This is a genomic window from Parafrankia soli (genome assembly GCF_001854695.1).
Taxonomy (GTDB): domain Bacteria; phylum Actinomycetota; class Actinomycetes; order Frankiales; family Frankiaceae; genus Parafrankia; species Parafrankia soli.
Genome location: NZ_MAXA01000114.1, coordinates 57,672 through 115,342 on the forward strand (window position 1 = coordinate 57,672; position 57,671 = coordinate 115,342).

Annotated in this window: 50 protein-coding genes and 1 riboswitch (1 of these 51 only partly in view); of the genes, 16 read left to right on the top strand and 34 right to left on the bottom strand. The window is 71.6% G+C overall.

Features of this window, described 5'->3' with window-relative positions:
* Positions 1–117 precede the first annotated feature (117 nt).
* Positions 118–1,284: a 2-iminoacetate synthase ThiH gene (gene thiH / locus BBK14_RS11755; protein WP_071061885.1), complete on the bottom strand. Its 1,167-nt coding sequence runs from the start codon at positions 1,282–1,284 to the stop codon at positions 118–120.
* Positions 1,284–2,189 (bottom strand): thiazole synthase, encoded by a 906-nt coding sequence (locus BBK14_RS11760; protein WP_083390880.1) that lies wholly within the window; start codon positions 2,187–2,189, stop codon positions 1,284–1,286. Before BBK14_RS11760 ends, thiH begins: the two co-directional genes overlap by 1 nt.
* Positions 2,184–2,298, bottom strand: a riboswitch (TPP riboswitch). Its footprint overlaps the gene before it by 6 nt.
* 264 nt (positions 2,299–2,562) lie before the next feature.
* On the opposite strand from BBK14_RS11760, the gene pknB reads away from it, so the two are divergent.
* Positions 2,563–4,527, top strand: a complete 1,965-nt coding sequence (gene pknB, locus BBK14_RS11765; protein ID WP_241831414.1) for a Stk1 family PASTA domain-containing Ser/Thr kinase — start codon at positions 2,563–2,565, stop codon at positions 4,525–4,527.
* A 210-nt stretch (positions 4,528–4,737) separates the two neighbouring features.
* Positions 4,738–6,903 (top strand): DUF5667 domain-containing protein, encoded by a 2,166-nt coding sequence (locus BBK14_RS11770; RefSeq protein WP_071061890.1) that lies wholly within the window; start codon positions 4,738–4,740, stop codon positions 6,901–6,903.
* A gap of 42 nt (positions 6,904–6,945) precedes the next feature.
* Here the strand turns inward: BBK14_RS11770 and BBK14_RS11775 are convergent, their stop codons facing one another.
* The 5 genes from BBK14_RS11775 to BBK14_RS11795 all read right to left on the bottom strand — a co-directional run bounded on the left by BBK14_RS11775 (position 6,946) and on the right by BBK14_RS11795 (position 12,613).
* A complete protein-coding gene (locus BBK14_RS11775; RefSeq protein WP_071061893.1) occupies positions 6,946–8,304 on the bottom strand; it encodes a class II 3-deoxy-7-phosphoheptulonate synthase in 1,359 nt (452 codons plus the stop codon).
* A gap of 81 nt (positions 8,305–8,385) precedes the next feature.
* Positions 8,386–9,411: a 6-phosphofructokinase gene (locus tag BBK14_RS11780; RefSeq protein WP_020459439.1), complete on the bottom strand. Its 1,026-nt coding sequence runs from the start codon at positions 9,409–9,411 to the stop codon at positions 8,386–8,388.
* A 143-nt stretch (positions 9,412–9,554) separates the two neighbouring features.
* Positions 9,555–10,091 (bottom strand): polyadenylate-specific 3'-exoribonuclease AS, encoded by a 537-nt coding sequence (locus tag BBK14_RS11785; protein ID WP_071061894.1) that lies wholly within the window; start codon positions 10,089–10,091, stop codon positions 9,555–9,557.
* A gap of 57 nt (positions 10,092–10,148) precedes the next feature.
* The gene (locus tag BBK14_RS11790; RefSeq protein ID WP_241831415.1) at positions 10,149–11,528 is read right to left on the bottom strand and encodes a hypothetical protein; all 1,380 of its coding nucleotides are present in this window, start codon (positions 11,526–11,528) and stop codon (positions 10,149–10,151) included.
* 104 nt (positions 11,529–11,632) lie between these two features.
* Positions 11,633–12,613 carry a lysophospholipid acyltransferase family protein gene (locus BBK14_RS11795; RefSeq protein ID WP_071061898.1) on the bottom strand — a complete coding sequence of 327 codons (981 nt, stop codon included), beginning with the start codon at positions 12,611–12,613 and terminating at the stop codon, positions 11,633–11,635.
* Between the two features lie 870 nt (positions 12,614–13,483).
* On the opposite strand from BBK14_RS11795, the gene BBK14_RS11800 reads away from it, so the two are divergent.
* The 4 genes from BBK14_RS11800 (at position 13,484) to BBK14_RS11815 (ending at position 18,612) form a co-directional block, all read left to right on the top strand.
* Positions 13,484–14,302 (top strand): alpha/beta hydrolase, encoded by an 819-nt coding sequence (locus tag BBK14_RS11800; RefSeq protein WP_071061900.1) that lies wholly within the window; start codon positions 13,484–13,486, stop codon positions 14,300–14,302.
* Entirely contained in the window at positions 14,295–15,509 is a 1,215-nt protein-coding gene (locus tag BBK14_RS11805) for a hypothetical protein (RefSeq protein ID WP_071061902.1), read from the top strand. The genes BBK14_RS11800 and BBK14_RS11805 overlap by 8 nt, the downstream gene beginning before the upstream one ends.
* Before the next feature lie 123 nt (positions 15,510–15,632).
* On the top strand, positions 15,633–16,868 hold the full coding sequence (locus BBK14_RS11810; protein WP_071061904.1) for an ornithine cyclodeaminase family domain: 1,236 nt from the start codon (positions 15,633–15,635) through the stop codon (positions 16,866–16,868).
* A 37-nt stretch (positions 16,869–16,905) separates the two neighbouring features.
* A complete protein-coding gene (locus BBK14_RS11815; RefSeq protein WP_071061907.1) occupies positions 16,906–18,612 on the top strand; it encodes a GmrSD restriction endonuclease domain-containing protein in 1,707 nt (568 codons plus the stop codon).
* 76 nt (positions 18,613–18,688) lie between these two features.
* Here the strand turns inward: BBK14_RS11815 and BBK14_RS37765 are convergent, their stop codons facing one another.
* From BBK14_RS37765 to BBK14_RS11860, 10 genes are all read right to left on the bottom strand, one after another.
* Entirely contained in the window at positions 18,689–19,825 is a 1,137-nt protein-coding gene (locus BBK14_RS37765; RefSeq protein ID WP_131802240.1) for a restriction endonuclease subunit S, read from the bottom strand.
* On the bottom strand, positions 19,818–21,326 hold the full coding sequence (locus tag BBK14_RS11820) for a class I SAM-dependent DNA methyltransferase (protein ID WP_071061910.1): 1,509 nt from the start codon (positions 21,324–21,326) through the stop codon (positions 19,818–19,820). Before BBK14_RS11820 ends, BBK14_RS37765 begins: the two co-directional genes overlap by 8 nt.
* A gap of 1 nt (position 21,327) precedes the next feature.
* A complete protein-coding gene (locus BBK14_RS11825; RefSeq protein WP_071061913.1) occupies positions 21,328–22,224 on the bottom strand; it encodes a nucleotidyl transferase AbiEii/AbiGii toxin family protein in 897 nt (298 codons plus the stop codon).
* A complete protein-coding gene (locus BBK14_RS11830; protein WP_071061980.1) occupies positions 22,221–22,820 on the bottom strand; it encodes a type IV toxin-antitoxin system AbiEi family antitoxin domain-containing protein in 600 nt (199 codons plus the stop codon). The genes BBK14_RS11825 and BBK14_RS11830 overlap by 4 nt, the downstream gene beginning before the upstream one ends.
* 89 nt (positions 22,821–22,909) lie before the next feature.
* Positions 22,910–25,357, bottom strand: a complete 2,448-nt coding sequence (hsdR, locus tag BBK14_RS11835) for an EcoAI/FtnUII family type I restriction enzme subunit R (protein WP_071061915.1) — start codon at positions 25,355–25,357, stop codon at positions 22,910–22,912.
* A 215-nt stretch (positions 25,358–25,572) separates the two neighbouring features.
* Positions 25,573–26,544: an ROK family glucokinase gene (locus BBK14_RS11840; RefSeq protein WP_071061917.1), complete on the bottom strand. Its 972-nt coding sequence runs from the start codon at positions 26,542–26,544 to the stop codon at positions 25,573–25,575.
* A gap of 7 nt (positions 26,545–26,551) precedes the next feature.
* Entirely contained in the window at positions 26,552–27,277 is a 726-nt protein-coding gene (locus BBK14_RS11845) for a hypothetical protein (protein WP_071061982.1), read from the bottom strand.
* The gene (locus tag BBK14_RS11850) at positions 27,274–28,488 is read right to left on the bottom strand and encodes an ArsA family ATPase (RefSeq protein ID WP_275078474.1); all 1,215 of its coding nucleotides are present in this window, start codon (positions 28,486–28,488) and stop codon (positions 27,274–27,276) included. The genes BBK14_RS11845 and BBK14_RS11850 overlap by 4 nt, the downstream gene beginning before the upstream one ends.
* Before the next feature lie 7 nt (positions 28,489–28,495).
* Positions 28,496–28,942, bottom strand: a complete 447-nt coding sequence (locus BBK14_RS11855; protein WP_020459429.1) for an SRPBCC family protein — start codon at positions 28,940–28,942, stop codon at positions 28,496–28,498.
* Positions 28,943–29,133: 191 nt separating this feature from the next.
* The gene (locus BBK14_RS11860; RefSeq protein WP_071061920.1) at positions 29,134–29,901 is read right to left on the bottom strand and encodes a metallophosphoesterase family protein; all 768 of its coding nucleotides are present in this window, start codon (positions 29,899–29,901) and stop codon (positions 29,134–29,136) included.
* A gap of 277 nt (positions 29,902–30,178) precedes the next feature.
* Here BBK14_RS11860 and BBK14_RS11865 point away from each other — a divergent pair, with 277 nt between their 5' ends.
* Positions 30,179–31,993 (top strand): AMP-dependent synthetase/ligase, encoded by a 1,815-nt coding sequence (locus tag BBK14_RS11865; RefSeq protein ID WP_071061922.1) that lies wholly within the window; start codon positions 30,179–30,181, stop codon positions 31,991–31,993.
* A gap of 62 nt (positions 31,994–32,055) precedes the next feature.
* On the opposite strand, the gene BBK14_RS11870 is transcribed toward BBK14_RS11865, so the two are convergent.
* The 3 genes from BBK14_RS11870 to BBK14_RS11880 form a co-directional block, all read right to left on the bottom strand.
* Positions 32,056–33,177 carry a glycosyltransferase family 4 protein gene (locus BBK14_RS11870; RefSeq protein WP_071061985.1) on the bottom strand — a complete coding sequence of 374 codons (1,122 nt, stop codon included), beginning with the start codon at positions 33,175–33,177 and terminating at the stop codon, positions 32,056–32,058.
* Between the two features lie 165 nt (positions 33,178–33,342).
* Positions 33,343–33,573 (bottom strand): hypothetical protein, encoded by a 231-nt coding sequence (locus BBK14_RS11875; RefSeq protein ID WP_071061988.1) that lies wholly within the window; start codon positions 33,571–33,573, stop codon positions 33,343–33,345.
* Positions 33,574–33,796: 223 nt separating this feature from the next.
* Entirely contained in the window at positions 33,797–35,110 is a 1,314-nt protein-coding gene (locus tag BBK14_RS11880; protein ID WP_071061924.1) for an NYN domain-containing protein, read from the bottom strand.
* Positions 35,111–35,571: 461 nt separating this feature from the next.
* Here BBK14_RS11880 and BBK14_RS11885 point away from each other — a divergent pair, with 461 nt between their 5' ends.
* Positions 35,572–36,942: a DUF4352 domain-containing protein gene (locus BBK14_RS11885; protein ID WP_071061926.1), complete on the top strand. Its 1,371-nt coding sequence runs from the start codon at positions 35,572–35,574 to the stop codon at positions 36,940–36,942.
* Positions 36,943–37,097: 155 nt separating this feature from the next.
* Here BBK14_RS11885 and BBK14_RS11890 read toward each other — a convergent pair whose 3' ends face one another.
* Positions 37,098–37,508, bottom strand: a complete 411-nt coding sequence (locus BBK14_RS11890; protein WP_071061928.1) for an HIT family protein — start codon at positions 37,506–37,508, stop codon at positions 37,098–37,100.
* A gap of 233 nt (positions 37,509–37,741) precedes the next feature.
* Between BBK14_RS11890 and BBK14_RS11895 the strand changes: the two genes are divergently transcribed.
* Positions 37,742–38,233 (top strand): VOC family protein, encoded by a 492-nt coding sequence (locus BBK14_RS11895; RefSeq protein WP_041253893.1) that lies wholly within the window; start codon positions 37,742–37,744, stop codon positions 38,231–38,233.
* Positions 38,234–38,290: 57 nt separating this feature from the next.
* The gene (locus BBK14_RS11900) at positions 38,291–40,129 is read left to right on the top strand and encodes a DEDD exonuclease domain-containing protein (RefSeq protein ID WP_071061930.1); all 1,839 of its coding nucleotides are present in this window, start codon (positions 38,291–38,293) and stop codon (positions 40,127–40,129) included.
* Between the two features lie 105 nt (positions 40,130–40,234).
* Here BBK14_RS11900 and qcrB read toward each other — a convergent pair whose 3' ends face one another.
* The 8 genes from qcrB to BBK14_RS11940 all read right to left on the bottom strand — a co-directional run bounded on the left by qcrB (position 40,235) and on the right by BBK14_RS11940 (position 47,175).
* Positions 40,235–41,875, bottom strand: a complete 1,641-nt coding sequence (qcrB, locus tag BBK14_RS11905) for a cytochrome bc1 complex cytochrome b subunit (protein WP_071061932.1) — start codon at positions 41,873–41,875, stop codon at positions 40,235–40,237.
* Positions 41,872–43,197, bottom strand: a complete 1,326-nt coding sequence (qcrA, locus tag BBK14_RS11910; protein WP_071061935.1) for a cytochrome bc1 complex Rieske iron-sulfur subunit — start codon at positions 43,195–43,197, stop codon at positions 41,872–41,874. Before qcrA ends, qcrB begins: the two co-directional genes overlap by 4 nt.
* Complete coding sequence (qcrC, locus tag BBK14_RS11915; RefSeq protein ID WP_071061991.1) at positions 43,194–44,078, bottom strand: cytochrome bc1 complex diheme cytochrome c subunit; 885 nt, start codon at positions 44,076–44,078, stop codon at positions 43,194–43,196. Before qcrC ends, qcrA begins: the two co-directional genes overlap by 4 nt.
* A 5-nt stretch (positions 44,079–44,083) precedes the next feature.
* On the bottom strand, positions 44,084–44,722 hold the full coding sequence (ctaE, locus tag BBK14_RS11920; protein ID WP_020459416.1) for an aa3-type cytochrome oxidase subunit III: 639 nt from the start codon (positions 44,720–44,722) through the stop codon (positions 44,084–44,086).
* Between the two features lie 247 nt (positions 44,723–44,969).
* Positions 44,970–45,368, bottom strand: a complete 399-nt coding sequence (locus BBK14_RS11925; RefSeq protein ID WP_041253891.1) for an SseB family protein — start codon at positions 45,366–45,368, stop codon at positions 44,970–44,972.
* 102 nt (positions 45,369–45,470) lie between these two features.
* Complete coding sequence (locus tag BBK14_RS11930) at positions 45,471–46,067, bottom strand: DUF3501 family protein (protein ID WP_041255682.1); 597 nt, start codon at positions 46,065–46,067, stop codon at positions 45,471–45,473.
* Between the two features lie 208 nt (positions 46,068–46,275).
* Positions 46,276–46,716 (bottom strand): rubrerythrin family protein, encoded by a 441-nt coding sequence (locus tag BBK14_RS11935; protein WP_020459414.1) that lies wholly within the window; start codon positions 46,714–46,716, stop codon positions 46,276–46,278.
* A gap of 33 nt (positions 46,717–46,749) precedes the next feature.
* Positions 46,750–47,175 carry a Fur family transcriptional regulator gene (locus BBK14_RS11940; protein ID WP_071061938.1) on the bottom strand — a complete coding sequence of 142 codons (426 nt, stop codon included), beginning with the start codon at positions 47,173–47,175 and terminating at the stop codon, positions 46,750–46,752.
* Between the two features lie 429 nt (positions 47,176–47,604).
* On the opposite strand from BBK14_RS11940, the gene BBK14_RS11945 reads away from it, so the two are divergent.
* Positions 47,605–48,030: a response regulator transcription factor gene (locus BBK14_RS11945; RefSeq protein ID WP_071061994.1), complete on the top strand. Its 426-nt coding sequence runs from the start codon at positions 47,605–47,607 to the stop codon at positions 48,028–48,030.
* A 111-nt stretch (positions 48,031–48,141) separates the two neighbouring features.
* Positions 48,142–49,437: an anthranilate phosphoribosyltransferase gene (trpD, locus tag BBK14_RS11950; protein ID WP_071061941.1), complete on the top strand. Its 1,296-nt coding sequence runs from the start codon at positions 48,142–48,144 to the stop codon at positions 49,435–49,437.
* 130 nt (positions 49,438–49,567) lie between these two features.
* On the opposite strand, the gene ctaF is transcribed toward trpD, so the two are convergent.
* From ctaF to ctaC, 3 genes are read right to left on the bottom strand one after another with little or no spacing between them, the layout of a single operon-like run.
* On the bottom strand, positions 49,568–49,969 hold the full coding sequence (gene ctaF, locus BBK14_RS11955; protein ID WP_020459410.1) for an aa3-type cytochrome oxidase subunit IV: 402 nt from the start codon (positions 49,967–49,969) through the stop codon (positions 49,568–49,570).
* Complete coding sequence (ctaD, locus tag BBK14_RS11960) at positions 49,966–51,672, bottom strand: aa3-type cytochrome oxidase subunit I (RefSeq protein WP_071061944.1); 1,707 nt, start codon at positions 51,670–51,672, stop codon at positions 49,966–49,968. Before ctaD ends, ctaF begins: the two co-directional genes overlap by 4 nt.
* Positions 51,669–52,529: an aa3-type cytochrome oxidase subunit II gene (gene ctaC / locus BBK14_RS11965; RefSeq protein ID WP_071061947.1), complete on the bottom strand. Its 861-nt coding sequence runs from the start codon at positions 52,527–52,529 to the stop codon at positions 51,669–51,671. The genes ctaD and ctaC overlap by 4 nt, the downstream gene beginning before the upstream one ends.
* Positions 52,530–53,031: 502 nt before the next feature.
* Here ctaC and BBK14_RS11970 point away from each other — a divergent pair.
* The gene (locus BBK14_RS11970) at positions 53,032–54,198 is read left to right on the top strand and encodes a cysteine desulfurase family protein (RefSeq protein WP_071061950.1); all 1,167 of its coding nucleotides are present in this window, start codon (positions 53,032–53,034) and stop codon (positions 54,196–54,198) included.
* Positions 54,195–54,434, top strand: a complete 240-nt coding sequence (locus BBK14_RS11975) for a sulfurtransferase TusA family protein (protein WP_020459406.1) — start codon at positions 54,195–54,197, stop codon at positions 54,432–54,434. The genes BBK14_RS11970 and BBK14_RS11975 overlap by 4 nt, the downstream gene beginning before the upstream one ends.
* Positions 54,435–54,444: 10 nt before the next feature.
* On the opposite strand, the gene BBK14_RS11980 is transcribed toward BBK14_RS11975, so the two are convergent.
* Together BBK14_RS11980 and erpA are read right to left on the bottom strand one after the other, a co-directional pair.
* A complete protein-coding gene (locus tag BBK14_RS11980; protein ID WP_071061952.1) occupies positions 54,445–55,425 on the bottom strand; it encodes a carbohydrate kinase family protein in 981 nt (326 codons plus the stop codon).
* Between the two features lie 242 nt (positions 55,426–55,667).
* On the bottom strand, positions 55,668–56,030 hold the full coding sequence (erpA, locus tag BBK14_RS11985) for an iron-sulfur cluster insertion protein ErpA (protein WP_020459404.1): 363 nt from the start codon (positions 56,028–56,030) through the stop codon (positions 55,668–55,670).
* A 384-nt stretch (positions 56,031–56,414) separates the two neighbouring features.
* Between erpA and nadA the strand changes: the two genes are divergently transcribed.
* Entirely contained in the window at positions 56,415–57,602 is a 1,188-nt protein-coding gene (nadA, locus tag BBK14_RS11990; RefSeq protein WP_071061954.1) for a quinolinate synthase NadA, read from the top strand.
* Positions 57,602–57,671, top strand: the start of a protein-coding gene (locus tag BBK14_RS11995) for a DUF3043 domain-containing protein (protein WP_071061957.1). 560 nt of this gene lie beyond the right edge of the window; only the first 70 of its 630 coding nucleotides appear in the window; its start codon is at positions 57,602–57,604; its stop codon lies beyond the right edge, outside the window. Before nadA ends, BBK14_RS11995 begins: the two co-directional genes overlap by 1 nt.

A 57,671-nucleotide genomic window follows, 5' to 3' on the forward strand; every position in this document is an offset into this window, starting at 1 on the left:
CAGCCCACCCGCTCCATGGGCCGAGAGGCTACTGGGCAGGTCTGTCCCGTGTCGCCCGCTAGTCGCGCTGCCCACAACGGCGGGCGGCGCGGACTCGCCGCGACGGAGGATCGCCGGTCAGCCGGTGGCGTCGACCAGCGGGAAGGCGTCCTTCCACACGGGCTCGTAGCCGGCGCCGACCAGCATCGCGGCGACGTCCGCCGGGGAGCGCTCGTCGGAGATGGAGAACTGCTCCTGCGCCGTCCCGGGCCGGCCGTACCCGCCGGGCTCGGTGGACGAGCCCGCGCTCATCGTGGTCACCGCGATGCGGACCAGGCCGTCGCGCAGGGCCGCCGGCTCGCGGGTCGACAGTGAGATCGCCGCGTCCGGCTCGAACAGCCGCAGCGCCGCGTGCGCCTGGACGAACTCGGCGTCGCCGACGACGACGGTCGGTGGGAAGCCACTGGCGCTCGGCTTGATCCTCGGCAGCGCCACCGAGACCTCCGTCCGCCAGAAGCGGCGGGCGAGGAAGGATGCGTGCGCGGCGAGCGCGAGGACGTCGGCCCGCCAGTCCGGCGCCAGGCCGAGCAGGACGCCGAGGCCCAGGCGGCGGGCGCCGGCGCGGGCCGCCCGCTCGAAGGAGGACAGCCGGCGGTCGTAGTCGCGCTTCCACCCGGCCACGTGTACCTGCGCGTAGCGCTCCCGGTCGTAGGTCTCCTGGTAGTGGACGACGCCGTCGAGCCCGGCCGCGACCAGCCGGCTGTAGGTGTCGTCCGACCAGGTCTGGGTCTCCACCGAGATCGAGGGGACGAACGGTCGCAGCCGCTCGACGACGTCCACCAGGTACCCGGCGGAGACCTCGACGCGGTGCTCCCCGGAGACCAGCAGGATGTGCCGGAAGCCGCGGTCGGCCAGCAGGCGCGCCTCGGCCTCGGCCTCGTCGACCGTCAGGGTGCGCCGGGCCACCTCCAGCCCCTTGGCGAACCCGCAGTAGGTGCAGGACGACAGGCAGGCGTTCGACACGTACAGCGGGGCGAACAGCCGCACCGCCCGGCCGAACCGGCGCAGCGTCGTCTCCCGTGCCGCCTGCGCCAGCTCCTCCAGCCGCCCGGTCGCGGCCGGCGACAGCAGGACGGCGAGGTCGGCGAGGTCGAGCCGGCCACCGGCGTCGGGCCGCCCGGCGGCGACGGCCCGGCGCAGGACGGCGTCGACCCTCGCCTCGTCGGCCTCGGCCGAGACACGGGCGAGCGCCGGGATGTCGAGCGCGGCGAGCTCGCGGGCGAACAGCCCTGCCGGGCTGGCCATCAGCCGGCCCCGCCGGGCAGACCGGGCAGGCCGGGCAGGCCGCCGGGCACCGCGCCCAGGAAACCGGTGAGCGGAGAGGACGCCTCGGCCACGGTGGCGCTGCCCGCCCGCGGCCTGCCGGCGAGGTGGGCCATCCGCCCGGCGGTGGTCGCGAGCGCGAAGGCCCGGGCCATCGCGACCGGGTCGGCGGCGATCGCGATCGCCGTGTTGACGAGCACCGCGTCCGCCCCGATCTCCATCGCCTCGGCGGCGTCGGAGGGCGCGCCGATGCCGGCGTCCACCACCACCGGGACCCCGGCGGTCTCCACGATCGCCTCGATCGCGTCGCGGGTGCGCAGGCCGCGGTTGGAACCGATCCAGCTGCCCAGCGGCATCACCGTGGCGCAGCCGGCCTCCTCGAGCCGGCGTGCCAGCACCGGGTCGGCCGAGCAGTACGGGAGCACGGTGAACCCGTCGGCGACCATCAGCTCGGCGGCGCGCAGCGTCTCGATCGGGTCCGGCGCGAGGGTGCGCGGATCCGGCGTGACCTCGAGCTTCACCAGGGACGTCCCGGTCGCCGCGCGGCCGAGCCGGGCCAGCCGCAGCGCCTCGGCCGCGTCCTGCGCGCCGGAGGTGTTCGGCAGCAGCGTCATGCCGGCCGGGACGAAGTCGAGCACGTCGCCCTCCCCCGCGCGGCTCAGGTCGACCCGGCGCAGGGCGACGGTGACGATGTCCGCCCCCGAGGCGACCAGGCTGTCGCGCATGACCGGATGGCTCGCGAACTTGCCGGTGCCGACGAGGAGCCGGCTGGCGTAGACGGTGCCGGCGATCCGGAACGGGTCGGGATGACCGCGCTCCGAATGGTCGGACTCCGGATGGTCGGACTTGTCCGGCTCGCGTCGGACCTCGGTGACCCGCTGTGTCATCAGATGGTTCCTCCCCACGCGCGCATGACCGCGATCGGGTTATGCGGGTCGCCGGCGGCATGCTGGCCGGCCTCTCAGCCCGCGTCCGCGGGCTCCCCGGTCACGCCACAGTCTAAGCCGCCGCGCGCGGCGGACCAGCGGCTCCGGCGAACCCGGACAGACAACGCGTCCCGGTACGGCATCCGGGAGCTCACCAGGGCCGGGATCGACCGGGCTCCCGCCGAGCGGGCCCGAGATCGAGCACGCGGATCGAATTCCAGATTTTGTGACGAACATCCCGCCCGTTCGGGTACATCTCACTGCCAAATACGCAGTAAGACCACTGTCTGGCCGATCGGGCGGCCGATCGTAAACTGTGCATGTGGATTCCACCGTGGCCGACCCCGTCATAGGTCGTCTCCTGGACGGGCGGTACACCGCCCAGGAGCGGCTCGCCGTCGGCGGGATGGCGACGGTGTACGTCGCCCATGACAACCGGCTCGACCGGTTCGTCGCCCTCAAGATCATGCATCCGAACCTCGGCCACGATCCGGAGTTCGTGGCCAGGTTCCACCGGGAGGCGAACGCGGTCGCGCGGCTGAACACGCCGTGCGCCGTCTCGATCCTCGACCAGGGGTCCGACACCAGCCCGGCCGGTGTCCTGCACTACCTGGTGATGGAGCTGGTCCGCGGGCGCTCGCTGCGCCAGCACCTGGGGATGCGCGGGCGGCTCACCGTCGCCGAGGTCGTCGAGATCTTCGAGCCGGTGGCCGAGGCGCTCGCCGCGGCGCACGCGGCCGGCATCATCCACCGCGACATCAAGCCGGAGAACATCCTGCTCGGCGACGACGGCCGGGTGAAGGTCGCCGACTTCGGCCTGGCCCGGCCGGTCACCAATCCCACGGCGGCCCTCACCGGCGGAGTGGTGATGGGGACGGTCGGCTACCTGGCCCCCGAGCAGGTCACTCACGGCACCGCGGGCATGCGCAGCGACGTCTACGCGGCCGGCGTGATGCTGTTCGAGATGATCACCGGCAACCTGCCGCACACCGGTGAGACGCCGATGTCGGTCGCCTACCAGTCGGTGCACGGTGACGTGCCGGCGCCGTCCACGGTCGTGCCGGACGTCCCCGCCGAGCTGGACGCGCTGACGCTGCGGGCCACCGCCCGCGACCCGAACCACCGGCCGGCCGACGGCGCCGCGCTGCTGGCCGAGCTGCGCGCGATCCTGCCCTATCTGCCCGCGCCGGACGCCGGTGAGGAGTACCACTCCGGCTTCACCGGCCCGCTGGTGGCGCCGCCGCGTCCGGCACCGCCCCGGCCGCCCGCCGGGTCGCAGGTCGCCCCGACCAGCATGCTGGGCACGGGCTCCGGCTCGTCCTCGGGTGGACGGCGGCGGGCGCAGCGGACGGGGCCCGGCTCGCGGCTGCCGGTCGGCCCGGCCGTCATCGCCGGGGTGGTCGTCGTGTGCCTCGTGCTCGGGGTCCTCATGCTGCGGGCGCTCGTCGGCGGCGGGAAGCCCGAGGTGCCGCTGCTGATCGGCCTGGCCAAGGCGGACGCCGAGCAGGACCTGCGGGACGTCGGCCTGGCTTTCACCTACGGAGCGGAGATCGCCAGCACCCAGATCCCGCAGGGGCACGTCGTCGAGCAGGACCCGAAGGATGGCGCCGCGGTCAGCGACGGCGCCGTCGTGACGCTGCGGCTGAGCTCCGGCGCCCCCAAGGCCACCGTGCCGGACCTCGCCGGCCTGACCGTCGACCAGGCACTGCCGAAGCTGACCGAGGCGAAGCTGGCGGACGGCGGGCGCAGCAGCGAGGCGAGCGACACGGTGCCGCAGGGCCAGGTCGTCCGCACCGAGCCCGCGGCCGGGGCGGTAGTCGACCCGAGCACGTCGGTGAAGCTCGTGCTCAGCAGCGGGCCGTCCTCGGTCGCCGTCCCCAGCGACATCATCGGGATGACCTTCGACGAGGCCAAGGCGCGCCTCGACGCGCTGAACCTCAACCTCACGGTCCAGCAGAGCAATGTCGCCAGTGACAGCGTGGATCCCGGTCATGTGGTCCGCTCGTCGCCCGATCCCGGCCAGCGGGTGAACGCCGGCGGGGCGGTGACGCTCTTCGTCGCCCAGGAGGCCGACGACGACGACGACGGCGGCGACGGCAGCGGCGTCATGGTCACGGTCCCGAACGTGGTGGGCAAGTCCTGGTCGGACGCCGAGCGCATCCTCAACCGCCTCGGGCTCAACGCCGACCGGTCGAACTGGTTCGCGGAGCGGGTCACGGGGCAGAGCCCCAAGGCCGGCCGCAAGATCGAGAAGGGCAGCACCGTCCATCTCAAGACGGAGTTCCGCGTAGGCAACTGATCCCTGGGCCGGGTGCGGGCCGGAGTGTGAGTTCCACCTGGCACCGCGTGAGTTTCGCCTGGAACCGATTGCGGCACGCCGTGAGGAGGCCACTCGTCCCCGTGACGAGACACGCCCGGGATCGCGGTTACCGGCACCCACGATCGGGTACGGTCGATCTTCACCGGGACCGCGGGCCGGGGCAGGGGAGCGAGGAGCGCGGGGGGCGACGTGGCGGCAGGGCGCGGACCGCGCTGGCGCGGGGGGCGGGCCGGACGCACCGCCGAGGTGCTCGACGGCCGGCGTGAGCCCCTCGACGAGACCGAGCTGCAACTGGCGCGCGCGGTCGCGACCCTGCGGGTGCTGCCCGGTGCGCTGCCCGCGCCGGCGATGTCCCCCCGGGTCCGCGCCGAGATCCGGGCGATGCTCCTCGCCGAGCCGATCGGCGCCCGCGGCACCCACGAGGTTGGTGAGGGCAACGGCAGGGAAACCGTCGGCGCGGCTGAGAGCACCCGGCGGGCACAGCCGACCCGACCGACCCGACCGGCTCCTCGGCCCGCCGCGCTCGTCACCCGGCCAGGCGGGATGGGCGTCCGGCAGGCGTTGCGCGCCGCCCGGCCGGCCCTGGTCGGGGCGCTGGCCGTCTCGGTCGCGACGGTGGGCGTCGCCGTGAGCGCCGAGCAGGCCCTGCCCGGTGAGCTGCTCTACGGAGTGAAGCGGCAGGTCGAGCAGATTCAGGTCAGTCTGGCCGGCAACCGCGTCGATCGCGCCAAGATCCAGCTCTCCGTCGCCCGGAACCGGATGGACGAGCTCGCCGCGGTCGTCCATCCGGCAGCCCGGCCACCGGCCAGCACGCGCACCGACTCCCCCGCCACCGGCGGAACCACGGCTGACCTCGGCCCAACTGACAGCGGCCCGACTGACGGCGACGCAGCCAACGGCGACCTGGCCGGCGGCGGTGCCGCCGCATCGCCCTCGGGCCAGCCACTTCCAGCAACGACCCCCGGCCCCGGATCTGCCGGGGTACCGCCGACAGAGGCGGCGCCAGAGCAGACGGGCGACCCGGTCGTGGGCGGCCTGGCGCGAACGGGCGGATCGGTGCCGGCGGGCGCCGCGACCCCCGATCCGGCCGTTTCCTCCCCGAGCCACGCGGCGCCCGGGGGGCGTCCGGCCACGGACGGGGACATCGGCACGGTGACCAGGCTGCTGCGCGACTGGTGCGACGAGGCCGGGGCGGGGAGCGCGGTCCTGATCGAGGAGGCGCTCGCGGGCAGCCGCGACGCCCGGGCGACCCTGAACGAGTTCGCCGCGGACCAGTCGACGCGCCTCGAGGCGCTGTTCGACGCGCTGCCGACCGGCTCGGTATCCGGCGCGCACAAGGCTCGGCGGATCATCCACGACGTCGACTCGGCGCTGGCCGTCACCGCCCCGGAGGCCGACGGGCCGTCCGGGGCCGGCACCGCGGCGGGGCGCGGCGGCACGACGGCCGGGACGGCGAGCGGCGGCACCTCACCTGACCCGACCAGCCGGGCACGTTCGGCCGACGGGATGACCAGCCCGACGGTCACTGAGCGCGGCGACTTCCAGCGACAGTCCACCGGGCCGCGGGCTACGGCGCCCGTGCCGACCGTCCCCGCGGCGATCGGCGGCATGGCCGGCGGGTTCCTCCCCGGCCTGCCCTTCCTCACACCGGCACAGTCACTGACACCTGACCAGCCATCGACGTCCGACAAGCCGTCGGCACCTGTCCAGCCAGCGGCATCCGGGCAGGCGTCGACGCCCACGCCCGCATCGCCGCCGCCCGGCACGGTTCCCGGAGATCCGGGCGCCCCGCCGGCGGACCGGTCGGCACCCGATCTCCCGCTTGTTCTGGAACCAGAGCCGTCGGCACCGCCGCCGACGGGCGGGCATCCCGGCGGCGGCACGTCGGCACAGTCCTCCCCCACGACGCCGCCGGACGTCCTCGAGACGTTCGACGCGCCCGCGAAGGCGGTCGGCCCCGGCGACGGCCCCGCCGGTGACCCCGCGGTCGACGATCCCGCCGGTGGCGGGGCCGAGCAGACTCCGGCGGACGGTTCGTGGTCGGACGGTCCGCGGCCCGAGGTGTCCCCCGTCGCTCAGCCGTCACCGGCGGCGTCGGACGACCCGCTGGCGGAGAAGGCCGTCTTCGAGGAGTGGGCGGCCGAGGCCGCCCCGGACAGCGCGGAACCGCCCAGCCCCGAGACAGCCCCGAACGGAAAGACGGCCCCGACCGCCGGGACGACGCCGACCAGCACGACGCCACCGACCGGCGGAACCGCGGTCACCCCGAAGACCACAGCGAGCGCGGCAGCCACCCCGACGACCGAGGCCACCGAGGACGTCACCGGAGGGAACGCGCCGGCCGGGCAGCCGTGACCGCCCGCCCCGGGCCTGTGCCAGGGGCGGGCGGGACACCGGTCAGTGGGTGTGTGTGTCGCGCTCCACGCGGGCCTGCTGCAGCGACTCGGCCACCAGGAAGGCCAGCTCGAGCGCCTGGCCGGTGTTCAGCCGCGGATCGCAGGCCGTCTCGTAGCGGCCACCGAGATCGGCCTCGCCGATCATCTCCGCGCCGCCGAGGCACTCGGTGACGTTCTCGCCGGTCAGCTCGATGTGCAGGCCACCGGGGTGCGTCCCGAGCCCCTTGTGCACCTCGAAGAACCCGAAGACCTCGTCGAGGACGTCGTCGAAGTGCCGGGTCTTCACGCCGCCGACGTCACGGGTGTTGCCGTGCATCGGGTCGCAGGACCACACCACGGGATGCCCGGCCGCGTTCACCTTGTCGATGATCGGTGGGAGGGCGTCACGCACCCGCTTGGCACCCATCCGCGCGATCAGCGTCAGCCGGCCGGGGATGTGGTCGGGGTTGAGCCGCTCGGTGAGCGCCACGACCTCGTCCGGCGTCGCCGTCGGGCCGATCTTGCAGCCGATCGGGTTACCGACCCGGGAGAGGAAGTCGACGTGGGCACCGTCGAGGTCACGGGTGCGCTCGCCGATCCAGATCATGTGCGCCGACAGGTCGTAGACCTCGCCGGTCGACTCCTCGGTGCGGGTGAGCGCCCGCTCGTACTCCATCAGCAGGCCCTCGTGGCTGGTGAACATCTCGACACCGGTCAGGGCCGCCGTGCGGTCCGGGTCGATGCCGCAGGCGGCCATGAACGCCAGCGCCCGCTCGATGTCGACGGCCATCAGCTCATAGCGGCGGCCGGCGGCCGAGTCGCGCACGAACGCCTTGTTCCACTCGTGAACCTTGTGCAGGTCCGCGAAGCCGCCGGTCGCGAACGCCCGCACCAGGTTCAGCGCGACGGCGCTCTGGTGGTAGGCGTCGACCATCCGCTTCGGGTTCGGACGGCGGGCCTGCGCGTTCGGCGTGATGTCGTTCACCGCGTCGCCCCGGTAGGAGGGCAGGCCGGTCGAGGCCTCGATGTCGGCCGAGCGCGGCTTGGCGTACTGGCCCGCGATGCGGGCCACCTTGACCACCGGCGTGCTGGCGCCGTAGGTCAGGGCGACCGCCATCTGCAGCAGGGTCTTGACCTTGTCGCGGATCTTGTCCGCGGTGTTGGCCGCGAAGGTCTCCGCGCAGTCACCGCCCTGGAGCAGAAACGCCTCGCCGCGGGCCACCATCGCGAGACGGTCGGTCAGCGAGCGCACCTCCGGCGCGGTCACCAGCGGCGGCAGGGCCGAGAGCTCGGCGAACGCTGCCGCCAGCTCCTCCTGGTCGGGCCAGGAGGGCTGCTGCCTGGCTGGGAGGCTCCGCCAGATGTCCAGGTCGTTGCTCACGAGTCACCAGGGTACGGCTACGGCGCCGACATCTCCTGCGGTTTGCGCCGGCCGGTCGCGCTCCCCTCATCCACCGGCGCGTCAGCCGAAGAAGACCTCCGCCTCGCCGTAGAGGTGCTCGGGGACGGTCTTGAGCTCGCCGGTCGCCTCGCTGAGCGGAACCCGGTCGATCCGCGTGCCGTGCAGGGCGACCATCGTCCCGAAGTCGCCCTCGTGCACGGCGTCGACGGCGTGCAGCCCGAACCGGGTGGCCAGCCAGCGGTCGAAGGCGGTCGGCGTCCCGCCGCGCTGGACGTGGCCGAGCACCGTCGCCCGGGTCTCCCGGCCCGTCCGGCCGCGGATCTCGGTCTCGAGCAGGCCGGAGATGCCCTGCAGGCGCACGTGACCGAAGGCGTCCAGCTCGCCCTCCCTGGCCATGGCGGTGCCGGCGATCGGCCGGGCGCCCTCGGCCACCACGATGATCGGCGCGTAGCGGGTGGCGAAGCGCTGCTCGACGAAGGCGCAGACCTTGTCGATGTCGAAGGGCCGCTCGGGGATGAGGATGACGTTCGCGCCGGCCGCCATCCCGCTGTGCAGGGCGATCCACCCGGCGTGGCGGCCCATCACCTCGACGACAAGGACGCGGTGGTGGCTCTCCGCCGTCGTGTGCAGGCGGTCGATGGCCTCCATCGCGATGTTCACCGCGGTGTCGAAGCCGAACGTGTAGTCGGTCGCGGAGAGATCGTTGTCGATCGTCTTCGGCACCCCGACGACCGGGATGCCCTCGGCGTGCAGGCGCGCGGCGGCGCCGAGGGTGTCCTCGCCGCCGACGGCGACGATGGCGTCCACGCCGGTGCGGTCAAGGGTCTCCCGGATGCGGGACGGACCGTCCGCCGAGGCGAACGGATTCGTCCGGCTGGAACCGAGGATGGTCCCGCCGCGGGGCAGGATGCCGCGCACGGCCGTCACGTCCAACGGGACGGTGTCGTTCTCCAGTGGTCCGCGCCAGCCGTCCCGGAACCCGACGAAGCTGTGCCCGTAGACGCCGACGCCCTTGCGTACGACGGCACGGATCACCGCGTTCAGACCAGGACAGTCGCCACCGCCGGTCAACACACCGATCTTCACGCCCCAGGGCCCTCTCTGTTCGAGTCGCCCCCGATCTGCGGCACATCTGCCGGCGGCAGCCTAGCTTCCCGGAGACCCCGACCAGCCCTTCACCGCAAACACGGCGTGGCCAATCAACCACGTTCCGTCGAATGATCGTTCCGTCAGTTGGCGGAGTGCCCCGGCGCCTTCGGGGCGAGCTCGGCGCGCAGCGGCGCGAGGACGGCCCAGCGGGCCAGGTTGTGCCGCGCGTCGGCCAGCGCGTCGTGCGCGTCGGGCGGCGGCGGGGGCAGGCTGGGGCTGCCGACGTCCTCCCAGAGCTGGCGCAGGTCTCGGGTGAACCGCGGCAACCGGCGCGGCAGCGCGGGCATCTTCCCGAAGAGCTGGCAGAGCACGACGTGGTCGTAGGCGGCGTACCAGGCCCACAGCTCCGGCGAGCCGTCCGCCGTGAGGAACTGCGCCACCTCGTCCCGGATCCGCTCCCGCGACATCCAGGCCGGGCTGGACGGCGATGGCAGGCGGTCCAGGACGTTGCGGCGCACCCAGGGGACGGCGTGCGAGGGGTCGAACTCCGTCGAGACGGCGTAGAGCTGCCTCGTCCCGTCCTCGCTGACGATCCCGATGCTGACCAGGTCGAGCCAGTGATGGCCGCCGTCGTCGCGCTCGATGAACTCGGTGTCATAGAAGAAACGGCCGCCCACACCCCCAGTGTGCTCCGCCCGGCCGGGGCGCCGGCCAGGGGCCGGGGGCGGCGCCGGTCAGCGGCGGCGTAGCCGGACGAAGACGGGGCCGAGCACGGCGGCCGCCGCGGCGGCGCCCAGCAGCGGAAGGACCAGCAGGAGCAGGACGGGGTCGGAGTCGTCGGCCGCGGAGGTCGCCGCGGGCGCCCCGGACGGCGGCTGCCCCGCCGCCGCGCCGACGCTCCCCGGCCCCGCTCCCGGGGCGGCGGCGCAGTTGGCGGCACCCGCACGGGTGGGCGCGACCGGCGCCGGCGCGCCGGCGGCAGGCGTCACCTCCACGCTGACCCGGGTCGCGCCCGCCCCCGCGACCACGCACAGCACCCCGGCTCCGGGCGGGGAGGTGACCTGGCCACCGGTGACCCGCGCCTGGTAGCCCGACGGATAGGCCCACGCGGGCAGGACGACCGCCGTCGCCGTGCCCGGGGCGAACGTCCCGCCGCCGGCCCGGGACGGCTGGTAGACGAGGCGGAAGACGCCCGCGCCGTCGCGCTTGAACGACTCCGGCGCGCCCGCCACGGCGGCCGGGTAGGGCCGCACGATCTCCGCCGGGGGCGCGGTGAGCGCCCGCACCTCACCCGGCCCGATGCCGGTCGCGGAGGACTCGACGGCCGGGCCGTCGAAGAACCAGCCAAGCCCGAACGCGTCCCCGGCGTCGGCCAGCGCGGCGGCCCGGCGCGCGGAGCCGTCCACCCAGCCGGTGACGTACCCGGCCCCCTCGGCGGCCGCGACCCGCGCCGCGGGGTCGAACGGCGCCGGCTGCTCGACCCAGAGCGTGTGGTTCGTGTCGACGGCCCGCACGGCGCCGGCGAGATCGGCCGAGCCGACCCCGGCCGGCACCTCGTAGCCGATCAGCCCGGCCACCCCGCCGAAACGGCCGGCCAGGCGGGTCAGACCGGACGTCAGATCCGCGGCCGAGGGGGTGTAGCCGGCGGCGCCCGGGACGATCCGCAGCACCACGGTGAACCCGCGGCCGGTCAGCTCCCGGACGACCATGCCCGCCTGGTCGAGGCCGCCCAGCTCCCGGTCGCCCGGTGGCGGGGCCTCGCCCGACGGCGGGAACAGCCCGCCACGGGTCATCGGGATCTCCAGGCGCAGGCCGGTGAAGCCGAAGTCGAGCCACTGCGCGATCTCGCCGGCGGTGGGGACCCGCCCGGCCGGGACGGTGACACCGCGGGGCAGGACGACCCGTCCGGCGCTGTCGGTGAGGTGGGTGCCGGTGCGCGTCACGGTACCCGGCGGGACCTGGGGGGCCACGGCGGTCGGCGCGCCGGCACCGCCGGGCACGGACGCCGGCGGCTGGGCCGGGGTGGACGTCGAGACCCGCGCGGTCGTGGCGGCGGCCCGGCCGGACATGCCTATCCCGACGTAGGACGGGAGGAGGGCGGCCGCGAGCACCACCGTCGCCCACCTGGCCGGGCGGCCGCCCCGGCGGCCGTCTCCCTTTCGCGAACCACCCGCAAAGCCGCGCACCCTGCAATCTTGCCGTGCCTGCGCGGAACCGCTCAGACCGCCCTGCGGACCGGCGGCTCACCGGCAGGGGGTACGCCGGGAGAAGAGTCCCCCGCGCGCCGGTCCTGCAGCGGACGCGGACCGTTCTCGGACCGCGGGCCGGTCTCGGAGCGCGCGGCGGTCTCGGAACGCGAGCCGGCCTCAGAGCGCGCGGCGGTCTCGGAACGCGAGCCGGCCTCAGAGCGCGCGGCGGTCTCGGAACGCGAGCCGGTGTCGGGCCGCGGGTCCGGCTCGGAGCGGGTGCCGGCCTCGGGGCGCGGGTCGGCCGGCGCGGCGGAGGCGGCCTGCGCCTCGCGGGCCGCGGCGAGCTCCTCCTTCCGCCGCTGCGCGTACATGTCGACGTACTCCTGGCCCGACAGGGACATCAGCTCGTACATGATCTCGTCGGTCATGGAGCGCAGCACGAAACGGTCATCGGCCATCCCGGCGTACCGGCTGAAGTCGAGCGGACGGCCGATCCGGATGCCGACCCGGCGGATCCGCGGGACGAGCCGGCCCAGCGGCTGGACCTCGAACGTGCCGATCATCGCGACCGGGATCACGGGCACCCCGGCCTCCAGCGCCATCCGGGCCACGCCGATCTTGCCGCGGTAGAGCCGGCCGTCGGGCGAGCGGGTCCCCTCCGGGTAGATGCCGAGCAGCTCGCCGTTGCCGAGCACCCGCACGCCCGTGCGCAGCGCGCCCTCGCTCGCCCTCCCGCCGCTGCGGTCGATCGGCACCTGGCCGACGCCGGAGAAGAACTTCCGCTTGCTCCAGCCCTTCAGCCCGACACCGGTGAAGTAGTCACTCTTCGCGAGGAAGGTGATCCGCCGCGGCACGACCAGCGGCAGGAAGAAGGAGTCGAGGAAGCTCAGGTGGTTGCTCGCCAGGATCACCGGCCCACGCGCGGGCACGTGTTCGAGACCCTCGACCCACGGACGCCAGAACACCCGCAGGATCGGCGTCAGGATGGCCTTGACGACCCAGTACAACACGCAAGCTCCCCGCTTCGTCGCACCTACCGCCCTCTGGCGGCATTCCCGGACGTCCGCGCCCGAACCCACCCGACGGCCGGACGCGTGCCCGACACGGTGAGTCAGGGCGAGCGCCACGACCCCGGGACGAGGATCGGACATGAACGGGTTGCCCGGGGTGACCATATGGACCCCTCACGACGTCGTCCACCCACGCGGCACAGACGTCGGTGTGTCATTGTCCGGCGCGGGCCCGGAGAGCCGGGAGTGGGCCCGCCGCGGGCCACGGCGAGAGCCGGCCCGGCCCACGCCGGGCGGGCGGATCTCCATCGATCCCACCGACCTCACCCGACATCCCGTACCCCGACATCCCGCCGACATCCCGCCGACATCGCGGAGACGTCCCGCCGACATCCTGCCGGCCGGTGCCAGCGGGAACGCGCCGGGAGCACGCAGAGCGCACCGGAGGGAACACACTCCGGCAACGACCGGTTCGTCCAGGATGATGGAAAGGCACACGGCCATGGCCAGTCGGCCCGGGGCGTGCGAGCATGCGAAGGTCGGCGTCGTTTCCCAGCACGGCGACGGACGGCAGGTGACAGTCGGGTGACCGGCGGTCGCTGCGGGCCGACAGGCGATGCGGGCCGACAGGCGATGCGGGCCGGCGGTCGACGCCAGCCGGCGCACGGCGGCAGGCCGGCACGGTCCCGCGGGTCTGCACCGCTTGCGGGTCTGCACCGCCCGCGGGTCGCCGCGCGGCGGCGGGCCGGCACGGCGGGTCGACATCGCAGGTCGGCACGGAGCACGGCGTACGCACGGTCACCGAGGCGCCCACGTCATGAACCGCGGCGGGCGCGTCGCGGGCGCTCGACGCGGAGGGAGCGGATCACCATGGCGGGAGTCCCGGAGTCGGCGATCCTGCCCGGCGCCGAGCCCTTCGATCTCGACGGCGGCGGTGTCGACGGCGTGGGCGTGCTGCTCGTCCACGGCTTCACCGGCTCGCCGCAGAGCATGCGGCTGTGGGGGGACCACCTCGCCGCGGCCGGCCTGCGCGTGAGCTGCCCGCGGCTGCCCGGGCACGGCACCCGGTGGCAGGACATGGCCGGCACGACCTGGCAGGACTGGTACGGCGCCGCCGACGCGGCCTTCGGCCGGCTGAGCGCCTCCTGCGACCGGGTCTTCGTCATGGGCCTGTCGATGGGCGGGACGCTCACGCTGCGCCTCGCCGAGGAGCACGGCGACAAGGTCGCGGGAGCGGTCACCGTCAACGCCAGCCTCGGCACGGACCGGCGGACGGCCGCGCTGGCGCCGCTGCTGTGGCGGATCCTGCCGACGGTGCCCGGGGTCGCGAACGACATCCGTGATCCCGCCGCGACGGAGGTCGGCTACTCGCGTGTTCCGACCAGGGCGTTCGCCTCGTTGCGCGAGCTGTGGGCGGTGACCCTGGCGGACCTCGGCCGGGTGGTGTGCCCGGTGCTGGCCTACCGCAGCGTGACCGATCATGTGGTCGAGCCGACGTCCGGGCGCCTGCTGCTCGCGGGTCTCACGTCCGCGCCCGCCGAGGAACAGCTGCTGCACTACAGCTACCACGTGGCCACCCTCGACCACGACAAGGAAACGATCTTCAAGGGGAGCGTCGACTTCGTCACCGCGACGCCGGGGCCGGCCGGCTCCGGCCAGCCCGAGCCGAGGCCGGGCCGTCATGCCTGAGAACCCGGCGGGTTTCGGGCAGCCGGACGCTGACCCCGACGAGATCCCCACCGAGCCGACGTCACCCCCCGCGGCAGCGGCGGCGGATCAAGCGGCTGCCGGTGGTTCGGGCTCCGCGGGAGCCCCCGGCTCAGGCCGTCCGGTGGAGTCGCCGAACGCGGAAGCGGGAGCCGCCGGCTCTGGCGAGGGACGAGAGGACGGCACGGCACCGGATGCCGGTTCGCCGCAGGCGGCTGGTTCCCCCGATACGGCTGGTTCCCCGGAGGCGGCTGGTCCGGACACCGCTGGTTCCCCGGACCGGGGGGCCACGCGCGCCGACACCGCCTCACCGAGCCTGACCGACAGCGGGGCTGACGGGGCGGGCGCGGCGGGCCGGCGGACCCCCCGGGAGCGCCGCTCACCGGCCGCCGACGAGGCGGCCTTCCTCGAGCTGATCGCCCGGTTCGACCAGGAGCCGCCGCCGGGCGAGCGGCTGTGGCCGGCCGCCGAGGACGTCGACGAGCCCCGACGGCCGTCCGTCATCATCATCAGGCCCGCGGGTCGGCAGCCCGACGGCATGCCGCCGGACGGGCGCCACCTCGCCGGCGACGACACCGACCCGGGCACCGAGCGCACCGAGCCGGCGTCCCCGCTTGGCCGCCGCACGGACGGCACCGCCCCGGTGGATCTCGACGGGTCGAGCGAGGACCGCCCCAACGCCGGCCTGACCGGTTCCGACCGCACCGGCACCGACCGCACCGGCACCGATCGCACGGGCGCCGGGAACGCAGGCACGGGCCGCCAGGGCGGCGGCCGGGGCGAGGCCGGGGCCGCCGACGAAGCGGACCGCGCGGGAAACAGCCGCGGGCGGGACAACCGCTCCCCGCTCGACGGCATCGCGGGGCTCGACGCCGCCGTGCGGGCCGCCTTCGGCACCGCGGGTCGCGACGCTCCCGAGTATCCGGGCGCGGACGACGACGATCACTACGTGCCGCCGCCACCACCGCCGGTCCCGAAGCTGCGGCCGGTCACCCGCTGGGCGCTGGGCTCCATCGCGCTCGGCGTCGCGATCCTGGTGGTCCCGACCCTGATCGGGCTCAACCATTCACGTTCCCAGGACGTCGCGGGCGTCCTGCTCATTCTCGGAGGCGTCGGGACGCTCGTGGCCCGCATGGGCGACCGGCCGCCGACGGACTTCGACGGACCGGACGACGGCGCGGTCGTCTGATCGCGCCGACGGACCGGACGCGCCTGGGGCGCGTCCGGTCCGTCGGCGTTGCTCCAACCAGCCCGACCTGCCGGCGCGGCGTCGGGTACGGCGACCGACAGATGACGGCGGAAGGACGGCGGCGTGCGTTTCCACGAGCAGGTCGAGGTGCACGGGCACCTGATGGACACCGGTGTGCTGGCGCGGGTGCTGGACGACGTCCTGGCCTACGGCGGTGACTACCGGGTCGACAAGATCGACCTCGGCCGGACCCACGACGACGAGTCGCACGCCGTGGTCACGGTCGGGGCGGAGTCGGCGTCCAGGCTGGCCCGGATCCTGATGCGGGTGCAGGTGCACGGGGTGAACAAGCTCGTCCCCGGCGAGGCGCGGATGTGCGTGGCCGACGCGGACGGCGTCTTCCCGGAGGACTTCTACTCGACGACGAACCTGGAGACCGTCGTGCACCTCGACGGGCAGTGGGTGCCTGTCGAGCACCCGGAGATGGACTGTGGGCTGATCGTCTCCGGCGGCCGGGTGCGCACCGTCCCGGTGGCCGACGTCCGCGCCGGCGACGTGATCGTCTGTGGCATCGACGGGGTCAAGGTCGTCCTGCCCGTCTCGGACCACTCGACCCGGCTGCACGGCGAGTTCGCGTCGATGTCGACGTTCAGCTCCACCGCGGCCCAGCCGCAGGCCGTCCTGGTCAAGGCGATCGCCCGCCAGATCCGCGAGGTCAAGGCCGAGGGCTACCAGGTGCTGTGGGTGGCCGGGCGCGCGGTGGTCAGCACCGGCGCCTCCCGCGCGCTGACCGCCCTGGTCGAGGCGGGCTACGTCGACGTGCTGTTCGGCGGGAACGCGCTGGCCACCCTCGACCTCGAGCGCGCCCTGTTCGGCAGCGCGCTGGGCCTGGGCTCGCCGCACAGCCGGCGGGTGCAGCGTGGCAACGAGCAGCACATCCGCACCGTCAACACGATCCGCCGGGCCGGGTCGATCCGGGCCGCGGTCGAGTCCGGCCTGGTCACCAAGGGTGTCATGCACGCGATGGTGAAGGCCGGCAAGTCGTTCGTCCTCGTCGGCTCGGTCCGCGACGACGGCCCGCTGCCCGACGTCCACACCGACGTCGTCGCCGGGCAGCGGGCGATGCGGGCCGCGCTGCGCGGCGTCGGCTTCACGGTGATGGTCGCGACCACCCTGCACTCGGTCGCGACCGGCAACATCCTGCCGGCGTCGGTCCCGGTGGCCTGCGTCGACACGAACCCGTCGATCGTCTCCGGCCTCACCGACCGCACCTCGGCCCAGGCTCTCGGAGTCGTCGCAGACGCCGGGCTGTTCCTCGAGCAGCTCGCGACCGAGCTCGTCCCCGACTACCGGACCTGACCGGATCTCCCACTCCTGCGAAGAAGAGAATGACCGGGTGACGCCTGGCCGACGACGCAGTTCCGCGGGTCCCGAACCGACCATCGCACCGGTCTCCCGGCTCGCGGACCGCGTGCTCACCGGTGAGATCGTGCTGCCCAAATACCAGCGGGCGTTCGTCTGGTCCCCGCACCAGGTGCTGACGCTCCTGGACTCGGTGCTCCACAACTACCCCATCGGCAGCCTGCTGCTGTGGGAGACGACCGATCAGCTCGCCAGTGAGGACACCGTCGCGGGGCTCCCGGTACCGCCACCGCGGCCAGGCCGGCCGGTCAGGTACATCCTCGACGGCCAGCAACGACTGGCAAGCATCATCGGGGCTCTCCACGGCGGCGCCGGCATCTGGGACGTCGTGTACGACCTGGAAGCCGAACACTTCGCCCACCGCACGCCGGATACGTCGACCGAAGCACACATCGTCCCGATGCGGATGGTGAGCTCGGCGGGCGAGCTCTTCAGCCAGGTCGCCGCGCTCCCGCCCGAGTTACGCGAGCGCGCCACGGAGCTCTACGAACAGTTCACCAACTACCTGGTTCCCGTGGTGACCCTGGACCACATGTCGGCGGAGGAGTCGGCCGAGGTCTTCGTACGGATCAACAGCACGGGCACGACGATGAACATCGTCGACGTCGCGCGGGCTGGCACGTGGAGCCCGGACTTCGACCTCAAGGACGAGATCGAGTCGCTGCTCCAGGTCCTCGACGCGAAGAACTACGGCCGGGTCGACACCAAGACGATGCTCCGCACGATCGCCGTCGCGGCCGGCTTCGGCTTCTCACTCAAGGACATCAACCGGCTGCGGGGGGTGGAGAAGGAGCGGCTGCGGCAGGCCGTCGGCGAGGCGGCCAAGGCCGCCGAGCGGGCGGTGGATTTCCTGAGCACCCAGATCCGCACACCGACAGCCGACGCGCTGCCCTACTACAACCAGTTCGCGGTCCTCGTGGAGATCTTCCGGCAGCTACCGAAGCCCTCTTCCACGCAGTACGAAGCGTTGCGGCGCTGGTTCTGGCTGACCGCGAGCGGCGAGTACTTCAAGGGCTGGAGCGAGGCCCAGATGGGCCCCGATCTGCAAGCGATCACCGCCTTCGCAAAGGGCGAGACGACCGAGATCGACACCGGTGCGGCGCTGCCACGGAGTGCCCTGTGGTGGCGCAGTGYCTTCTCCAAACGGAACGCCCCGAGCAAGCTCCTGGCCCTCATCCTCGCCTACGAGGACCCGCTCGATCTGCTCACCGGGCAGCGCATCGACGTCGGCAAAGCCCTGTCATGGCAGAACGACAAGGAGTTCCACCATTTCTTCCCCAAAGCATATTTGAGGTCACGCGGAGTAAATTCCGCCCAGGCCAACGTCTGCGGCAACATGATCATGCTCACCTCGCACAGCAACATCTGGGTGACCGACCGCCCGCCGTCCCGATACCTCCGGGACCTCGCCGACCTCGAGGGCGAGGCACCACTGCGCGTGCGACTGCGGACGTGCCTGGTCGAGGAGGAGGCCTACCAAGCAGCCCTGCGGGACGACTACGACACGTTCATACGCATGAGATCGGAAACCTTACACCGCCGAATGATGGAATTGATAAATTCGGCCGAAAAAAACGCAGACGCAAATGCCAAGAGTAACTCCGAAGCCACCCCAAAGGACGAGGTGATGATCGAAGGTCTCCTCTTTGAGGAGCCAATTGACCGCGACTCGGCAGATTGATCGGCCAGAAAGCCGGAGGCAAGCCCGAGTCTCCACAAAAAATCCTGGATTACTCTGTCGGTGACGGAAAACTCACCTATAGAGTTCCACGGAAAGCCGCGCCAAGCAGAGTCGAACGCAATTGATCGATCTGGACACTCTGTTCCAGCCCCAAATCAACTGCTAGCCGTACCATTGTGAGCTGCCGCGCAACAYGGCGTTGTTCAACGAGGTTCGGTAGAGGGACCTCCGTGGCCAGAAAACGATCAACGTTTATACGTTGTCGTCGCGATCCCATACCGCTCCCCTTATCTTTGAGTATCTCATGCAGGCCACTCCAACGAGCGAGATGGGTCATGTATTCCACATCGGCGACCGACCGATCAATATCAAAAGTCGGAAACTCATGCGACACATAGAACCCATCAAAGTCAGGCGGCACTACCGCAAACGAGCCTTCCCAACCAAAGAGTTTACTATACACAAATTGCTCAGCATGCAGGCGATTATACCGCGAATATTTCGTTTCACTGCCAGATACAGCCGGACGAGGAAACAGTCCACGCCCKAAATTCAGAATTCCCGCGGTCCGATAACTCTCCTCAGGATCAACATTTATATAGTCACTACTTGGATGCAATGCAACCGCAAGTCGCCTCCGGTCTCCGTTTGAGCGAAGGAGGGAATTCATGTGTTGCCGAGAAATCTGAATGGCATGGCTACGTAGTTCGGCAACTCGCGACAGTCGCCCCATAGCCGTGTCGAGCCTGTCAGCTATACGGAACTGCTCATCCAGAGCAGGAAGCGGAACCTCGATGGACAGCAACGTGGCCGGAGTTGTCCTCTTACGCCGGACCATGGAACCTCGCGGCGTGAGCTTTTCCCACAAATCGGGCCATTTCAACAAATGTTCTATATACTTGGGATTGCCCTTATTTTTATCAATACTAAAAACAGGATACTCTGGCGACACATAGGTACCGGAAAATGAGTCATCAACAACCGCCAAGGCTCCTTCCCAGGCATTCAATTTACTCATGACAACCTGACCCGATGAAAGTCTGGCCATTCGCTGGTAAGACGTTTCGTTTCCCCGGATCTCAGGACGCCGGATCAGGCCACGCCCAAAACTGTAAATTCCAGAAATTCTATATACACCATCCTGGCTCAACTCGATCAGCTCTGCATCCTGATACAGAACATCACCTAGAGGTCGGAGCTGAATACTATTCACCGCTACCAATCATCTCCGTGTGCAGTTTTTTCAAAAGCCCTATAATCTCGTTTTCCGTCTTGAGGAGCTCTTCCACTAGTTCGCCCGGCGAGTGGTGTACGAGATCCTCTCCGACGTGCGGGTTCGAGATATCGAGATTGTGGCCTTCCTTCTCAACATCGACCGCCAGAACCCTCCACGTGCTTGGGCCCTCTTCTCGGCCCTCGCGCCTCTCGCCACCCCACCACTCTATGCACGAGTCGAACTCCTCGACCCGCATCGGCTTCGTCTTGGTGTAGCCGCGCCGTTCGTCCGAAGGGGAAATCTCGTAGAACCAGATCTCCTCCGTCGGGTTGCCCTTCTCAAAGAAGAGCAGGTTCGACGGGATCTGGGTATACGGCGCGAAGACACCCTGGGGCAAACGGACGATGGTGTGCAGGTTGCAGTCCTTCATCAACTTCTGCTTAATTCTGGCACCGATACTGTTCTCCCCACTAGCGAAGAGGCTGCCGTTGGGCAGCACGATGGCGCAGCGCCCACCTTTCTTCAGTTGATCGATGATCGCAAGGAGAAAAAGCCACGAGGTTTCCTGCGTCTGGTAGCCTTTAGGGAATTTCCCGACGATCGAGCGCTCTTCCTCGCCGCCGAACGGCGGGTTGGTCAACACTACGTCCACACGGTCTGCAGCCGTAGCATCGCGCATCTGAAGGAGAGCATTCTCTCGGACCAGTCGTGGCGCGCCGACGCCGTGCAGCAGCATGTTCATGCTGGCCAGTAGGTACGGGAGCGGCTTCTTCTCTATTCCCCGGATGTCGGCGTGGAGCCGCATGCGCTGACTGTCCGTATCCACCTGCTGCATCAGATCCTCGTAGGCCTGGACCAGGAAGCCACCGGTGCCGCAGGCGGGGTCGAGAATCGACTCGCCCAGTTTGAGGAAGGACTGCTGCACCATGAAACGGTTCACCGGGCGGGGGGTGTAGAACTCGCCGGAGTCACCGGCCGCGTCCCGCATCTCCTTGAGGATCGACTCGTAGACGAAAGCCATGGTATGGATGTCGTCCGAGGAGTCAAAATGAATCTGATCTACGAGGTTCACCAAGTCCCGGAGCAGGGTCCCGGACTGCATGCGGTTCGTGACGTCCTTGAATATGGTAGACAGGACGTTACGCGGGTCGTCGGCGTTGCCACCAACGCTTCGAAGATCAGCTAGATATGGGATGAGATCGTCGTTGACGAAGGTCTTCAGTTCATTTCCGCTGAAGTCCCGATCCGTCGCCCAGTCCTGCCAGCGATAGCCTTTTCCGATCGCAGGACGGTAGTCGGGATCGAGCGTCTCCCCAACCTGCTCGACGCGCTGGTCGAATGCCTTGAGGAATAGGAGCCAGGAAAGTTGGGGCAGCCGGTCTAGGTCGCCGTTGAGCCCCGCGTCCTTACGCATGGTGTCGCGAGCGGACTTGACGATGGACGCGAGTCGCGCCTTGGATGTGGTGGCCGTAGCCGGCTTCTTGTTGGTGGACGCCATCTCAATCTTTCTGCTTGGATTCAGCTTCGTTACTCTTGGAGGCCACAGCCCAGAAGGCGCGCACCAGCGCGAGCGCAGCATCGAGGCGGGGCGGAGTCTCGGTCAGGCCGGCGGCCTGTGTGGGGTAGATCTCAGTCCAGTGCGGCGGGGGTTCGGGGAGTATCTTCGGCACTTTGTGTGTCGATCGCACGGCGAAGACGTGTCGTACCGCGCCGGACAAGGTTTCATCTGCTGCAAGGCCACTCTCGACAAGCAACACCAGGTCCACAAGGTCCTTGACCCTGGTGTTGGGGCGGTCGCCGTAGTCTCTCGTGAGAGCATGCAGCTTCTCGGCGAAGTGCTGACGGCGATCCACGGCCTCGATGTCCCTGGGTGGAGTTCCCGCGAATTCCAGCATGTTGGGCAGGGCCAGCCGCTCGGTGAGTGCTATTTCGTCCCCGCGCGCGACGACGTCGATGCGTATCGTAGCGAAGATTCTCCCCGCCAGTCGGCTCTCCACGGTGAAGCGCCAGCCACCCCGACCGGCCGCGTCCGCCTTCAGGGCGATGGGTGTGGACACCGTGAACAGGAAGCCGTCCCGGTCGGTGTCCACCGACAGTGCGGTGATGAGGAGATCGCGGACTGCTGAGCCGTCGAGTTCCGGCTCGGTGTCCGGACGGGCCGCGAGATCCATGTCCTTGGTGGCTCGGGCCCTGCTCCGCAGCCTGAACTCCATTGCCGCACCGCCCTTGAGCACCCAGCCGGCAACCGCGTCGACGGAGAGACGGGCGGCCACTCGGTCGAACACGACGAGGCGGCGGCGGCGGGCCAGATCCGTACCGGTGGCGGCCGCGTCCTGCTTGAGCCGGGCCTCGATGGCCCGGCGGAGCGCGGTCGCGTCGCCGTAGCGACTGGTCACTGCGCCGCCTGCAGGGCGCGCTCGGTTCCGAGTTCCGCCCGTGCGCCCAGGCGCTGGGCGGCGTGCAGGAGCACCCGCCGGGTGGTCAGTCCACGGTCCAGTGCCTCGGCGACCGCGGAGTCCACGGCGTCCTGATCGACCGACGCCTCCGCGCACTCGATGATCGCGCGGACCGGGGTCGTGACACGGTAGCCCTCGCGTTCCTCGATCTCGTCTTGCGCAAGCTCGGCTCGGTGAAGGATCACCAGACCGCCCTTCTGCCGGAAGCCAGGGGGGACGGTGAGGTGGATCTCCGCGGGGTTGGCCGTTCCCAGATCATGGACGGACAGTGCGGTGGTGTGGGAGACGATCGCGCGCCCCCTGCTCCACAGCGCCCAGCGGACCAGATGGTCGTCCTCGCCGCCGGGCAGGGTGTCGAACTCACGGAAGCGATAGATGCCTCGGTCCACGAGCTGCCAGTTGCCCCGCTGCGCGTGGTAGCGCTGCGCCTGGTACGAGTAGCCGACCTGAAGTGCCTGGGCGGAGGTGAAGTAACCGCGTTGCCCGCTGGCCACCCGCCAGAGGGCGGCTCTGGTATCCGTGCGATCCCTGAGCACGGCGCCCACCCTAGCACCGCGAACGCGAACCTAAAAGACCACGCTAGTTCTGCGCAACGCGGCTACATCAAACTAAAACTATGATTCAACTACGACGCCTCAAGGAGGCGTCTGCTCAGTTCGTCGATCGCCTCGTGCATCGGCTGCGCACCGCCGAAGCGCTTCGCCAGCTCCGGCACGGGACCCATGTCCGTGAACGGGCGGACTCCCAGGGTTGCGGGCTTGAGCTGCGGCGAGCCGTGCTCGGCGAACTTCAGCAACAGCTCCTCCAGCACCTGTCGCGCCTGGGGCTGGAAGGCCTCCAGGAAGTCCCTGTGCTCGTGCAGGAACCGGTGCAACCGCTCCTCGCGGCTGACCAGAGGCAGCCCCCAGGCCACGTTGAGCAGCAGGTCGACCGGATCGACGTCCGGGCTGCCGAACTCCGAAGGCAGCTCTTCCGCCTCGATGTCGGAGGCCCTCAACAGATCGATGAGCGTGCGCCGGCTCTTCGCGACGGCCCACTTCGAGCGCAGCCCGTCCGGCGCCAGGTCGAGTTCGAGCACCCGGTCGTGGACCCACTGCTGGATCGTCACCAGGCGCATCGTGCGGCCGTCCGTGTCCAACTGGTAACGACGCTCGCCCCACTTGTAGACGTGGACGCCGTCAACCGTGTAGCGCTTGGCCCGGGACCGGATGAGGTCCACCTCGTCCGGGTCGACCAACGCGCTGCCGGGTCGCTCCATGTCGCCCGTAGCGCCGTCGGCCGGGAGGTCGTCAACGTCGGACTCAGCAATGGCCTCCAGGTCGACCGCGTCGCCCTCGGGTGTCTCGGGCACGCTGTCGAGCACGTGTCCCTGCTCGTCGGCAGTGTCCCGGACGACGCGCAGCGGCGGGCCGTCGAACCCCGGGTCGTTGAAGAGCCGGGTGGCCTCGACGAAGTCGATGATGTCGAAGGAGCCCTTACCGATCTCCGCGCATAGCCGGGTGCCCCGGCCGATGGTCTGCTTGAACTCGGGCATCGAGGCGATGCGGCGGAACAGGACGATGTTCCGTACCGCGGGCAGATCGATGCCGGTGTTGAGGAGCTTCGACGTCACGGCGATCACCGGTTCGTCGGAGTCGTCCTTGCGGAACTCGTCCAGCTGGGCCCGGCCGTGTGGGCCGTCCGCGTCGGTGATGCGCACGACGTAGTCATGGCGTGCCTGTACCTCCGCCGAGGCGGCGTTGAACAGAGCGGTGCGCATCCGGGCAGCATGATCATTGTTCTCGCAGAAGACGATGGTCTTTCCGTGCCTGCCGTCCTCCGCCGTGGAGCGGAGGAAGTCGATCACATACTGGGCCGCAGCCTCCGTGCGCTCCAGGATCACCATGACCCGCTCGAAGTCCTTCGGGCCGTAGACGCCCTCCGGGATCTCGTTGTCGTACTTGTCCCGCTGCCCGGGCTGGGTTTGATAGCCCTCCATGTCCACATTGAGCCGGACCCGACGGACACGGTAGGGGGCCAGGAAGCCGTCTTCGATGCCTTCGGCCAGCGAGTAGGTGTATACCGGCTCCCCGAAGTAGTCGAACGTGTCGGCTTCCTTCCGGCTGATCGGGGTGGCGGTCAGACCGATCTGGGTCGCGGGTGAGAAGTGCTCCAGCACGCGGCGCCACTGCGAGTTGTCCCGGGAGCTGCCCCGGTGACACTCGTCCACGATCACGAGGTCGAAGTAGTCCGGCTCGTAGCGCCGGAAGAGCTCCTCCTCGTCTCCCTTCTCCAGCGACTGGTAGAGCGCGAAGTAGATCTTCCGACCCCGGACGGGAACACCGCTGATCTTGTGGACGTCGTCCGGGCCGAAAACGGGCAGGAAGTACTTGTCCTTGGGATCGTCGACGAGCAGGGAGCGGTCCGACAGATACAGCACTCGGGGCTTACGCCCGGGGACCCACTCGGACCTCTGTAGCTTTGCCACCGTCTGGAGGGCAACCATCGTCTTCCCAGTGCCGGTCGCCAGCACCAGCAGTATGCGTTTCTGGCCGCGGGCGATCGCGGCCAGGGTACGGGCCACCGCCACGCGCTGGTAGTAACGCGGGCGCTTGGCCGTGTTGTCGGGGTTCCTCAGGTGATGGTCGTAGGGTGCCGCCAGGAGCTCACGCCCGATGCCGGAATCCGCCTGCAGGCCGGCCAGATACCGGGCCCACAGCTCCTCGGGCGACGGAAAGCGGTCGATCTCTCGGATCGCGGGTGGGTCACTGCTGTAGTCGATCTCCACGATCTGGCGGCCGTTGGTCGCGTAGGCGAAGGACAACCCGAGCTTCGCCGCGTACCGGCGCGCCTGCTCCACACCGTCGTTGGCGTCGACACGCCAGCGCTTGGCCTCGACGACCCCGATGGGCATGTCCGGCACGTACTCCAGCACGTAGTCGGCTACCAGGGGGTCGCCGTGCACATGACGTCTCGGCGTGGGGGTCAGACGTCCGTCATTGATGCGGAACTGTGGCCGGATCTGTTCAGGGGACCATCCCGACTGTCGGAGAGCAGGCATGACGAATGATCGACATGTCTCTTCCTCAGTCATCCCATATACAGCGGTCACCGCATAAAGGTTAGTACGAACGTGTCGGACCGACGCGAGCGACTACCAGAGGTCCTGCCAGCACCGGTACGCGCAGAATCGCACCGGTGCTGGCAGATGTACGACCCGGCCGCTTGCCTACTGGGATCCGACGGCCATTACACCTCGCTGACCTGGGCATTCTCTTCGCGATAACGCAATGCTCAGCCGACCGACGGCTACATGCGGGCGAGGTCGGCGGCGCCGACGATGCCGGCGGAGGAGCCGAGGGTGGCCACCACCACGTCGGCTTCCGGCCGGTGCCCGCGGCCCGACAGCCCCGCCCGGTACTGGGCGCGGGCGGGCCCGACCAGCAGGTCCCCCGCGTCCGACACTCCGCCACCGATGACGAACCGGCCGGGGTCGAGGATCGCCGTCAGGCTCGCCAGGCCCTGGCCGAGCCAGTGGCCGATCTCCTCGAAGCACTTCACCGCGGCCGGGTCGCCGTCCTGGGCGGCGGCGGTGACGTCCGGCCCGCTCAGCTCCTCGACGGAGCGACCGGCCAGCATCGTGCGGGCGGCCTCCGGGGACGCGGTGGCCATCTCCTGGGCGACCCGGACGAGGGCCCGTCCGCTGGCGTACTGCTCCCAGCAGCCGCGGTTCCCGCAGCCGCACAGGTGGCCGCCCGGGACCACCTGCATGTGGCCCATCTCGGCGCCGATACCGAACGCGCCGCGGTGCAGCCGACCGTCCAGGACGATGCCGCCGCCGATACCGGTGCCGACGGTGACGCAGACGAGGTCGGCCTGGCCGCGCCCGGCGCCGAAGCGGTACTCGGCCCAGGCCATCGCGTTGGCGTCGTTCTCGACGACCACGGGCAGGCCGACCCGCTCCGCCACGACGTCGCGCAGCGGCTCGTCGCGCCAGGCCAGGTTCGGGGCGAAGAGGACGGTCGACCGGTCGCGGTCGATCCATCCCGCCGCGCCGATGCCCACGGCGCGGACGTCGTACTCCTGGCGGAGCCCGGCGACGAGCTCGGCGATGGCGTCGGCGACCTCGGCCGGGGCATGGCTCGGGGTGGGCCGTCGGGCGGAGGCCAGCATCCTGCCCTGGGCGTCGACGACACCGGCGGCGACTTTCGTCCCGCCGACGTCGACTCCGATCGCCAGGTCGCCGTCCCCCTCGGGGGCGGTCGCTGACCCGGTGGTCACTGTGCGCTCACCTCACATCGATCTTCTGGACGCGGGGTCGGGGCGACCCCGCGGACGTTGTAAGGCCGGCGACCGTCTCACGGCCCCGGCCTGGTGGTGGGAAGCCTGGTGGTGGAAAGCCCGGCGCGGGGAAGGGATCGCGGTCGGTCCCGGCTCCCCGTTCCCGGGCGGCCGGGCCGCCGCTGTCGTGCGGTGCCGCCGCCTGCCCGGGAAGACGGTCTGCGCCGCCACCGTGCCCCGTCTCGGCCGGACGAACCCGATCCCCGGCGGCCGCTTCGCTACGCTCCCGGCCGGTTGCACCATGTCGCGGTCCGGCCGGGTCGGCAGGTTCGCCCGCGGCCTGGCCGCGGTGCCCGCTGGCGCCCCAGACCGTCCAGGCGGCACGTGCCGCCGCGCTCAGTGACACTGCCGCGTCGACCAGGTGGCCCGCGACCTCCACGTGCTCCTCCCGGACACTGGCGAGAACCCGGCAGACCGGGCAGGCGCAGCATGGCCAGGAGCCGTCCCGGCCGCCGTGCGCGTCCGATCCCGCGGCGCCGGGGGCTGTGGCGTTGGCGGCTGCGCCGGTGGGTGCCGTGCCGGCGGGTTGCCCGTCAGCGGTGTCGAAATGACCGCCCGCGGCGTCCGGGCCGCCGTTGGCCGCCGCCCAGTCCCGGACGGCCGCCGCCAGCAGCGCCGCCTCCTGGGCGAGCGAGCCGACGACCTCCCGGGGCACCCCGTCCGACGTGCTCACGCGCGCACCCACTGGGCCGGGTCCGGCACGAACGACACGACGAGGCGCTCCTCGGCCAGCCGGGCGCCTGACACATCACACCGGCGCAGCGCGGCGGGCAGCGGGACGAGCCGCCGGTGCGGGCCGACGCTGACGATGAGGTCGTCACCGACCCGGGCGAGGTCGACCTCCGACCGGTCGACGAAGGGCAGGCCGAACGACATGGCGTAGCCGCCCTCGGTGCGCTCGACCCGCGGGCCCGCCCCCTCGCCGGACCGGTGAACGCTGAGCACCGCGGCCGGGTCGAGGTCTCCGTAGGCCGCGGCACCGAAGGCGGCGAGCTCCTCCAGCCCGAGCGGCTCACCGGCCCGGTAGGCGGCGGTGAGGACGGGCAGCGGCGCGACGAACGCGCCGATCTCGATGAGCAGCTGACGGTGCGCCGCCGCCCAGCCGGCCCGCCAGGCGTCGCCCCCGGCCGAAGCGATCACCCGGTTCGCGACCACCGCGTCCACGCCGATGCCGTGCAGCGCCAGGGCGCTCAGGGTCCGCCGGGCCTGGGCGAGCGCGGCCGTCTCCGGGGTCAGCACCAGGCGCACGCTGGTCACGACGGGATCGGCAAGCAGGGCGCGCATGTCACGCGCCAGGCGTGCCAGCCACGACACCGCCTCGTAGGCGGGCCCGGCGATCGCGGCCACCCGCCCGGTGAGACGGCCCGGCAGCGCCAGCGACGGGCGCATCCAGCGGGCGAGCGCGCCGTCCGGGGAGCCGAGCCGGCGGCAGCCCCACGCGAGCGTCTCCGGGCTCGCCAGCAGCCGCAGCGCGGCGCTGGCCGGCCCTGCGTCGACGACCACGACGTCGTAGCGGTCCGACTCGAGCCGGTCGCGCAGCTCCAGCAGGGTGAGCGCCTCGAGGGCGCCGGGCAGGCCGGCGAGCTCCTCGACCTCCAGGAGGTCGACACCGGCGGCGGGGGCCACGGCCGAGATCAGAGCGCGTAGTTGCGGCCAGCGCTCGGCGAACGCGTGGCGCAGGTCCAGTTGGAGGCCGAACAGCCCGGGTTCGAGCTCGACCTCACCGGGGCCGAGCGGATGGTCGAGGATGCCGGCCAGGCCGGCGGCCGGGTCGGCGCAGACCAGGAGCGTCCGGTGGCCGCRCTGGGCCGCGAGCGTGGCCGTCGCCGCCGCCACCGTCGTGGTCCCACCACCACCCTTGCCCGTCAGGAGCACACACCGCACCGGATGGTCAGCTCTCGGTGAGCTTCTCGACGTGCTTCTTGAGGTCCTTGAGCGCCGCGTCGACGATGCCGCCCTGCACCTTCCGACGGAGCAGGCCGGGGATCTTGATCTTGAGCTCGACGGTGAGGTCGTAGGTCACCTCGGTGCTGCCGTCGCCGAGATCACGCAGCGTGTACGAACCGTCCTGGGTCGACATCGCCTCGCCGGAGACGAGGCTCCAGCTGACGTGCTCGTCGCCCTTCCAGGTGTACTCGTTGACGAACTCGTCCTTCACGACGACGGCGTTGATCCGGAACCGGGCCTGCCGCGGGCGGCCGTCCGGGCCGACCTCGAGGATCTCGGCCTGTTCGATCTGGCCGACCCAGGTCGGGTAGGCGGCGATGTCCGCGATGGCCCCCATGATGACGGCCGGCCTGGCATCGATGACGATCGACGACTGCGCGTGGTCCGCCATAGCCGCCAGCACCTCCACATCTCATCGCCCCGGCGGGGCCTGGTCGAACCCGCCGGCCCTGTCCGGGCCGTGCCGCCGGCCCGTCTCCGCGGGCCGTTCGGCACCCGTTCGGCGACCCGTGTCACGGGCCGCCGGACGATTACCCGATCGATCGTTGAGGCTACCGGAACCCGGGCGCGGGGCCGGGTGTCCTACCACTCGAGGACGTACGGCGCGCCCCGCGCGTTGAAGTGACCGACGTTGACACATCGGGTCGCGCCGATCTCGAGCTCGGCGACCAGGGGCTGGTGCACATGGCCGAACAGCGCGTACCGCGGCTGTGTCGCGTGGATGGCCTCCAGCACCGCGACGCTGCCGCGCTCGAACCGGCGGGCCTCCGTGTCGTAGACCAGCTCCGGGACGTGCGGCGGGATGTGGCAGCACAGGACGTCGACCGCGCCGACCGCGGCCACCTTCGCCGCGTAGGTCTCGTCGTCGATCTCGTACGGGGTGTTCATCGGCGTGCGCAGCCCACCGCCGACGAACCCGAACGTCAGCCCGCCGATCTCGGTGGTCTGGCCGTCGAGGAGGGTGATCCCGTCGCGCAGGAAGTCGGGGTAGAGATGTGGGAGGTCCACGTTGCCGTAGGTGAGGTAGGTCGGCGTCGGGAACGCGGAGAACATGGCCGCGTACTGCCGCCGGATGGCCGCCTCGACGACGTCGGCCCGGTCGCCGTCGACCCCCGCCCAGAGCTTCCTGGACCACTCCCGCGCCTCGTCGAACCGCTGCTCGGTACGCAGTTCGATCATGCGGCCCACCGCCTCGGCACCGAACAGCTCACCCATGATCCCGCGGCCGTGATCGAAGTAGTCGATGAAGAGAATCAGGTCACCGAGGCAGACGAAGGCGTCGGCACCGGCGGCGGCGCCCGGGAGCGCGTCCGACCGTCCGTGAACGTCGCTCACCACATGCACGCGCACGTGAGAGAGCTTAGGGCGAGTCGCGTGCCTTCCACAGCACCCGTACCCGAAAGCGCACAGGCGGGTCGGCGCGGCGGGGGCGAAAAAAGCGGGCGCGGACGGCTCGCCGTGGCCGCGCTCACAGGCTAACGTCACTTGACCAACTTCTCTCCGATCACCGACCGCCCTCCCATCAGTGCCACGCCTCAGTGCCACGCCGCACCAGAAGGCAGCGCCGCGGATCAGCGCCGCACCGGCACGTCACCCCGAACGGCCCGCCGCCAGCCAAGGAGTTCCCGTGCGCGAGTACACCTCTCCCGCCCGAGTCACCGTGGCGGATGACATGACTCTCAGCGATGCCGTGTTCGCCAACGCGTCACGGACACCCGAGAAGGTCATCGTCCGCCACAAGTCGGGCGGCCAGTTCGCCGACGTGACCGCGCGGGAGTTCCGCGATCTGGTGGTCCGCACGGCCGCCGGCCTCGCCGCCCGCGGGGTGCGCCCCGGCGACCGCGTCGCGATCATGAGCCGCACCCGGTACGAGTGGACGGTCGTCGACTACGCGGTCTGGGTCGCCGGCGCGGTCACCGTGCCGGTCTACGAGACGTCCAGTGCCAGCCAGATCGAGTGGATCCTGTCGGACTCGGAGGCCGTTCTCACCGTCGTCGAGACCGAGACCAACGCCGCACTCGTCGCCACGGTGCGCGACCAGGTTCCCACCCTGCGCGAGGTGCTCGTCCTGGACGGCGGCGCGCTCGACGCCCTGGCCGAGACCGGGGCCGCCGCGGGGACCGGCGAGGAGGAGCTCGCCGCCGCGCGGGCCGGGGTGACCGCGGCCAGCATCGCCACGATCATCTACACCTCCGGCACCACCGGCAGACCGAAGGGCTGCGAGCTCGCCCACCGCTCGCTGCTGTTCAACGCGATGAGCTCCGCGGCGACCATGCCGGACCTGTTCACCGAGGACGCGTCCACGCTGATGATCCTGCCGCTGGCCCATGTGCTGGCGCGGACGATGCAGTGCACCATCATCAACAGCGCGCGGTGCATCGCCTACGCGCCGGACACGTCCACGCTGCTGGCCGACCTGGCCCAGGTCCGCCCGAGCTTTCTGCTCGCGGTGCCGAGGGTCTACGAGAAGGTGCACGCCGGCGCCCGTGCCAAGGCCCACGCCGACGGGAAAGGCCGGATCTTCGACGCCGCCGAGGCCACCGCGATCGCCTACAGCGAGGCCCTCGACCACGGCGGGCCCGGCTTCCTGCTGCGCGCCCGGCACGCGTTGTTCGACCGCCTCGTCTACAGCAAGCTGCGGGCCGCGATGGGCGGCCGGATCGACCACGCCATCAGCGGCGGCGCGCCGCTGGGCCCACGCCTCTGCCACTTCTACCGGGGCATCGGGGTTCCGATCTTCGAGGGGTACGGGCTCACCGAGTCCACCGCGGCCGCGACCGTGAACCGGCCCGATTCACTGAAGATCGGCACCGTCGGCCTGCCGCTGCCCGGCGTGACGATCCGCATCGCCGACGACGGGGAGATCCTCATCCGCGGCGACCTGGTCCTGAGCGGCTACCGCAACGACGAGACGGCGGCCAAGGAGGCGCTCGACGCCGACGGCTTCCTGCGGTCCGGCGACCTGGGCTCCCTCGACGAGACCGGACATCTGCGCATCACCGGGCGGAAGAAGGAGCTGCTCGTCACCGCGGGCGGCAAGAACATCGCCCCGGCGCCCCTCGAGCACCGCATCCAGGAGAACCCGCTGATCAGCCAGGCGATGCTGATCGGCGACCAGCGGCCGTTCATCGCCGCCCTGATCACCCTCGACCCGGACGCCTTCGCCTCCTGGCGCGACGCCCACGGCCACCCGTCGACGGTGACCCCCGCCGACCTCGCCACCAACCCGGAACTGCTGGCCGAGGTCCAGAAGGCCGTGGACGCGGCGAACGCCACCGTCTCCCACGCCGAGTCGATCAAGAAGTTCGTGATCCTGCCGAACGACTTCACCGTCGCCGGCGGCGAGCTCACCCCGAGTCTCAAGGTGAAGCGCAACCTCATCATGGAACGCCACGCGGCAGCCGTGGAGTCCATCTACGCGGGGGCCCGGACCGCCTCCTGATCCCCCGCACGCCCCAGCCGAGCATGGCCGGGCCAGGCGCAGGCCGGGCGGCCGCGGGCGGCTCAGGCGAGCAGCAGGTCGCGCAGGTCCGAGGCCAGGACGTCCCAGCGCCAGCGGAGCTCGACCCACGCCCGCCCGGCGGTCCCCATCGAGCGGGCGCGGTTCGGATCGGCCAGCAGGTCGCCGACGGCCCGGATCAGCGCGCGCGGATCGCGGCCGTCCACGACCACCCCCGTCCGCTGGTCGAGGACCGCGTCGGGGGCTCCCCCGCTGCGGCCGGCGACCACCGGCAGCCCGGTCGCCGAGGCCTCGAGGAAGACGATGCCCAGGCCCTCGACCTCGAGCCCCGCGCGCCGGTTGCGGCACGGCATGGCGAAGACGTCCCCCGCCGCGTAGTGGGCCGGCAGTTCCGCCCACGGCACCGACCCGGTGAACACCACGTGCTCGGCGACGTCGTTCTCCCTGGCCAGCCGGGTGAGCTCCTGCCGGTACGGCCCGCCGCCGACGAGCAGCAGCGCGGTGCCCGGGATCCGCCGGCGCAACGCCGGCAGCGCCCGGATCAGCATGTCCTGCCCCTTACGCGGAACCAGACGGCTCACACAGACGACCACCGGACGGCTACCCAGCCCGTAGCGACGACGGGTCTCGTCCCGCCCCTCCCCCGGCCGGAACAGGGACGGGTCGACACCGCTGGGCAGCCGGGCCAGGTCCGGATGCGGACCGAAGGCCGGACCGAGGCGACCCCTGGTGTAGTCCGTGAGGTAGGTGATCACGTCGGTGGTCGCCCCGATGCGCCGCAGCAGTTGCCGCGCGCCGGGCAACGCGGCCCAGCCCACCTCGTGCCCGTGCGTGCTGGCCAGCACCCGGCGGGCGTCGAGATCCCGGCGCAGCCGCGCCCCGAGCAGGCCCAGCGGCGCCGCCGCGCCGAACCACAGCGTGTCGCACTTCTCCGACCGCGCGATCTCCCGCGCGCGACGGAAGACATCCGGCGTGGGCAGCATCAGCGACGTCGGGTGCCGCACCACCGGGAACCGCTGCGCCGCGTCGAACTCGGCGGCCCCCCGCCAGGCAGGGGCATACACCACGATCTCGTCGTCGGGCAACCGCGAGGCGAAATTGTGCACATACGCCTGGATGCCACCGGGCCGCGGAGGGAAGTCATTGGTCACAGCGAGCACCCGCACGCCGCCATGTTCCCGCATCGCCTCCATCAAGACGCAGGTGGGACGCCTCCAACCACGCGGACACCACCGCAGCGCCCCGCCCGCACACAGAGCGCTCTCCCTCTCCCGGACGCGGCCGCACCGCCCGCTCCCCGGGCACGCCCCGGGCAGCGCATCAGCCAGGCGTCAACCGGCGCGGCGGCGTGGCAGGGGCCGGGGCGTTTCCGGGCCGGTCGGCGACCCGCCGGGGGCAAGCCGCAACCTCGGGATGAGCCCGGCATCGGCGAGCACGGCGAGGGCGCGGCGCTCGTCCTCGTCCCACTCCATGCCGGTGGACGGCGGGGCCAGCAGGACGGTCACCACGCAGTCCGCGCACGCGACGTCTCGCACGGCGCACACATCACAGTCGATCAGCATCGTGCTCACCTCTCGGTTCGCCGCCCGGATCCGCCTGGTCTTCCCCGCACCCGGTAGATCACCGAGCCCTGTCGACCACCGCGGAACCGGACACCAGTTCGACGCGAACCACGCTAGGTGAGGGGTCCGACAGTTCCGGACGCCCGAACCCCGTCCCCCATACCCGGCGCCACCCAAGCGTCAACGAACCGTGGCGGCTGAGTAAGTCGGGGCCGGCGGAGAGCTAGCGGTCGAGGCGGGCCAGGAGGGCGTCCGAGGGGACGGTGCGGGCGCCCTGCGAGGCGCAGTTCTCCGCCACCTCGCGGTCGGAGGTCACGACGGCCACCGGTCGGCCGACGGGTTCCGCACGCACGAGATGTCCAATCTCGTCGTCGGCCAGCTCGCCGGGCTGGCTGAAGACGACCCGCACGCCGCGGGGCATCGCGACCCCGACCGGCCGGGCCACCACCGCCGTCGCGTCGAAGACGACGGTGACCTCGGTGTCGAGGGAGCGGCCGGCCAGGGCTCCCAGGCCGGCCAGCAGGCGTGCCCGCTGGGCCTGGAGGGTCAGGGTGCCGTAGCCGCGTTTGGTGACGTTGTAACCGTCGATGATCAGATGCAGGCCGGGGATGGCGAGGACGTCGTCGATGATGGCCGGGTCATCGGCGGAGCGCCCGCGGCCACCGACCGCGGAGAACGGGTCGAAGGCAGCTCCGTTGTCGGAGCGGCCGACCAGGTCGGCGGGCCGCGCGACGGTGGTCGGCAGCGCCAGCTCCCGCCGGACCCCGTTCGCCGCAGCCATCAGCGTGTCGAGCAGCACCCGAAGCCGCGCCTCGTCCAGGCCGCGGGACTCGCGGGTGTCGCGGCGGGTCAGCGAGGCGGCGGCTTCGAGGTCGCCGACCCGCGCGCGCAGCCGCCGTACCTCGGCCTCGCTCTCCCGGGCCGAGGCCAGCGCGGCGTCCCGGGCGGCCTCGGCGGCGAGACTCACCTCCCGGGCGGCGAGCTCGGCGCGGCGGACGCGGTCCGCGGAGGACCGTAGCCGGCGGCGGGCCTCCTCCGCCTCGGCCCGTGCCTGGTCGAGCTGGCCGCGTAGCTGGTCCTGCTCGGTGCGGGCGAGCCGGCGGACGGCTTCGATCTGCTGGTGCAGGCGGTCGATCTCGCGCTCGGCGTCGACGAGCCGCGCGGTGGAGACCGCCTGCTCGGACGAGCGGGCCGCCTCCTCGACGAACTGCTCCCAGTCGGGGAGCCGGAGGATGTAGGCGACCGCCGCGACCTGGGCGGGTGGGGCGGCGGGTGGCGGGCCGCCCTCCCCGGTGATCGCGGCGACCAGATCGGGGTGGGTGCGGCGCACCCATTCGGCCACCCGGCCACGGAACTGCGCGTCGTGCTCGATCGCGGCCGCCAGCGGGACGGCGCCCAGCCGGGCCCGGCGCGACGGCTTGAACCGGCGCACGGCGACCAGGCTCGGGGGGACGACCGCTTCGGCGATGTCGGCCAGGGTCTCGGCGGCGTAGGCCACGACCTGGGCCCGCACGTCCACGGGCAGCGTCTCGTTCATGCGACGGGCCCGGCCTGGCCGGCGGGGGTGCGGACGCTGACTCCCCGTGGCCGGCCGAGTGGTCGGGGCATTACCACTGGCACGGGGGACTCCGGAGCGAACGACGACAGCGACGGTCCAGGGTATCGGTCGGCCAGCACGACCTCTTCGGACACCATCGGTGAATCCGTGCCCAGCCCACCGCGAACGGGCACGCACCGCCGCGGGGTCCGCGTCGGCGGCCGCGAATCCCAACGGGAAGCGGTGTTTCGCCCCCGGTGGGCCGGGGTCGAGGGGCTGCCGCAGGCCACAGGACACGGCGGCGCGGGCCCGGGGCATCACGGCACCGCCGCACCTACCGCATTTCGCGAGCCAGCCGGCCATTGTCTCATGTGATATCCGGCTTATGTAGCCTCGCCCTGTCCGTCCGCACATACCCCGCTTCGAGAGAAACACGGCAATGGCCGTCGAGAGGACACCCGTTGACCGACCAGACCCCTCCTGGCCAGCCCTCCCCCGGTCCGGAGAACCAGGAGACCTGGAGGGCCCCCAACAACTCGTGGCAACAGCCACCGGATGCCGGCGGCCAGGCGGGCGGAGCGCCCGCAGCGGCCGGTGCTCCCGGCGCGGGCCAGGGCGGCCTGCCGTCCACCACCCCGCCGCCGGCGCCCGTGCCGCAGTGGGGCACCGGCGCGCCGGGCCAGGAAGGCGGCGGATGGCCGTCCACCACGCCCGTGGGCGGCGGGGCGGGCGGCGGATGGGGCACGCCACCGGCCGGCGGGCCCAACCCGGACGGTTCGTGGCCCGGGGCGGGACAGCAGCAGTGGCCCCAGCAGGGCACCGATACGCCCTGGGGGCAGCCGGGCCAGCCCGGCACCGGATGGCAGCAGCCCGCCGGCTACCAGCAGGGTGGCACCCAGGGCCAGTACCAGCAGGGCTACCAGCAGCCGGCTGACTACCAGCAGCAGGGGTACCAGCAGCCCGGGTATCAGCAGCCCGCCGACTACCAGCAGCAGGGGTACCAGCAGCCCGGCTATCAGCAGCCCGCCGACTACCAGCAGCAGGGGTACCAGCAGCCCGGCTATCAGCAGCCCGCCGACTACCAGCAGCAGGGGTACCAGCAGCCTGGCTACCAGCAGGGCTTCCCCCAGCAGCAGGGCAACTGGCAGCAGCCCGGCGGCCCGCCACCGGCCCGGCCCCGCCGGAACCCGGCAATGATCATCATTCCGGTGGCCGTCGTCGCGGTCATCGTCCTCGGGGTGGTGATCGCCCTCGCGGCCGGCGGCGACGACTCGAAGCCGACGGCCACGCCGCCGGCGGTCACGAACCTGGACCCGGGCACCGTGCCCACCCTGACGGCACCCGCCGTCCCGGGTACGACGACGGCCCCGCAGCAGCCTGCCGGCCCCGCCGGATGCACGCCGGTCGTGCCGCAGGGCGCGCCGCCCGCGGGCACCCTGACCCTGGGCGGGACGGGCACGGTGGTCGGCACCGCGAGCTCGTCGGTCAGCGACTTCGAGGCCAAGGTGACGCTGAACAGCATCTGCAGCACCACCGGCCCGGCCGCCGACTACTCCGATCCGCCGGTGCAGGGCGCCAACTACATCCTGAACGTGACCGTCGAGACCATCCGCGGCGAGACGACCGCGTCACCGGACGACTTCTACATCCAGACCTCGGACGGCAGCCGCTACGACGGCTCCTTCACCACGGTCGAGCCGAAGCTGTTCACCCTCGACCTGAAGGCCGGTCAGAAGGTGCGCGGCAACGTGGTCATCGACGCCCCGGCGGGTCACCACATCCTGTCCTGGGAGCCGCTGTTCGCGACGCAGCCGGCGAAGTTCCAGTTCTGACGACAGGGGGCCCCGTCCGTGCCCGTTCCACCGGTGAACGGGCACGGACGGGGCCTCGGCGGGGCACCCGTGGCAGAGCTCGACTCGGCTCCGCCACAACCGGCACGGCTCCGCCACAACCGGCACGGCTCGCTCCGGACCCGGCGTGGCCGGATCTAGACCCGGCGCGGCTCCGCCAGGGCCGCCCGCAGGCGCTCGGCGACGTCGTCCATCATCGCCGGATCGGGGTTGTGGTCGGCGAGCGCGAAGCTCATCTGCGACTCCGCGTCGATCGGGAACAGGTGGATGTGGGCGTGCGGCACCTCCATCCCGGCGAGCATCGCCGCGACCCGCCGTGGCTTGAACACCGTGTCGATGGCCCRCCCGACGACAGCCGCGGCACTCCACACCGCGCGCACCGTCTCGTCCGGCAGATCGATCCAGTGATCGATCTCCAGGCGGGGCACGATGAGCGTGTGCCCGGGGCGGACGGGCGCGATGGAGAGGAACGCGACCGCCGACTCGTCCGAGTAGACGATGCGGCCCGGGAGCCCGCCGTTGATGATCCGGGTGAAGACACTGGCCATGGCCGGACCCTACCGAGATCGACCGCGCGGCACCCGACCACGGACGCCGGGGTCGCGGTCGGTCCGGGGAGCCTCTGGTGAGCGCGGCCGGCAGGCGGACCACACCATCCACTATCACACTTGAAACCATATGATAGCGGGCAATAGCGACTAACAGGAAACGTAGCCCGCAAAGAGGTCCAGGAGGACACGCCGGAAGCACTCTGGTGCGCCAACAAACCCGGCCATACGGAATGATGCTCCGGGTGGCGTGGTTTGAGACGAACGGCATCAGGGTCGCCCGTATCAGCGTCGACTGCACCGATGTGGACACGATGGTCCGCTTCTGGTCCAACGCCCTCGGTTACGAGGTCTCCGAGCAGGGCGGCGACTCGGCCGTCCTGCGTCATCCCGCCGGTGCCGGGCCCAAGCTCCTGCTCCGGCGGCGGCCCGAGCCGCGGGCCGCCCGAGGCGAGCAACGACCACCACGATGGGCGGCGCGCCGGGCCGGCCGCCGCCCGGAACCGGAGCAGGACACCGCGGACAAGGCCGGCAACCGCCTGCACCTGGAGCTGTACGCCGTCGACGCGGAGCGGGTGATCGGCTGGCTGTCGTCGCTGGGCGCGCGCCAGCTCGCCCGGTACGAGGCCGACGGGGAGACCGGTTTCGTGCTGCGCGACCCCGAGGGCAACGAGTTCCGCGTGATGAACGCCGGGCCGACCGCCTTCGCCCGGCCGTTCTCCTGAGCCGCGCCGGGCCGACCGGGGACGAGTCCTGTCGTACCCGCGGCCTAGGGTGTCGCCGTGTGCCCAGTCCCTGCGCCGACCGGCGGCGTGCCGCGCCAGGCCAGCCTGGCAGAGCTCGGCCGGCCGCTGTCGGACCTGACGTTCGTCGTCGTCGACCTGGAGACCACCGGCGGCTCGCCGGCGACGAGCGAGATCACCGAGATCGGCGCCGTGCGGGTTCGGGGCGGCCAGATCCTCGGTGAGATGTCGAGCCTGGTCCGGCCGTCGGCCCCCATCCCGGCCTTCATCTCCGTGCTCACCGGCATCACCGACGCCATGGTCGCCACCGCCCCGGGCATCGGCGAGGTCGTGCCGACGTTCCTGGAGTTCGCCCGGGGCGCGGTGCTCGTGGCTCACAACGCCCCGTTCGACCTCGGCTTCCTGCGCGCCGCCGCCACGGCGTGCGGCTACCCGGCCCCGGCCTGGGAGCATCTCGACACGGTGCGGATCGCGCGCCGCGTCATCAGCCGCGACGAGACCCGCGACTGCCGCCTGTCCTCCCTGGCGGCCCTCTTCGGTAGCGCGACCCAGCCGAACCACCGGGCGCTGGCCGACGCCCGCGCGACGGTCGACGTCCTGCACGGGCTGTTCGAGCGGCTGGGCAACCTGGGTGTCACCACGATCGAGGATCTGCACGAGTACAGCGCGCGGGTCTCCCCCGCCCAGCGGCGCAAGCGGCACCTCGCCGACGACCTGCCCACCGGCCCGGGGGTCTACGTGTTCCGCGACGGCACGGGGCGCCCGCTGTACGTCGGCACGTCCCGGTCGGTCCGCTCCCGGGTGCGTACCTACTTCACGGCCAGCGAGCCCCGCACCCGGATGGCGGAAATGGTCGCGATCGCCGAGCGGGTCGACGCGATCGAGTGCGCGCACGCGCTCGAGGCGGAGGTGCGCGAGCTGCGGCTGATCGCCGAGTACAAACCGCCGTACAACCGCCGCTCCCGGTTCCCCGAGCGGGCCGTCTACCTGCGGCTCACCGACGAGCCGTTCCCCCGGCTCTCCCGGGTCCGCTCCGTCGGCGACGGTGTGACGTCGCTGGGGCCGTTCGGCAGCGCGGCGGCGGCCGAGTCGGCGGCCACGGCGCTGCTGGAGGCGATCCCGCTGCGCCAGTGCTCGACCCGGCTCTCGCCGCGCCGTCCGACGGCCGCGTGCGCGCTGGCCGAGCTGGGGCGCTGCGGCGCGCCGTGCGACGGCCGGGAGGGGGTCGCCGAGTACGGCCAACACGTCGCCGCGGCGCGCGGCGCGATGACCGCCGATCCGCGGCCCGTCGTGGACGTGCTGGAGCGGCGCATCGCGCGACTGTCCGCCGACCAGCGCTACGAGGAGGCCGCCGGGGTCCGCGACCGGCTCGCGGCCTACGTGCGGGCCGTCGCGCGCATGCAGCGGCTGACGGCGCTGACCTGCATCGACGAGTTGGTCGCCGCCGCGCCGACCGCCGACGCCGGGTGGGATCTCGCCGTCGTCCGCCGTGGCCGGCTGGTGTCCGCGGCGTCGGTGCCGCGCGGCACCGACCCGAGGCCCTGGGTCGACGCCGTGGTCGCCAGCGCGGAGACCGTCCGACCACTGCCCGGCCCCACCCCGTGCGCCTCGGTCGAGGAGACGGAGCGGATCGGGCGGTGGCTGGCCGGGGCCGGCGTGCGCCTGGTCCGGCTGGACGGCGAGTGGAGCTGGCCGGCGCACGGCGCGATCCGCGCGGCGCGGCGGTTCGACGTCCGCTTCGACGGCGGTTTGGACAGCGGGTTCGACCGCGGGTTCGACTCCCCCACCGACACCCGACGCGGGCGCGCGCCCAGCAGCCCCCGGAGCGGCCGGAGCGGCCGGAGCGGCCGGAGCGGCCGCGAGCCGCGGAAACGCTAGGGGCGCAGCGCTAGGGGCCGCCCCCGTCGATGACGGGAACGGCCCCTCGGTGCTTCAGCGTGCCTGTTCTCGAGTGTGCCTCCGGGTCGAGCCTGGTGGCTTACCTCAGTGCTTGGTCTGACCGCCGCCCACCGCCGAGTCTGCGCCCTCGCCGTCCGCCGGCTTCTCCGACTCCTCGGTGAAGAACCCGCCGACGGCCTTGCCGGCCCGGCGCGCCAGGCCCGTGCCGTGCTGGCCGGTCCCGTTGCCGTGGCCGTCACCGGCCGTGAGCGCGAACCGGTCGTTCGGCACGACCGGGTAGTCGGGCACCGCCGGCGGCTTGGGCCGGTGGTCCTCGACGAACTCGCCGTTGGGCAACTGGCGGATGATGCCCGTCTCGATGCCGTGCGCGGCGATCTCCGCGTCCCGCTCGTTGAGGTGGATGCAGAGCTTCTTGGTGACCACGTAGGCGATCGGCGGCACGACGATCAGCCCGATCCGGCCCGCCCAGGTCATCGCGTTCAGCGAGATGCTGAAGGTGTGGGCGATGATGTCGTTGCCACCGGAGATCCACAGCACCAGGTAGAAGCTGATGCTCATCGCGCCGAGCGCCGTGCGGGTCGGTGCCTCCCGCGGGCGCTGCAGCAGGTTGTGCGACGCCTTGTCCCCGGTGAACTTCGCCTCCAGGAACGGGTAGACCGCCAGCAGCGTGAACAGGATGCCGGGCAGCACCGCCGTCGGCCACAGCACCGCCGGGATGGTGTGGCCCCAGCCGCGGAACTCCCACGGCGGCATGAGCCGGGTGGACCCGTCCAGGAAGCCGATGTACCAGTCGGGCTGGGACGCCGCGCTGACCTTGGCCGGGTCGTAGGGGCCGAACGTCCAGATCGGGTTGATCTGGGCGAGGCCGCCGAGCAGCGCGAGCACCGCGAAGGTCAGCATGAAGAAGCCGCCGGACTTCACCGCGAACACGGGGAACACCCGGTGGCCGACCACGTTGTGCTCGGTCTTGCCCGGGCCGGGGAAGTCGGTGTGCTTCTGGTGCCACAGGATGCCCAGGTGCGCTCCGATGAGGGCGAGCAGCACTCCGGGCACCAGCAGGATGTGCACCACGTAGAGCCGCGGGATGAAGTTCTCACCCGGGAACTCGCCGTTGAACACCAGGAACGACGTCCACGTGCCGATGATCGGGATCGACTGGGCGATCGAGGCCGCGATCCGCAGACCGGTGCCGGAGAGCAGGTCGTCCGGCAGCGAGTAGCCGRCGAAGCCCTCGAGCAGGCCCAGGGTCAGCAGGCCGACACCGATCAGCCAGTTGACCTCGCGGGGCTTGCGGTAGGCACCGGTGAAGAACACCCGCAGCAGGTGCACCACGATCGACGCGACGAAGATCAGCGCCGCCCAGTGGTGGATCTGGCGGAACACCAGGCCGGCCCGCGTGTCGAAGCTGATGTCCAGCGTCGACGCGTAGGCCCGGCTCATCTCGACGCCCTTGAGCGGCACGTACGAGCCGTTGTAGATGACCTCGACGTTCGACGGGTCGAAGAACAGGGTCAGGTAGATCCCGGTCAGCAGCAGGATGACGAAGCTGTAGAGCGCGATCTCACCGATCATGAACGACCAGTGGTCCGGGAAGACCTTGTTCAGGTTGCGGCGGATGGCCGCCTGCGTCCCGAACCGTTCGTCGATGGCCCGGTTGGCCTTGCGCGCCGGCGTCGGCCGCTTCTGGAACTTCGGAGTGGTCACGGAGGCGGGTTCGGCGGTCATGAGCGCTCCCAGAACGCGGCGCCGACGGGCTCGGTGTAGTCCCCGTCACGGGCGATGAAGTAGCCCTCGTCATCCACCGCGATGGCGAGCTGCGGCAGCGAGCGGCTGGCCGGCCCGAAGATCGCCCGGCACCCGTCGGGAACGTCGAACACCGACTGGTGGCAGGGGCAGAGCAGGTGGTGCGTCTGCTGCTCGTACAGGCTGACCGGGCAGCCGGCGTGCGTGCAGATCTTCGAGTAGGCGACGTGGCCGTCCACAGCCCAGTTCTCACGGCCCTCGCGCGGCTTGTTCAGGCCGGGCTCGAGACGGATGAGGATCGTGGTGCTGTCGGCCTTGCTGTGGATGTCCAGCTTGGGCTCGTAGGAGATGCTGCCGTCGGACTCCTTGACCGGCACCGCCGGCAGCACCGTCTCGATGCCGCCGATCGCGACGTCGCCGAGCTTGACGTACCGGCCCTGCAGGTTGACCAGCCGAGCGCCCTTGACCCAGTGGGTGTGGTCGAGCTTCTTGCCGGGCTTGCTGTTGGTCAGGTTGAGCAGCGGGACCACGAGCAGGCCACCGAGGACCGTTCCGGCGCCGAGGAGGCTGCGCCGCAGCAGCGGGTACTTGGCGAGGCCGGTGTCGGCGAAGCCGAGGGCGACCTCCTCCTCGGTGACGGCGATCTCCTCCTGCGAGGAGGTGAACTCGTGGCGCTCCTGCACCGCCTGCTCGTGCGGCATCAGGCGCTTGGCCCAGAGGATCATGCCGATGCCGAGGCCGCCGACGGCCAGGCCGAGGGCGCTGCCCATCGCCGGGGTGTAGTACTGCTTGTGCTTGTCGCCGACGAAGTTGGTGACGATGAAGCCCACCGTGCCGACGACCGAGATGGTGAACCAGAAGGCGATGAGCCGCTCGGCGCGCCGGGAGGCCCGCCGGTCGTACTCCGCGGAGTGCGGGGCCCGGGGGGTGACTCCCCCACCGGCGCCGCCGCCCGCGCCCTGTGCGGTCAGGGTCGACGTCCCGCCCGAGCGCATGACCGTCGTCTCCGGGATACGGGAGGAGTCGGTCTGGTGCGGGGGGGTGCCGAGCACCTCAGGCCCGTCGTGCCCCGCGTCGGGGACGTCGGGGCCGCCGGCCCGGGGGTCGGTGGCGTCCTTGGGGCGCCCGGACGTGTCGACCGGGTGCTTGGTCCTCTTGAAAATGCTGCTCATCGAGTCCTGGTCTGATTTGTCGGCCGGCTCTCCCTGATAGCCGGCGTAGTGCATGCGCCGCTCCGGCGAGTCCGGCGGCAGCTCGCCGCCGTCCGCGGACTCCGGCCCGGTCGGGCCCTGGTTGGCGCTCACAGCTTCTGCCTCGCTCCGATCCAGAGGCAGACGCCGAGCAGCGCGCCGATGCCTATCACCCACGCGACCAGGCCCTCCGGGACCGGCCCGTACTTACCGATCGAGGAACCACCGGGTGACGGGGTGTCCTGGAGGTGACGGACGTACGCGGCGACCGCGACGGCCTCGTCATCGTTGATCTGACCGGGACCGAACACCGGCATCGACTCCGGGCCGGTCCGCATCGCCTCGACGACCTGTTCGGGCGTGGCCTGGCTCAGCGACGGCGCGAACTTGCCGTAGGTGAGCGGGGCGCCGGCGCCGGCGGCCTGGTGGCACTGGGCGCAGTTCGCGAGGAAGAGCTCACCGCCCTCGGCGAGGTCGGCGTCGTTGAGATCCGCCTCCGTCAGCTCGGGCACCTGCGTACCGCCGCCCAGGGTCTGGACGTAGGCCGCGATCTGGTCGATCTGGGTCTCCGAGTACGACGGGGGCTTGCGGTCGGCCTGGGCCGCCGGCGCGGCGAGCGGCATGCGGCCGGTGGACATCTGGAAGTCCACCGCGGCCGCGCCGACGCCGATCAGGCTCGGGCCCTCGGTCGAGCCCTGGGCGTTCAGCCCGTGGCAGGTGGCGCAACCCTGCAGGAACAGGGCGCGGCCCTGGCGCACGGCCTCGTTGGCGTCCGGCGTCTCCGTCGCGTTGCCGCCTGGAGCGAGCACCGTCCACATCACCCCCGTCGCCAGCAGGCCGAGGAGAAGAACGATGGACGACGACCGCCGTCGGCGGCGCGCGGAGGTCGACCGGGATCGCCCGGCGTTCCTCACCGAGATGAGCCGGGGTCTGCCGGCCTCGCCCGCGGACGAGGTCGGGGACGCCGCGGCTCCGGATGCCTTGGATGTGGTCATGTCGCTCACTGGAGGAGGTAGATGGTGGCGAACAGGGCGATCCAGACGACGTCGACGAAGTGCCAGTAGTACGACACGACGATCGCTGACGTCGCCTTCTCAGGCGTGAACCGCCCGTAGGTCGACCTGGCCAGCACCAGAACGAAGGCGACCAGCCCACCGATCACATGCAACCCGTGGAAGCCGGTGGTCAGGTAGTACACCGACCCGTAGCCGTGCGACGCCAGGGTGAACTCGTTCTCCTTGAAGTACTCCCAGGCCTGGCCGCCGACGAAGACGATCCCCATCAGCAGCGAGATCAGGTACCAGCGGCGCAGGCCGATGACGTCGCCGCGCTCGGCGGCGAAGACCCCGAGCTGGCAGGTCACACTGGATAGGACCAGGATCACCGTGAAGAACAGCGCATAGGCGACGTGCAGGTGCACGGGCCCGATCTCGGACCCGGCCGGGTCGCCGGTGACCGGCGGCCAGTTGCCGCTGTTGACCGAGCGGATCGTGTAGTACATCGCGAACAGGGCCGCGAAGAACATCAGCTCCGACGACAGCCACACCACTGTGCCGACCGAGACCATCGAGGGACGGTTGGCCGCCGGGTGCGCTGGAGGAGCCTTCTCGAGGACAGGGGCTGAGGCCACGACGGTCATTCTGGCATGTGACGCCACACGCGCCACCGTAGGTTCGACAATCGGTAGGACTACACGGCGTCGACGACGCCCGGATCGCGGCCCGGCGCGGCCGGAAATTTTGCTCCTCAGCGTCGAAGCTCCTGCTAATACGCAGGTTCTGGTACCTGACGAGACGCCGGCCACGTCCGGTGGTAACCCGGGAACCCGCCCGTTGTTGTGTCCCTCACCCAGGGCGGGGCGGCGCGCCGAGGGTGGCCCGGACGGCTCAGTCCGCGAGGGCGGCGAGCGCCCGGACACCCTCCGCGGGGAGGGTGATCCCCTCCTCCGTTCCGGGGTCGACGGCAAGCATGAGATCACCGGCGGGCCACGTCCGCAGCAGCGCGGCCAGTGGCACCCGGCGGTAGCGCCCGACGCTCGGCAGCGCGTCGACGAGGCGCCGCTCCGAGGTGAAGGTGGGGACGAACTGCTGACCGTCGGGCTGCTCGGCGACGGGCAGCCGCACCACGCGGGCATCGCCGTTGTCCCTGGCCGGGTCGCTGACGTCCGGAACGAGGACGTCGGAGGTGGCCAGGGCACCCAGGGCGGCCGAGTCGTCGTGGTCAAGCGCGAGCCGGTGCAGGGCATTGCCCGCCCGGGTCGTCCCGTCGTTGGCGTCGTCGGTCACAGCGGGCTCCTGTCGATCCGGGAGTCGTGCCTTCTGTGGCCTCGCATACCCGGCTCCGCCCGCGTGTACCCGGCTCCGGCCCGAGATGGGCGGCCGCGGCCGTCAGCTCGGCAGCGCGAGATCCGCGATCAGGCTCCGGCGGACGGCGCCGACGATGGGGGTCGCGTCACTGTAGGCGGGATGATCGACCACCAGCTCCGCGGTGACCTCCGGGTCGCGGAACGCGTCCCTGGTGCCGTCGGTGAGCGGGAACCGGAGCATGTGGACCGACACCGTCTCGCTGGGCTGATCGGGGTCCTCGTCCACGCCCGGGATCTCGACGGCGGGCACGGTGACCCCGCCGATCTCCAGCGCCACCCGGCGCTGGACGCCGGAGAGACGGGCCAGCTCGTCGCGCACGGCCTCGACCTGGTTGAGCTCGATGAACATCGTGGCGGTCAGGGCGTGGCTGGACGGCAGCAGCCGCGAGTAGGCCTCGACCTCGTGGGCGACCTCCCCGGGGGCGGTGAGCCGCTCGGTGTAGACCATCTCCTGCACCTGGTAGCGCAGCGTCTCGGCGTTCTCGAACTCGAAGAGCAGGATGTCGCCGACCCGGACGCGCCGCTCGGCGCGGATCGGGAGCATCCTCGAGCGGGCCTGGACCCGCTGGGCGGAGTAGGCCGTGTGGTCGGTGGTGATGTCGGCGGCGGTGAACGCCATCGTGCGCAGCGTCATCGTGCTGGCTCCCTCCCCGTCGCGAGGACGCATCGACCTCGACGGCCGTCCGGCCGTACTGGGGGTATCCCCGGAGTACCGGATGTACCGGGTGTAACGGTCTTTCGGGTGTTGCCGAGGTGCCGGATGCCCGGGGCCCCGAGAGGGCCGGGTGGCGGGCCCGGGGTGACCCCGGGCCCGCTCCGCGCGCCGCTCAGGCGTCAGCGGTCTCCTCGGCGACCACCGCGTCGAGGGCCTTCTTGAAGCGACCGGCGTGGGTCTTCTCGGCGCGGGCCAGCGTCGAGAACCAGTCGGCGATCTCCTCGAAGCCCTCCTCGCGGGCGGTCTTCGCGAAGCCCGGGTACATCGCGGTGAACTCGTAGGTCTCGCCGGCCACGGCGCTGGCGAGGTTCTTCGACGTGTTGCCGACCGGCTCGCCCGTCGCCGGGTCGCCGACCTCGGCGAGGAAGTCCATGTGCCCGAACGCGTGGCCGGTCTCGCCCTCGGCGGTGTCACGGAACAGGGAGGCCGCGTCGGTCAGGCCCTCGATGTCCGCACGGCGGGCGAAGTACAGGTAACGACGGTTGGCCTGGCTCTCGCCGGCGAACGCCTCCTTGAGGTTCTCGTGGGTCTTGGTGCCGTCAAGCTTCGGCATGCGGTACTCCTCCTACGTGATGGGTGTCGGGTCCTACCGTCGGCCCGGGAGATTGCCCTCGCCGGCGGTCTGACACTCCGGGCACAGGCCCCTGAACTGCAGGTCGTACCCGGTGATCGTGAAACCGGACCGGCGCGCGATCTCGGCCACCATGCCGTCCGGGACGGGGTGGTCGATGTCCGCGGCCCGGCCGCACCGCTCGCACACGGCGTGGTCGTGCCGGCTGGTGTTGGCGTCGTACCTGGCGGCCGCGCCGTCCCCGAGGTTGAGCTCGAGGGCGTGCCCGGTCTCGACGAGCAACGCGAGGGCGCGGTAGACGGTCGCGCTGCCGATCCCGGGGGCCGCGAGTCGCACACGCTCGTAGACCTCGGCCGCCGTCGGATGGTCCTCGGCGGCCTTCAGCACCTCCAGCACACGGGTGCGCTGGGGGGTGAGACGTAGTTCGGTCCGCTCCGGCATCGATCACGTCCGTCATCGGTCGGCGCCGCCCGGGGCGTTCGTCCCGCGTCCCGGTGCCGTGTGTCGGTGTGTCCGCGGCAACGGGCGAACGTCGGGACTGGCGCTCGGACAAACATTGAGAACGAGTCTCAGTATCGCGTGCATCACCACCCGATGGCAAACCCCACGGGCGTCCGCCCCCGAACGGCATGACCGTACCCACCGCCCGTCGCGTCCCGTGAAGCCGGATGGCGTCGCGCCTGGCGGGCGGCGAGCAGATAGCCTTCGGGACGGATACCGGGACGGTGCGACACCCGCCGCCACGCGCCGGGCCTCCGTGGCGACGCCCGGGGCCGCCCGGCGGGGACCGGTGCCCGCGCAGTGCCGGTACCGGCAGTCGTTCCCGATCGCCGACCACGGCGGTCGCCCATCGAGAGGCCCGTGGACGCCATGAGCACCGTCCTCGTGTACGCGAGCAAGGCCGACGTCCGAGAGCGCGTCCTGGCCGCGCTCGGGCGCCGTCCCGCACCCGACCTCGACGAGCTCGAGCTTGTCGAGGTCTCCGACGCGGAGACGCTGATCGACGCCATCGACCACAGCGAGGCGGACCTCTGCATCCTCGACGCAGAGGCCACCCCCTCCGGCGGGATGGGGCTGGCCCGGCAGCTCAAGAACGAGGTCGCCGACTGCCCGCCCATGCTGCTGCTCGTCGCCCGGCGCGACGACCGCTGGCTGGCCACCTGGTCGCAGGCGGACGCGGTGGTCGGCCACCCGATCGACCCGGGCGAGCTCACCGACGCGGTCGTCGGGCTGCTGCGCGCACGGGCCGGCGGAGTCGCCGTCCGGCGCCCGGTGGTCAACGTCCGGCACCACTGACGCCCGGCAGCACCGATCCACCAGGCCGCACCGAACCACCCGGCCGGCGCGACGACGCGGTCGTGCCCGGCCACCGGACCCACGCGAACAACGACTGCAGACGGACACGACATGACGAGCACCGCCTCGGAGCCGCGGGCGACGACGGCCGCGGCCTCCCCCCTCCCGACGGCCGCCTCTTCCCCGGCCGAGTCCCCCTCCCCGGGCGTCACCGCTGCCGGGGGGGCCCGGGCCACCGCCGAGAGCTGGCCGGATCTGATCACCGACCTGATCGCCGGGCAGGCGCTGACCGCCGGCCGGACGGCGTGGGCCATGGAGCAGATCATGGGCGGGCTGGCGACGCCGTCCCAGATCGCCGGCTTCGTGGTGGCGCTGCGGGCCAAGGGTGAGACCGCCCAGGAGATCGGCGGGCTGGTCCGCACGATGCTCGGCTTCGCCGAGCCGCTCACCCTCAGCGAGGAGCTGCGCGCCGCCGCGGTCGACACCTGCGGAACCGGCGGCGACCGCTCGAACACCGTGAACCTGTCGACCATGGCCGCGATCGTGGCGGCCGGCGCCGGGGTCACCGTGGTCAAGCACGGCAACCGCGCGGCGTCGTCGGCGAGCGGGTCGGCCGACGTGCTGGCCGAGCTCGGCATTGTCATCGACCTGCCGCCGGCCGGGGTGGAGGCGTGCCTGGCCGCCGCGGGGATCGCCTTCTGCTTCGCCCCGGTCTTCCACCCGGCGATGCGGCACGTCGGCGCCACCCGCAAGGAGCTGGGGGTGCAGACCGCGTTCAACATCCTCGGCCCGCTGGCGAACCCGGCGCGGCCGGGCGCCCAGACGATCGGCGTGGCCGACGCGCGGCTGGCCCCGGTCGTCGCCGACGTGCTCGCCGAGCGGGGAACCCGGGGCCTCGTCTTCCGCGGCGACGACGGACTGGACGAACTCACCACGGCCACCACGTCGACCGTGTGGGTCGTCCAGGCGCCCGACCAGGCCCCCGGCCCTACGTCCGGCCGCACGCCGGGTTCCACGGCCGGCTCCGTGGCCGGGAGCGCGTCGGAGGCCGCGGCGGTGCGCCGCTCCCGGGTTCGTTCGGAGCACTTCGACCCTCGCGACCTCGGCCTCGCCCCGCCGGACACGACCGCGCTGCGGGGCGCGGACGCCGCCTACAACGCTTCCGTGGCCCGGGCCGTGCTGCGCGGGGAGACCGGGCCGGTCCGCGACGCGGTGCTGCTCGCCGCGGCCGCGACCCTGGTCGCGGTGGACGGCCCCACCGACGCCCCGGTGGCCGAGCAGATCGCGGCCCAGCTCGGGCGCGCCACCGAGGCCGTCGACTCCGGTGCCGCCGCGGCTGCGCTGAGCCGCTGGGCCGAGGCCAGCCAGCTCGCGGCGACGGCCCGGGGCTTGAGCGGCTCCGTCTAGCAGGGCCCCGTCAGGGCCGTCCCCACCCGCCCGAAAACGACTCAGGGGCCGCGGTTCCAGGTGATGACCTGGAACCGCGGCCCCTGACGCGTCCGCGCCGCCGGTTGGCGGCGCGGACCGGTGGTACCGATCAGTCCTCGGGAATCGGCGGGTTCCAGAAGTTCTCCATCACCAGGCACACGGCGAAGGTGAACGTCAGGACCGCGCCGAGGATGGTCATCCAGATACCGAAGGCCAGCCCCATCGCGGCCACCGCGGCACTCGCCGCGAGAAAGAACGGGTAGTAGCTGCCCGGGGTGAAGTGCCCGAGCTCCCCGACACCGTCGGCGACCTCCGCGTCCGGCAGGTCCTGCGGGCGCATGCCGATCCGCCGGCCGGTGAAGACCAGGTAGCCGCCGACGAGGAAGCCCATGCCCGCGCACAGGGTGAGCGCCGCCGTCCCGGTCGGGTCCTTCGCCCAGAACCAGTAGACCAGGGCCATCGCTCCGGCGAAGAAGCCGAAGAAGTTGAAGATGAAGCCTTCTACCTTCATCGCGCGGCTCCCTGACCGAGTTCCGGTGTGGCGTGGTAATCCGCCCTACCGACGACCGCCGGGTAGTGCAGGTCGAACGCGGGTCGCTCGGAGCGGATGCGCGGCAGCGACCGGAAGTTGTGCCGGGGCGGCGGGCAGGACGTCGCCCACTCCAGCGAGTTGGAGTAGCCCCACGGGTCGTCGACCGCGGCGATCGGGCCCTTGCGGTACGAGTACCACAGGTTGTACAGCAGCGGCAGCGTGGACAGGCCCATCAGGAACGAGCCCGCCGTCGCGAGGGTGTTCAGGTTGGTGAAGCCGTCGTTCGGGCCGTAGTCGGCGAACCGCCGGGGCATGCCCTGGGTGCCCAGCCAGTGGAACACCAGGAAGGTGGCGTTGAAACCCAGGAACAGCGTCCAGAAGTGCAGCTTGGCCAGCTTCTCGTTCAGCATCCGGCCGGTGACCTTCGGGAACCAGAAGTAGACACCCGCGAAGGCCGCGAACATCAGGCCGGCGACGACGTAGTGGAAGTGTCCGACCACGAAGTAGCTGTCACTGACGTGGAAGTCGATCGGCGGGCTGGCCAGCAGCACGCCGGTGAGACCACCGAACAGGAACGTCACCAGGAAGCCGACCGCGAACAGCATCGGCGCCTCGAAGCTGATCTGCCCGCGCCACATCGTGCCGATCCAGTTGAAGAACTTGATCCCGGTGGGCACCGCGATCAGGAACGACAGGAAGGCGAAGAAGGGCAGCAGCACCGCGCCGGTGACGAACATGTGGTGCGCCCACACCGCGACGGAGAGGGCACCGATGCTGATGGTGGCGAACACCAGGCCCTTGTAGCCGAACAGCGGCTTGCGGGAGAACACCGGGATGATCTCGGTGACGATCCCGAAGAACGGCAGGGCGATGATGTAGACCTCGGGATGCCCGAAGAACCAGAACAGGTGCTGCCACAGCATCGCGCCGCCGTTCTCGGCGTCGAAGATGTGGGCCCCGAACCTTCGGTCCGCCGCGAGCGCCAGCAGCGCGGCCGCCAGCACCGGGAACGCCACCAGCACCAGGATCGAGGTGACCAGCAGGTTCCAGCAGAAGATCGGCATCCGGAACATCGTCATGCCGGGGGCGCGCAGGCACAGGATCGTGGTGATGAAGTTGACGGCACCGAGGATCGTGCCGAGCCCCTGCACCGTCAGGCCGAGCACCCACAGGTCCGAGCCGACCCCGGGCGAGTACAGCTGGTTACTCAGCGGCGCGTAGGCGAACCAGCCGAACGAGGCCGCACCGCCCGGGCTCAGGAACCCGGCGAACACGGTGAGGCTGCCGAACAGGAACAGCCAGTACGACAGCGCGTTCAGCCGCGGGAACGCGACGTCCGGCGAGCCGATCTGCAGCGGCACGAGGTAGTTGGCGAACGCGAACGCCAGCGGCGTCGCGAACATCAGCAGCATCAGCGTGCCGTGCATGGTGAAGAACTGGTTGTACTGGTCGTTGGAGAAGTACTGCAGCCCCGGGCGGGCCAGCTCGCCACGGATGAAGACCGCGAGGATGCCGGCGATGACGAAGAACGCGAACGACGTCAGGAAGTACATGATCGCGATGTCCTTGTGGGACGTCGTCCTCAGGTACCCGAGCAGGTTCGCGATCGCCGGCTTCTCGTGGTTCACCGGCTCATGGGCGTGCCCGGCCGGCCCGGCGGGCGACTCGTGCAGAAGGGTCACTGGACACTCCCGGTGGTGACGCCGGAGGACGGCGACGCGCTGATCGCGGCGCTCTCCCGTTCCTCGATGAAGCGGTCGTACTCGGCACCCGGCACGACCTTGACGTAGAACGTCATCCGGTCGTGGTCGGTGCCGCACAGCTCGGCGCATCGCCCGACGAACGTCCCGGTCTTCGTGGCGGTGAGCTCGAACTGGTTGACCCGCCCGGGGACGACGTCCCGCTTGAACAGGAACTCGGGCACCCAGAACGAGTGGATCACGTCCGGTGACGTCAGCACGAACCGGACGGACCGGCCCTCGGGCAGGACGAGCACCGGCGCCTCGCCGGGACGACCGGTGACCTCGACCTGGTTGCTGCCGGGGGTCTTGCCGGTGTCCAGGTACTGGAACTGCCAGTTCCACCGGAAACCGATGACGTTCACCGTCACGTCGGGCTTGTCCGAGAGCTTGGTGATCTCGGACTCGTCGCGAGCGGTGTAGTAGAACAGGCCCGCCACGATCACGACTGGCACGACGGTGTAAAGGATCTCGACGGGAAGGTTGTACCGGACCTGGCGCGGCAGAACGTCACTGCGCTTCCGGAACACGACGACCGCGTAGAAGATCAGGGCCCACACGAACACACCGACGGCCAGGGCGGCGATCACCGAGCCCTGCCACATGTTCAGGATCCGCGGGGTGTGGTTGGTCACACCGTCCGGGAATCCGAAATTGGGGACGTCGCAGGCGGTCGCCAGCAGGCCGACGGCCACCAGCGTGGCGCCCAGGCGCGCATTGACGCGGCGCCGGCGCGGCCGTCGGTGCCCAACCCGACGGCTCGGCGACGCGTCCGCGTCCGCGGTGTCAGCCGGGGCCATCGGCGTGTCCTCGACATCCGCGAGCGACGGCCGGGTCCGACCGAAGGATCTCCTCACCAGGTCCTGCCTCCCACGACTAGCGGCCGCGCGGCCGGCGGAGGAGATCTGAGCCCCGCCACCGCCTCGTGACCGCGTAAACGCTTCGCGGGCCGGCCGGTCCAACCGGCCTCGCTGCTTCGTCTTCCGACTGTCTTCGACACGCTGTAGATGGTGCGGCAGCAGCGTATCCCAGCAGCGGACGAGCTTCTCGCCGCAGGCCCCGTCCGGAGCTGTGAGACACGACCCGCGGGGCATCCTGGACGGGCCGGAGAGCCCTTGATCCGGGCAGATCGGCGGGCGCGCCGTGGGCGCGTTCCAGCTCCCGGCGGGCGTATCCGCCACCCGCATTGTTCGCGGCACCCCGCAAGCCCTTTCCCCGCCGCCCCGCCTGGCTGCGCGAATGCCCCCACGCGGCCCCGCAACGTCCGGCCATCTGCTCCGGGACGGGCGTAGCGTCACTCTCGTGCCGGCCTATCTCGACCACGCGTCGACCACGCCGCTGCATCCGGTCGCCCGGGAGGCCCTGCTCGCCGCGCTCGACGACGGCTGGGCCGACCCCGCACGGCTCTACCGCGAGGGCCGCCGCGCGCGGATGCTCCTCGACGCCGCCCGGGAGACCGTCGCCGGCGTCCTCGGCGCCCGGACCAGCGAGATCAGCTTCACCGCGAGCGGGACGGCCGCGGCGCACCAGGCGCTGCTCGGCACCGCCGCCGCCCGCCGCCGCGCCGGGCGGGTGGTTGTGGTCAGTGCCGTGGAACACTCCAGCGTCCTGCACGCCGCGCAGCGCCACGAACGTGCCGGCGGCGAGGTCGTCACGATCGGTGTGGACGGCCTCGGCCGCGCCGACCCGGCCGCGTTCGAGGCCGCGCTCGACGCCCACCCGGGAACGGCCGTGGCCGCCCTGCAGCACGCCAACCACGAGGTGGGCACCGTCCAGCCGGTCGCGGCGGTCGCGCGGGCGCTGCGCCGGCGCGGGGTGCCGCTGCTCACCGACGCGGCGACGACGGTCGGGCGGGTTCCCGTCGACCTCGCCGCGCTGGGCGCGGACCTGCTCACCGCGAGCGCGCACAAGTTCGGCGGGCCGCCCGGGGTGGGCATCCTCGCCGTCCGCACGGGCACCAGGTGGGCCAACCCGCTGCCGGCGGACGAGCGGGAGCACGGGCGGGTTCCCGGCTTCCCGAACGTTCCCGCCGTCGTCGCCACGGCTGCCGCGCTCGCCGTGCGCGCCACCGAGATCGACGCGGAGGCGCCCCGGCTCGCCGGCTACACCGAGCGCCTCCGCCGGCGCCTGCCGGAGCTCGTCGAGGACGTCGAGCTGCTCGGCCCCGGCGGCGCCGACCCGGCGGTGGGACTGCCGCACATCGTGGCCTTCTCATGCCTTTACGTCGCGGGCGAGGCACTCCTGGACGAGCTCGACCGTGCCGGCATCGCCGTCAGCTCCGGGTCGAGCTGCACCTCGGACACCCTGACGCCCAGCCACGTCCTGGTGGCGATGGGCGCGCTGACCCACGGCAACCTCCGCGTGTCGTTCGGGCGGGACTCCACCGACGCCGACCTGGAGGCGCTGCTCGACGCGCTGCCGCCCGCCGTGCGCGCCGTCCGCGAGCGCGCCGGGGCGGCAGGCCTGTGAACGACGGCTCGCCGGCGGCGGTCGTGGACGCGCGCGGACGGCGCTGCCCCATCCCGATCATCGAGCTCGCGCGGCGGATCGGCGACGTCGATGTGGGCGAGATCATCGAGCTGCTCGCCGACGACCCGGCCGCCGCGGCCGACGTGGCCGCCTGGTGCCGGATGCGGGGCCACGACCTGCTCACCGCCGCACCCGGCGCTGGGCCGGGCTCCTACCTCGTCCGCCGCCTGGGTTGAGACACCTGGGTCAGAACGCCTGCAGGCGCGCGGCGACCTCCGCGGCCGCCTCCGGGCCGTAGGCCTCGGTGAGGCGCTTCACGATGTCGTCCTGATCGGCGCTGTACTCCTGGGTGCCGACCGTCTCGAGCACCAGGGTCGCCAGCAGGCATCCCACCTGCGCGGACCGCTCGTGCGACAGCTCCCAGGACAGCCCGGCGAGGAACCCGGCCCGGAAGGCGTCCCCCACCCCGGTGGGGTCGGGGGTGCAGCGCGCCGGGACCACCGGCACCTTGACCGCCGCGGCGCCGGGCGCCTCGATGACGACGCCGTCCTTGCCCAGGGTGGTGACGCGCACGCCGACCCGGCCGAGGATCTCCTCGTCGTTCCACCCGGTCTTCGACGCGAGCAGCGCCTTCTCGTACTCGTTGCAGAACAGGTAGGCCGCGCCGTCGATCAGCGAACGGATGTCGTCGCCCTCCATCCGGGCGAGCTGCTGGGACGGGTCGGCCGCGAAGGAGTATCCGCGCTCGCGGCACTCCTCGGTGTGCCGGACCATCGCCTGCGGGTCGTTGGGGCTGATCACCACCAGGTCGAGCCCGCCCAGGCGCTCCGCGACCGGGCGCAGCTCGATGCTGGCCGCCTCGCTCATCGCGCCCGGGTAGAAGGACGCGATCTGGCAGAGGTCGTTGTCCGTGGTGCACACGAAGCGGGCGGTGTGCGCGATCTCACTCACCCAGACCGACGCGGTGTCGACACCATGCCGGTCGAGCCAGGAGCGGTAGTCGGCGAAGTCCTCCCCGACCGCTCCCACCAGGATCGGGTGCAGGCCGAGGCGCCCCAGGCCGAAGGAGATGTTCGCGGCGACCCCACCGCGGCGGATCATGAGCTCGTCCACGAGGAACGACAGCGAGACCCGCTCGAGCTGGTCGGCGAGCAGCTGCTCGGCGAACCGCCCGGGAAAGCGCATGAGGTGGTCGGTGGCGATGGAACCAGTCACGGCAATACGCACGATGGAGCAGCCTACCGGCAGCCCCCGCGCACCCCGGAGGGACGTCGCCCCACAGTGACCCTGCGTCCGACCTTCGACCGTTTCGGAACAGGGGCGGGCGTTCGGAACAGGGGCGGAAATGGCGGAACCCGGTGTGGCAAGAAGCACCACACCGGGTTCCGTATCGAGGGATCAGCTACCTCCCCCGCCGACCGGAGACGAGACGCGGCCCACCGGGACGGCCCGCGCCCGCCCGCGCCCGATCAGTGGAAGGAGTCGCCACACGCGCAGGAGCCCTGCGCGTTCGGGTTGTCGATCGTGAAGCCCTGCTTCTCGATCGTGTCGACGAAGTCGATCGTCGCGCCGCCGAGGTAGGGGTAGCTCATCCTGTCGACGGCCACCTTGACCCCCGAGAAGTCGAGCACCGTGTCGCCGTCGAGCTGGCGCTCGTCGAAGAAGAGCTGGTAGCGCATGCCAGAGCAGCCGCCGGGCTGCACGGCGATCCGGAGCTGGAGGTCATCCCTCCCCTCCTGCTCGAGCAGGGTCTTCACCTTGCCGGCGGCCGTGTCGGTGAGAACGACGCTGCTCGGCCTGGTCTCGGTCTCGGTTGTGTCCTGCACGGTCATAGGGGCTGCTCCCTGCCCTTGTGGACGTGCCTGGTTCACCAGGCTTGCTGGTACCCAAGGCGGCTTACGCGAGGAGACGCCAACGGGCGACGGCTCCCCACGGGCGGCACCTGCTGTGCCGCCGTTCCTGCTCAACACCGCGAGGCAGGATCCGCTTCCCATCGTAGCCAGCGACTCGCGGGTCGGCCACGACGCGCAAGTGACATCCGTCCGCCATCCGGGGCCCGACCGGACCAGGTCCCCGGGGCCCGACCGGACCAAGTTCGCGCAGACCAGGCGTTCCGGAGTTAGAGTCTGAACGACCATTAGCAGGCGGCCCACAGCGAGGCCACGAGCAGCGAGCGAGGCGACCGGGCCCCCGGTCGGTCGCCCGAAGGAGCGGACATGACCACCAACCCGGCCCTGGAACGCCTGGGCGTCACCGCCTCACCGCTCGCCATGCTCCTGCTCGGGCGCGACGCCGACCCGGGGAGCGAACGGGGCGTGGAGTGCCCCGGCGATCTCCCCCCGGCCGCTGATCCCGACCTCGCCAGGCGGGCCGCCGCCGCCAAGGCCGCGCTCGGCGACGACGTCTTCATCCTGGGCCACCACTACCAGCGTGACGACGTCATCGCCTTCGCGGATGTGACCGGGGACTCCTTCAAGCTCGCCCAGCAGGCCGCCGCCCGGCCGGCGGCGAGCGCGATCGTGTTCTGCGGCGTGCACTTCATGGCCGAGAGCGCCGACATCCTCACCGCCGACCACCAGCGGGTGATCCTCCCCGACCTGGCCGCCGGCTGCTCGATGGCCGACATGGCCACCGCCGAGCAGGTCGAGCAGGCCTGGGACGACATCCTCGACGCCGGCGTCGCCACCGGCACGGTGCCGGTCAGCTACATGAACTCCTCGGCGGCGATCAAGGCGTTCACCGGCCGCCACGGCGGCACGATCTGCACCTCGTCGAACGCCGAGCGGGCGCTGGACTGGGCCTTCGGCGAGCGGGGCGGCCAGCGGGTGATCTTCCTGCCGGACCAGCACCTGGGCCGCAACACCGCGATCGACAAGCTGGGCATGTCCGAGGCCGACTGCGTGGTCTACGACCCGCGGCGGCCCGGCGGCGGTCTGAGCCGCGCGCAGCTGCGCGACGCACGCATGATCCTGTGGCGCGGGCACTGCTCGGTGCACGGGCGGTTCACCCGGGAATGCGTGGACGAGGTGCGCGAGCGGGTGCCGGGGGTACAGGTCCTGGTGCACCCGGAATGCCGGCGCGAGGTCGTGAGCGCCGCTGACCTGGTCGGTTCCACCGAGTACATCATCAAGGTCGTGGACGAGGCTCCGCCCGGGTCGTCATTCGCCGTGGGAACCGAGCTGAACCTGGTACAACGGCTGGCGAACCGCCATCCTGACAAGACGATCGTCTTTCTCGACCGTACGGTGTGCTTCTGCTCCACGATGAACCGCATCGACATGCCGCACCTGGTGTGGGCGCTCGAGGCGCTCGCGCGCGGTGAGACCGTCAACCGCATCACCGTCGACCCCGAGGTCGCGACCTATTCCCGGAAGGCCCTAGACCAGATGTTGACCCTGCCCTGATGGCGCTGCTGAAGAAGCGGAGCCCCGAGCCCGCGCCCGGCCCGGAGAACGAGGAGCCGTCCGCCGGCG

What these genes read in the sequence shown, in the direction of transcription:
- BBK14_RS11930 (WP_041255682.1), bottom strand. Translation starts at nt 46,067, where the DNA reads ATGGCGTTCACCGCCGCCGACATCACCACCGACCACACGGCCTACTCC.
- BBK14_RS11805 (WP_071061902.1), top strand. Translation starts at nt 14,295, where the DNA reads ATGCCTGAGAACCCGGCGGGTTTCGGGCAGCCGGACGCTGACCCCGAC.
- ctaF (WP_020459410.1), bottom strand. Translation starts at nt 49,969, where the DNA reads ATGAAGGTAGAAGGCTTCATCTTCAACTTCTTCGGCTTCTTCGCCGGA.
- ctaC (WP_071061947.1), bottom strand. Translation starts at nt 52,529, where the DNA reads ATGGCCCCGGCTGACACCGCGGACGCGGACGCGTCGCCGAGCCGTCGG.
- BBK14_RS11895 (WP_041253893.1), top strand. Translation starts at nt 37,742, where the DNA reads ATGATGCTCCGGGTGGCGTGGTTTGAGACGAACGGCATCAGGGTCGCC.
- nadA (WP_071061954.1), top strand. Translation starts at nt 56,415, where the DNA reads ATGACCACCAACCCGGCCCTGGAACGCCTGGGCGTCACCGCCTCACCG.
- BBK14_RS11880 (WP_071061924.1), bottom strand. Translation starts at nt 35,110, where the DNA reads ATGAACGAGACGCTGCCCGTGGACGTGCGGGCCCAGGTCGTGGCCTAC.
- BBK14_RS11800 (WP_071061900.1), top strand. Translation starts at nt 13,484, where the DNA reads ATGGCGGGAGTCCCGGAGTCGGCGATCCTGCCCGGCGCCGAGCCCTTC.
- BBK14_RS11855 (WP_020459429.1), bottom strand. Translation starts at nt 28,942, where the DNA reads ATGGCGGACCACGCGCAGTCGTCGATCGTCATCGATGCCAGGCCGGCC.
- qcrC (WP_071061991.1), bottom strand. Translation starts at nt 44,078, where the DNA reads ATGACCACATCCAAGGCATCCGGAGCCGCGGCGTCCCCGACCTCGTCC.
- trpD (WP_071061941.1), top strand. Translation starts at nt 48,142, where the DNA reads ATGACGAGCACCGCCTCGGAGCCGCGGGCGACGACGGCCGCGGCCTCC.
- BBK14_RS11935 (WP_020459414.1), bottom strand. Translation starts at nt 46,716, where the DNA reads ATGCCGAAGCTTGACGGCACCAAGACCCACGAGAACCTCAAGGAGGCG.
- BBK14_RS11760 (WP_083390880.1), bottom strand. Translation starts at nt 2,189, where the DNA reads ATGACACAGCGGGTCACCGAGGTCCGACGCGAGCCGGACAAGTCCGAC.
- thiH (WP_071061885.1), bottom strand. Translation starts at nt 1,284, where the DNA reads ATGGCCAGCCCGGCAGGGCTGTTCGCCCGCGAGCTCGCCGCGCTCGAC.
- ctaE (WP_020459416.1), bottom strand. Translation starts at nt 44,722, where the DNA reads ATGACCGTCGTGGCCTCAGCCCCTGTCCTCGAGAAGGCTCCTCCAGCG.
- BBK14_RS11940 (WP_071061938.1), bottom strand. Translation starts at nt 47,175, where the DNA reads ATGCCGGAGCGGACCGAACTACGTCTCACCCCCCAGCGCACCCGTGTG.
- erpA (WP_020459404.1), bottom strand. Translation starts at nt 56,030, where the DNA reads ATGACCGTGCAGGACACAACCGAGACCGAGACCAGGCCGAGCAGCGTC.
- hsdR (WP_071061915.1), bottom strand. Translation starts at nt 25,357, where the DNA reads ATGACTGAGGAAGAGACATGTCGATCATTCGTCATGCCTGCTCTCCGA.
- BBK14_RS11820 (WP_071061910.1), bottom strand. Translation starts at nt 21,326, where the DNA reads ATGGCGTCCACCAACAAGAAGCCGGCTACGGCCACCACATCCAAGGCG.
- BBK14_RS11875 (WP_071061988.1), bottom strand. Translation starts at nt 33,573, where the DNA reads ATGCTGATCGACTGTGATGTGTGCGCCGTGCGAGACGTCGCGTGCGCG.
- BBK14_RS11945 (WP_071061994.1), top strand. Translation starts at nt 47,605, where the DNA reads ATGAGCACCGTCCTCGTGTACGCGAGCAAGGCCGACGTCCGAGAGCGC.